The 55496-nt window shown below is 65.7% G+C and carries 52 protein-coding genes (2 of these 52 only partly in view); 27 read left to right on the plus strand and 25 right to left on the minus strand.

Features of this window, described 5'->3' with window-relative positions; genetic code table 11:
- Positions 1-372, minus strand: the 5' portion of a protein-coding gene (locus tag ACFQXB_RS15895) for a flavin reductase family protein (RefSeq protein WP_377405821.1). It extends 234 nt beyond the left edge of the window; 372 of the gene's 606 nt are visible here — the first part of the coding sequence; the start codon lies at positions 370-372; its stop codon lies off the left edge, out of view.
- Positions 373-468: 96 nt separating this feature from the next.
- On the opposite strand from ACFQXB_RS15895, the gene ACFQXB_RS15900 reads away from it, so the two are divergent.
- Positions 469-984: a GNAT family N-acetyltransferase gene (locus ACFQXB_RS15900; protein WP_377405822.1), complete on the plus strand. Its 516-nt coding sequence runs from the start codon at positions 469-471 to the stop codon at positions 982-984.
- 207 nt (positions 985-1191) lie between these two features.
- Here ACFQXB_RS15900 and ptsP read toward each other — a convergent pair whose 3' ends face one another.
- The 4 genes from ptsP to ACFQXB_RS15920 all read right to left on the minus strand — a co-directional run bounded on the left by ptsP (position 1192) and on the right by ACFQXB_RS15920 (position 5880).
- On the minus strand, positions 1192-3435 hold the full coding sequence (ptsP, locus tag ACFQXB_RS15905) for a phosphoenolpyruvate--protein phosphotransferase (protein ID WP_377405824.1): 2244 nt from the start codon (positions 3433-3435) through the stop codon (positions 1192-1194).
- A gap of 12 nt (positions 3436-3447) precedes the next feature.
- Positions 3448-4707, minus strand: a complete 1260-nt coding sequence (locus ACFQXB_RS15910) for an aspartate kinase (RefSeq protein ID WP_377405826.1) — start codon at positions 4705-4707, stop codon at positions 3448-3450.
- 99 nt (positions 4708-4806) lie between these two features.
- Positions 4807-5460, minus strand: a complete 654-nt coding sequence (locus ACFQXB_RS15915) for an SDR family NAD(P)-dependent oxidoreductase (protein WP_377405827.1) — start codon at positions 5458-5460, stop codon at positions 4807-4809.
- 3 nt (positions 5461-5463) lie between these two features.
- Entirely contained in the window at positions 5464-5880 is a 417-nt protein-coding gene (locus ACFQXB_RS15920) for a DUF1178 family protein (protein WP_377405829.1), read from the minus strand.
- 202 nt (positions 5881-6082) lie between these two features.
- On the opposite strand from ACFQXB_RS15920, the gene thpR reads away from it, so the two are divergent.
- The gene (thpR, locus tag ACFQXB_RS15925) at positions 6083-6634 is read left to right on the plus strand and encodes an RNA 2',3'-cyclic phosphodiesterase (RefSeq protein ID WP_377405831.1); all 552 of its coding nucleotides are present in this window, start codon (positions 6083-6085) and stop codon (positions 6632-6634) included.
- A 30-nt stretch (positions 6635-6664) separates the two neighbouring features.
- Here the strand turns inward: thpR and ACFQXB_RS15930 are convergent, their stop codons facing one another.
- Positions 6665-7558, minus strand: coding sequence for a LysR family transcriptional regulator (locus ACFQXB_RS15930; RefSeq protein WP_377405833.1), 894 nt, complete (start codon positions 7556-7558; stop codon positions 6665-6667).
- 99 nt (positions 7559-7657) lie between these two features.
- Between ACFQXB_RS15930 and ACFQXB_RS15935 the strand changes: the two genes are divergently transcribed.
- The 4 genes from ACFQXB_RS15935 to uvrC all read left to right on the plus strand — a co-directional run bounded on the left by ACFQXB_RS15935 (position 7658) and on the right by uvrC (position 12609).
- Positions 7658-8461 (plus strand): S49 family peptidase, encoded by an 804-nt coding sequence (locus ACFQXB_RS15935; protein WP_377405834.1) that lies wholly within the window; start codon positions 7658-7660, stop codon positions 8459-8461.
- A 217-nt stretch (positions 8462-8678) separates the two neighbouring features.
- Positions 8679-9623, plus strand: a complete 945-nt coding sequence (locus ACFQXB_RS15940) for a calcium/sodium antiporter (protein ID WP_377405836.1) — start codon at positions 8679-8681, stop codon at positions 9621-9623.
- An 11-nt stretch (positions 9624-9634) separates the two neighbouring features.
- On the plus strand, positions 9635-10417 hold the full coding sequence (locus ACFQXB_RS15945) for an SDR family oxidoreductase (protein ID WP_377405838.1): 783 nt from the start codon (positions 9635-9637) through the stop codon (positions 10415-10417).
- Positions 10418-10746: 329 nt separating this feature from the next.
- Positions 10747-12609, plus strand: coding sequence for an excinuclease ABC subunit UvrC (gene uvrC, locus ACFQXB_RS15950; RefSeq protein WP_377405840.1), 1863 nt, complete (start codon positions 10747-10749; stop codon positions 12607-12609).
- 11 nt (positions 12610-12620) lie between these two features.
- On the opposite strand, the gene ACFQXB_RS15955 is transcribed toward uvrC, so the two are convergent.
- The 4 genes from ACFQXB_RS15955 to ACFQXB_RS15970 all read right to left on the minus strand — a co-directional run bounded on the left by ACFQXB_RS15955 (position 12621) and on the right by ACFQXB_RS15970 (position 16589).
- A complete protein-coding gene (locus ACFQXB_RS15955) occupies positions 12621-13226 on the minus strand; it encodes a hypothetical protein (RefSeq protein WP_377405842.1) in 606 nt (201 codons plus the stop codon).
- 22 nt (positions 13227-13248) lie between these two features.
- Positions 13249-13383 carry an aa3-type cytochrome c oxidase subunit IV gene (locus ACFQXB_RS15960; protein ID WP_377405844.1) on the minus strand — a complete coding sequence of 45 codons (135 nt, stop codon included), beginning with the start codon at positions 13381-13383 and terminating at the stop codon, positions 13249-13251.
- Between the two features lie 453 nt (positions 13384-13836).
- Positions 13837-14877, minus strand: coding sequence for an MBL fold metallo-hydrolase (locus tag ACFQXB_RS15965; protein WP_377405846.1), 1041 nt, complete (start codon positions 14875-14877; stop codon positions 13837-13839).
- Positions 14874-16589 carry an acyl-CoA dehydrogenase gene (locus ACFQXB_RS15970; RefSeq protein ID WP_377405848.1) on the minus strand — a complete coding sequence of 572 codons (1716 nt, stop codon included), beginning with the start codon at positions 16587-16589 and terminating at the stop codon, positions 14874-14876. The genes ACFQXB_RS15965 and ACFQXB_RS15970 overlap by 4 nt, the downstream gene beginning before the upstream one ends.
- Positions 16590-16702: 113 nt before the next feature.
- Here ACFQXB_RS15970 and ACFQXB_RS15975 point away from each other — a divergent pair, with 113 nt between their 5' ends.
- The 4 genes from ACFQXB_RS15975 to ACFQXB_RS15990 all read left to right on the plus strand — a co-directional run bounded on the left by ACFQXB_RS15975 (position 16703) and on the right by ACFQXB_RS15990 (position 19085).
- Positions 16703-17665 (plus strand): L-threonylcarbamoyladenylate synthase, encoded by a 963-nt coding sequence (locus ACFQXB_RS15975; RefSeq protein WP_377405850.1) that lies wholly within the window; start codon positions 16703-16705, stop codon positions 17663-17665.
- Between the two features lie 61 nt (positions 17666-17726).
- Positions 17727-18395, plus strand: a complete 669-nt coding sequence (gene pgsA, locus ACFQXB_RS15980; RefSeq protein WP_377405852.1) for a CDP-diacylglycerol--glycerol-3-phosphate 3-phosphatidyltransferase — start codon at positions 17727-17729, stop codon at positions 18393-18395.
- A 2-nt stretch (positions 18396-18397) separates the two neighbouring features.
- Positions 18398-18643, plus strand: a complete 246-nt coding sequence (gene moaD / locus ACFQXB_RS15985) for a molybdopterin converting factor subunit 1 (RefSeq protein WP_377405981.1) — start codon at positions 18398-18400, stop codon at positions 18641-18643.
- Between the two features lies 1 nt (position 18644).
- Positions 18645-19085 (plus strand): molybdenum cofactor biosynthesis protein MoaE, encoded by a 441-nt coding sequence (locus tag ACFQXB_RS15990; RefSeq protein ID WP_377405854.1) that lies wholly within the window; start codon positions 18645-18647, stop codon positions 19083-19085.
- Between the two features lie 172 nt (positions 19086-19257).
- On the opposite strand, the gene ACFQXB_RS15995 is transcribed toward ACFQXB_RS15990, so the two are convergent.
- The 3 genes from ACFQXB_RS15995 to ubiA form a co-directional block, all read right to left on the minus strand.
- Entirely contained in the window at positions 19258-19593 is a 336-nt protein-coding gene (locus ACFQXB_RS15995; protein WP_377405856.1) for a hypothetical protein, read from the minus strand.
- A gap of 75 nt (positions 19594-19668) precedes the next feature.
- A complete protein-coding gene (locus tag ACFQXB_RS16000) occupies positions 19669-21585 on the minus strand; it encodes an OmpA family protein (RefSeq protein WP_377405857.1) in 1917 nt (638 codons plus the stop codon).
- A gap of 58 nt (positions 21586-21643) precedes the next feature.
- A complete protein-coding gene (gene ubiA / locus ACFQXB_RS16005; RefSeq protein WP_377405859.1) occupies positions 21644-22606 on the minus strand; it encodes a 4-hydroxybenzoate octaprenyltransferase in 963 nt (320 codons plus the stop codon).
- An 11-nt stretch (positions 22607-22617) separates the two neighbouring features.
- Here ubiA and ACFQXB_RS16010 point away from each other — a divergent pair, with 11 nt between their 5' ends.
- Genes ACFQXB_RS16010 through ACFQXB_RS16025 form a run of 4 tightly spaced genes read left to right on the plus strand, consistent with a single transcriptional unit; the run spans position 22618 to position 26116 of the window.
- Complete coding sequence (locus ACFQXB_RS16010; RefSeq protein WP_377405861.1) at positions 22618-23343, plus strand: 16S rRNA (uracil(1498)-N(3))-methyltransferase; 726 nt, start codon at positions 22618-22620, stop codon at positions 23341-23343.
- Positions 23340-24179 (plus strand): GNAT family N-acetyltransferase, encoded by an 840-nt coding sequence (locus ACFQXB_RS16015; protein WP_377405863.1) that lies wholly within the window; start codon positions 23340-23342, stop codon positions 24177-24179. Before ACFQXB_RS16010 ends, ACFQXB_RS16015 begins: the two co-directional genes overlap by 4 nt.
- The gene (locus tag ACFQXB_RS16020; RefSeq protein ID WP_377405865.1) at positions 24176-24721 is read left to right on the plus strand and encodes a hypothetical protein; all 546 of its coding nucleotides are present in this window, start codon (positions 24176-24178) and stop codon (positions 24719-24721) included. The genes ACFQXB_RS16015 and ACFQXB_RS16020 overlap by 4 nt, the downstream gene beginning before the upstream one ends.
- A gap of 24 nt (positions 24722-24745) precedes the next feature.
- On the plus strand, positions 24746-26116 hold the full coding sequence (locus ACFQXB_RS16025; RefSeq protein WP_377405867.1) for a glutamate--cysteine ligase: 1371 nt from the start codon (positions 24746-24748) through the stop codon (positions 26114-26116).
- Between the two features lie 8 nt (positions 26117-26124).
- Here the strand turns inward: ACFQXB_RS16025 and plsY are convergent, their stop codons facing one another.
- The 4 genes from plsY to ACFQXB_RS16045 are packed head-to-tail and all read right to left on the minus strand — an operon-like array spanning position 26125 to position 29430.
- Positions 26125-26736, minus strand: a complete 612-nt coding sequence (gene plsY, locus ACFQXB_RS16030; RefSeq protein ID WP_377405869.1) for a glycerol-3-phosphate 1-O-acyltransferase PlsY — start codon at positions 26734-26736, stop codon at positions 26125-26127.
- On the minus strand, positions 26733-28010 hold the full coding sequence (gene pyrC / locus ACFQXB_RS16035) for a dihydroorotase (protein ID WP_377405871.1): 1278 nt from the start codon (positions 28008-28010) through the stop codon (positions 26733-26735). Before pyrC ends, plsY begins: the two co-directional genes overlap by 4 nt.
- Complete coding sequence (locus ACFQXB_RS16040; protein WP_377405873.1) at positions 28007-28471, minus strand: hypothetical protein; 465 nt, start codon at positions 28469-28471, stop codon at positions 28007-28009. Before ACFQXB_RS16040 ends, pyrC begins: the two co-directional genes overlap by 4 nt.
- Positions 28468-29430, minus strand: a complete 963-nt coding sequence (locus tag ACFQXB_RS16045; RefSeq protein WP_377405875.1) for an aspartate carbamoyltransferase catalytic subunit — start codon at positions 29428-29430, stop codon at positions 28468-28470. The genes ACFQXB_RS16040 and ACFQXB_RS16045 overlap by 4 nt, the downstream gene beginning before the upstream one ends.
- A gap of 105 nt (positions 29431-29535) precedes the next feature.
- Between ACFQXB_RS16045 and ACFQXB_RS16050 the strand changes: the two genes are divergently transcribed.
- The 4 genes from ACFQXB_RS16050 to ACFQXB_RS16065 all read left to right on the plus strand — a co-directional run bounded on the left by ACFQXB_RS16050 (position 29536) and on the right by ACFQXB_RS16065 (position 35817).
- Entirely contained in the window at positions 29536-30327 is a 792-nt protein-coding gene (locus ACFQXB_RS16050; RefSeq protein WP_377405877.1) for a uracil-DNA glycosylase, read from the plus strand.
- Positions 30324-30866: a molybdenum cofactor biosynthesis protein B gene (moaB, locus tag ACFQXB_RS16055; RefSeq protein WP_377405879.1), complete on the plus strand. Its 543-nt coding sequence runs from the start codon at positions 30324-30326 to the stop codon at positions 30864-30866. The genes ACFQXB_RS16050 and moaB overlap by 4 nt, the downstream gene beginning before the upstream one ends.
- A gap of 93 nt (positions 30867-30959) precedes the next feature.
- Positions 30960-32465 (plus strand): efflux RND transporter periplasmic adaptor subunit, encoded by a 1506-nt coding sequence (locus tag ACFQXB_RS16060; RefSeq protein WP_377405881.1) that lies wholly within the window; start codon positions 30960-30962, stop codon positions 32463-32465.
- Positions 32466-32469: 4 nt separating this feature from the next.
- Entirely contained in the window at positions 32470-35817 is a 3348-nt protein-coding gene (locus tag ACFQXB_RS16065) for an efflux RND transporter permease subunit (protein ID WP_377405883.1), read from the plus strand.
- On the opposite strand, the gene ACFQXB_RS16070 is transcribed toward ACFQXB_RS16065, so the two are convergent.
- Positions 35790-36383 (minus strand): protein-disulfide reductase DsbD domain-containing protein, encoded by a 594-nt coding sequence (locus ACFQXB_RS16070; protein WP_377405885.1) that lies wholly within the window; start codon positions 36381-36383, stop codon positions 35790-35792. The two genes, ACFQXB_RS16065 and ACFQXB_RS16070, sit on opposite strands and share 28 nt — an antisense overlap.
- Before the next feature lie 238 nt (positions 36384-36621).
- Here ACFQXB_RS16070 and ACFQXB_RS16075 point away from each other — a divergent pair, with 238 nt between their 5' ends.
- Complete coding sequence (locus ACFQXB_RS16075) at positions 36622-37176, plus strand: YqgE/AlgH family protein (RefSeq protein WP_377405983.1); 555 nt, start codon at positions 36622-36624, stop codon at positions 37174-37176.
- 291 nt (positions 37177-37467) lie between these two features.
- On the opposite strand, the gene ACFQXB_RS16080 is transcribed toward ACFQXB_RS16075, so the two are convergent.
- The gene (locus ACFQXB_RS16080; RefSeq protein ID WP_377405985.1) at positions 37468-38694 is read right to left on the minus strand and encodes a UbiH/UbiF/VisC/COQ6 family ubiquinone biosynthesis hydroxylase; all 1227 of its coding nucleotides are present in this window, start codon (positions 38692-38694) and stop codon (positions 37468-37470) included.
- 93 nt (positions 38695-38787) lie between these two features.
- On the opposite strand from ACFQXB_RS16080, the gene ACFQXB_RS16085 reads away from it, so the two are divergent.
- From ACFQXB_RS16085 to ACFQXB_RS16100, 4 genes are all read left to right on the plus strand, one after another.
- On the plus strand, positions 38788-40125 hold the full coding sequence (locus ACFQXB_RS16085) for an amidase (RefSeq protein ID WP_377405887.1): 1338 nt from the start codon (positions 38788-38790) through the stop codon (positions 40123-40125).
- Between the two features lie 105 nt (positions 40126-40230).
- A complete protein-coding gene (locus tag ACFQXB_RS16090) occupies positions 40231-41409 on the plus strand; it encodes an aminotransferase class I/II-fold pyridoxal phosphate-dependent enzyme (protein WP_377405889.1) in 1179 nt (392 codons plus the stop codon).
- A gap of 11 nt (positions 41410-41420) precedes the next feature.
- Positions 41421-44468: a DNA translocase FtsK 4TM domain-containing protein gene (locus ACFQXB_RS16095; protein ID WP_377405892.1), complete on the plus strand. Its 3048-nt coding sequence runs from the start codon at positions 41421-41423 to the stop codon at positions 44466-44468.
- Between the two features lie 93 nt (positions 44469-44561).
- Positions 44562-45152: a LolA family protein gene (locus tag ACFQXB_RS16100; protein WP_377405894.1), complete on the plus strand. Its 591-nt coding sequence runs from the start codon at positions 44562-44564 to the stop codon at positions 45150-45152.
- Positions 45153-45179: 27 nt separating this feature from the next.
- On the opposite strand, the gene ACFQXB_RS16105 is transcribed toward ACFQXB_RS16100, so the two are convergent.
- Positions 45180-45767: a transglycosylase SLT domain-containing protein gene (locus ACFQXB_RS16105; protein ID WP_377405896.1), complete on the minus strand. Its 588-nt coding sequence runs from the start codon at positions 45765-45767 to the stop codon at positions 45180-45182.
- A 177-nt stretch (positions 45768-45944) separates the two neighbouring features.
- Between ACFQXB_RS16105 and hspQ the strand changes: the two genes are divergently transcribed.
- Positions 45945-46271: a heat shock protein HspQ gene (hspQ, locus tag ACFQXB_RS16110; protein ID WP_377405987.1), complete on the plus strand. Its 327-nt coding sequence runs from the start codon at positions 45945-45947 to the stop codon at positions 46269-46271.
- A 112-nt stretch (positions 46272-46383) separates the two neighbouring features.
- Here hspQ and ACFQXB_RS16115 read toward each other — a convergent pair whose 3' ends face one another.
- Complete coding sequence (locus ACFQXB_RS16115) at positions 46384-47964, minus strand: gamma-glutamyltransferase family protein (protein WP_377405898.1); 1581 nt, start codon at positions 47962-47964, stop codon at positions 46384-46386.
- A 128-nt stretch (positions 47965-48092) separates the two neighbouring features.
- Here ACFQXB_RS16115 and ACFQXB_RS16120 point away from each other — a divergent pair, with 128 nt between their 5' ends.
- Genes ACFQXB_RS16120 through ACFQXB_RS16130 form a run of 3 tightly spaced genes read left to right on the plus strand, consistent with a single transcriptional unit; the run spans position 48093 to position 50447 of the window.
- Positions 48093-49271, plus strand: a complete 1179-nt coding sequence (locus tag ACFQXB_RS16120; protein ID WP_377405899.1) for an acetyl-CoA C-acyltransferase — start codon at positions 48093-48095, stop codon at positions 49269-49271.
- Between the two features lie 11 nt (positions 49272-49282).
- Positions 49283-49738: a GAF domain-containing protein gene (locus ACFQXB_RS16125; protein ID WP_377405901.1), complete on the plus strand. Its 456-nt coding sequence runs from the start codon at positions 49283-49285 to the stop codon at positions 49736-49738.
- A gap of 58 nt (positions 49739-49796) precedes the next feature.
- Positions 49797-50447: an RluA family pseudouridine synthase gene (locus ACFQXB_RS16130; RefSeq protein WP_377405989.1), complete on the plus strand. Its 651-nt coding sequence runs from the start codon at positions 49797-49799 to the stop codon at positions 50445-50447.
- Here ACFQXB_RS16130 and ACFQXB_RS16135 read toward each other — a convergent pair whose 3' ends face one another.
- The 4 genes from ACFQXB_RS16135 to pnp all read right to left on the minus strand — a co-directional run.
- On the minus strand, positions 50448-51890 hold the full coding sequence (locus tag ACFQXB_RS16135) for an aldehyde dehydrogenase family protein (protein WP_377405902.1): 1443 nt from the start codon (positions 51888-51890) through the stop codon (positions 50448-50450).
- Between the two features lie 69 nt (positions 51891-51959).
- The gene (locus ACFQXB_RS16140) at positions 51960-52256 is read right to left on the minus strand and encodes a DUF6525 family protein (RefSeq protein ID WP_377405904.1); all 297 of its coding nucleotides are present in this window, start codon (positions 52254-52256) and stop codon (positions 51960-51962) included.
- Positions 52253-53455, minus strand: a complete 1203-nt coding sequence (locus ACFQXB_RS16145; RefSeq protein WP_377405906.1) for a GTP-binding protein — start codon at positions 53453-53455, stop codon at positions 52253-52255. The genes ACFQXB_RS16140 and ACFQXB_RS16145 overlap by 4 nt, the downstream gene beginning before the upstream one ends.
- Before the next feature lie 111 nt (positions 53456-53566).
- Positions 53567-55496, minus strand: the 3' portion of a protein-coding gene (gene pnp, locus ACFQXB_RS16150; protein WP_377405908.1) for a polyribonucleotide nucleotidyltransferase. The gene runs 212 nt beyond the window's last position; 1930 of the gene's 2142 nt are visible here — the last part of the coding sequence; the start codon falls outside the window, past its right edge; the stop codon is at positions 53567-53569.

A 55496-nucleotide genomic window follows, 5' to 3' on the forward strand; every position in this document is an offset into this window, starting at 1 on the left:
ACAGGCGATGGTTTCACAAGGTGCGCGCGGAATATCGGCCAAGGCAAATTCATCCACCTCGCGGCCCCAGGGACCCGAGGTCATGTTCATCGCGTCACGGGCGGCGTATTCCACGATACTTGCGCAGAAGACGCCGGTTTCGATGATGTTTGCGATCGAATCCTTGCCCGTCTCGCGGTCGGGTTTTGCCCCCGTCGAGGCGAACATGACCTGGGGCGGGGTATAGGCGACGGCATTGAAGAACGAATAGGGCGCGAGGTTTTCCGAGCCGTCAGACCCGCGCGTCGAGATCCAGCCGATCGGGCGCGGCGCGACGATTGCATTGAACGGATTATGGGGCAGCCCGTGGCCGTTCTTGGGTTGGTAGAACATGAAATCTCCGGCAAGCTGTGGAAACCGCAGGGGTTTGCCCCAGACCTAAACGCGTGTTAGGGGCGTTTCCAGAAAAAACGGGCAGAGACGGGCGGCATGTACCACCTCAGCGAAGAAACGGCCGAAGACGCCTGGGATGTCGAGGCGCTTTATGATCTCTGTTTCGCCCCGGGACGCGAGGCGCTGTCTTCCTACCGGTTGCGCGATGGCGTGCCGCGGATATCGCAACTCTGCCTGGCCTTGCGGGACGAGGATCAGGTGCTTGCCGCCGCGATCCGGTACTGGCCCGTGCGCGTTGGCGGGGCGCCCTGCCTGTTGCTGGGGCCGGTCGCGGTGCATCCGACCCGCCAGGGCGAGGGGCTTGGCGCGCTTCTGATCCACGAAAGCCTTGCCGAAGCGCGGCGGCTGGGATGGGAGCGGGTGCTGCTTGTGGGCGACGCGCCCTACTACCGCCGCTTCGGCTTTGTGCGGCGCGAGGGCGTGCTCATGCCGCCGCCCACCAACCCCGAGCGGGTTCTGGGTTTCGAGCTTGTCTCGGGCGCCTGGGCGGGCGTTCAGGGACCGGTCACGCGCGGTGATGGAGTGGCCGGGCCTGACGGGCGCCCGGCCTGAGCGAACGGGACGGCGCAGGCCAGCCAAGCCTCTGCCTCGGCCCTGAACCGGTATCATTGACATCGGCTGGTCTGCCGGGGCGAGGCGGCTGCGTGTGGCACGGGTTCTTGCCCATTGCGAAGCTCTGGACGCCTTCCGGGCGACGGGCTGGGCGCGAACGGCCTCTTTCCCGGCCGGCTGGGCTGGAGCGCGCTGCCGGTGGAGGCTTCAGCCTTGGGTCGTCAGCCAGTCCATGACGGCGCTGCGGACGCTTTGCGCGCCTGCCTCGCGCGCGGCGTCGATGACGGATCGGGCCTCGCCCAGATCAACGCGGCGCAGCAGATGCTTCACCGGGCCGATCGAAGCCGGCCGCATGGAAAGGGTGCGCAGGCCCATTGCGGCGATGCAAAGCGCCTCGATGGGGCGGCCGGCGTCCTCGCCACAGAAGGAGAGCGGCGTCCCGGTTTCCCCGCAGCGGCGCACGATCTGTTCGATCAGACCGAGGAAGCTGACATTGAGCGTGTCATAACGGCGGCGCACCCGTTCGTTTTCCCGATCCGCAGCAAAGAAGAACTGCTTGAGGTCATTACCGCCGATGGAAACGAAATCGGCCAGTTCGAAGAACTTGCGCGGTGCAAAGGCAAGGCTGGGCGTTTCAAGCATCGCGCCCACTTCGATCTTGCTGGGAAGGGTGTGACCCAGCCGGCCCTCGGTATCCAGCGCCCGCATGAGATGGTCGCGGGCCTGGGTGTATTCCTCGAGCTGCGCCACGAAGGGGAACATCACCGTCAGGGGGCGGCCGTTCGCGGCGCGGATCAGCGCTTGCAATTGCATCCGCATGACGCCGGGCTTGTCGAGCCCCAGCCGGATCGCCCGCCAGCCCATCGCCGGGTTCGGTTCGTCCTGCGGCTTCATGTAGGGCAGGACCTTGTCCGACCCGATATCAAGGGTGCGGAACGCGACCCGGCGGCCCTTCGCGGCGTCAAGCACGCGCGCGTAAAGCGCCGCAAGCTCGCCCCGTTTTGGCACCTGGTTGCGGATCAGAAACTGCAACTCGGTCCGGAAGAGGCCCACGCCCTCGGCCCCCGAGCCTTCCAGCGAGGGCAGATCGGCCATCAGCCCCGCGTTCATGTGGAGGCTGATTGTCGTGCCGCAGCGCGCCTGCGCCGGCAGGTTGCGCAGCGAGGCATAGCGTTCCTGCGCCTTGGCCTGCATGGCGATCTTGTCGCGAAAGGCGTTGGCGACGCTTTCCTCGGGGCGCAGATGAACAAAACCCTGGTCGCCATCGACAAGGATGTGGTCGCCGTTCAGGGCTTCGGTGGTGATGCGTTCGGCATGGATGACGAGTGGAATGGCCAAGGCCCGTGCCACGATCGCCGCATGCGAGCCGACCGAGCCTTCCTCGAGCACGATTGCCTTCAGGCTTCGGCCATAATCCAGAAGTTCGGCGGGGCCGATGTTGCGCGCCACAAGAACCGGGCTGGCAGGAAGCTCGGCCCCCGTTTCGCGGCCCTGCCCCGTCAGAATGCGCAGCAGACGGTTCGACAGATCGTCCAGATCGTGCAGGCGATCGCGCAGATAGGCATCTGCCGATTGCTGCAACCGTGCGCGGGCGGCCGACTGCTCCTTTTCGACAGCGGCTTCGGCTGACAGGCCGCGGCCGATGTCTTCCTCCATCCGCCGCATCCAGCCGCGCGAATGGGCGAACATGCGGTAGGTCTGCAGGATTTCGATCTGGTCCTTGTCGGTCGCTGCAGCGCGGCTCAGCATGTCGTCCACCGAAACGCGCAGCCGCTCGACCGCGCTGCGCAGCCGTTCGACTTCGGCCTTGGGATCGTCGGCCACCATGTTGGTGACGACGACGCGGGGTTCGTGCAGCCAGACGTTGCCCTCGGCCGCGCCTTCCTGGCCGGTTGCGCCCCGGAACATCACCGGATGCTGATGCGGGGCGGCAAGGGCCTCGCCTTCGCCGATGAAGGCGCCCAGCTCCGTCATCTCGGCCAGAACCATCGCCACGACTTCGAGGCCATAGACCTCGTCATCGGAAAACTGGCGCGCCTCCTTGGACTGGACCACCAGCACGCCCAGGCTTTCGCCAAGCCGCTGGATCGGTACGCCCAGGAACGACGAGAACACTTCTTCCCCGGTTTCGGGCATGAAGCGGAAGCCGCGTTCCTGCGGGGCGTTGCCGGTGTTGACGGGTGTGCCTGTTCGCGCGACCCGCCCCACAAGGCCTTCGCCCAGCCGCAGCCGCGTCTTGTGGACGGCCTCTGGGTTCAACCCCTCGGTCGCGCAAAGCTCCAGCGTGTCGGCGTCCCGAAACAGATAGATCGAACAGACCTCGGTCCGCATCGAATCGGCGATCAGATGCGTGATCCGGTCAAGCCTTTCCTGGCCGGCGCCGGCTTCGGCAAGCGTGTCGCGCAGGCGCCGCAGCAGCTTGCGGCTTTCGGTTTCGGTGCGTTCGGGCATAGCCCCCCGGCTTCAGCTTGCCTTGTCCAGTTCGAAGGCATCATGAAGTGCCTGAACTGCAAGTTCCATATATTTCCTGTCGATCAGCACGGAAATCTTGATTTCCGAGGTCGTGATGACCTTGATGTTGACCCCTTCTGAGGCGAGCGCCTTGAACATCTTTGCCGCGACCCCGGCATGGCTGCGCATCCCGATCCCCACGACCGAGACTTTGGCGACCTCGGTGTCGATGACCAGTTCATCATACTTGATGTCGCCGCGGGCCCGGGCATCAGCCATCGCCTTTTCGGCGCGCTTCACCTGATCGACGGGGCAGGAAAAGGTCATGTCGGTCACGCCGCCCTTGTAATCGCGGAAGTTCTCCTCCGAGATGTTCTGGACGATCATGTCCACGTTCACGCCCGCGTCGGCAAGCGGGCCGAAGATCGCCGCGGCGATGCCGGGGCGGTCCTCGACCGTGACAAGGGTCATTTTCGCTTCATCGCGGGAAAAGGCGATGCCCGCTACGGCCTTCGATTCCATGATATCCTCCTCGTCGCAGACAAGCGTGCCGGATGTTTCGTCGCATTCCTCGAAGCTGGAGAGCACCCGCAGCTTTACCTTGTAGCGCATGGCCAGTTCGACCGAACGGGTCTGGAGCACCTTGGCCCCCAGGCTCGCCAGTTCCAGCATCTCCTCGAAGGCGATGCGGTCCAGCTTGCGGGCCTTCGACGTGATGCGCGGATCGGTGGTATAGACGCCATCGACATCGGTGTAGATGTCGCAGCGTTCCGCGCCAAAGGCGGCGGCAAAGGCCACGGCCGTCGTATCCGAACCGCCCCGCCCCAGCGTGGTGATGCGCCCTTCGGAGGAAACGCCTTGGAAACCGGCGACAACGGCGACCTTCATGCCTTCGGCGAACTTCTGATCGATATTCGTGCGCGGGATGTCGATGAAGCGGGCCGCGCCATGGGCGCTTGTGGTCAGGATCGGCACCTGCCATCCCTGCCAGCTGCGGGCCGGCACGTCCATTTCCTGCAAGGTCAGCGCCATGAGCCCGGCCGTGACATTCTCGCCCGACGAAACGACGGCGTCATATTCACGCGCGTCGTAAAGCGGCGATGTTTCGTTGACCCAGCCCACCAGCTCGTTCGTCTTGCCGGACATGGCAGAGACGATGACGATCACGTCATAGCCGCGTTCCACCTCGCGCCGGACCTTGAGCGCGGCGTTCCTGATACGGTCAAGATTGGCAACCGAAGTGCCGCCGAATTTCATCACCAGTACCGGCATGGGCATCCTCCGAGCTGCCAGCAAAATCGTGCGCTTCCTACGGTATGCACGACTGCCTTGCAAGCGCGCCGAAGGGGGTGGCCCAGCGCGGCAAGGCGATCAGAAGGGGATGTCCGGTCCGTCGTGTGAACGGAAACAGCCGCTGGTGGCCAGGTCCAGGTCCGCAAAGCGTGCGGCCAGGCCTTGGGCCGAACGTTCCGGGTCAATCTCTGCGCCCGCGCCGCCCATGTCGGTTCGCACCCAACCGGGATGATAGACCCCCACGGCGATGCCCTCGGGCCGCAGGTCATGGGCAAGGTTGCGGCCAAGATTGAGAACTGCGGCCTTGGTCGCGCGATAGAGGTAGGATCCCCCCGGCGCGCGGCTGTGCGATCCCATCGCCGAGCCGATGATCGCGATCCGCCCCGGACCCCGCCGCAGGTTCGGCAGCAGCGCCTGAACGGTCTGGAAGACGCCCGTCACATTTGTGGCAAAGGCGTCCTGCCAGGCGGCGGCGTCATGGGGCTGATCCAGGCTGCGGCCTGCTTGCGGAAAGATCCCGGCGTTGCAGACCAGAAGGTCGATGGGCTGGCCTGCCAGTTCGGCAGCCATCGCGGCATGGTCCGCTTCCGCGCGCACATCAAGGCGGATCCAGCGGCCCGGCGCAGGGGGTGTGCCACGGCAGGTTCCGATCACTTCAGCCCCTGCATTCCGATAGGCCTCCAGCAAGGCGCGGCCGATTCCCCGCCCCGCGCCGGTGATCAGGATCGTCATCGCTCAGTTCGCCTTCTGCTTGGGCAGGAATGGCAGGGGTGCGACAGGCACGCCTTCCTCGATAAGGGCGCGCGCCTCCTCGGGGCGGGCCTCGCCATAGATGGCGCGGGCTTCCCGCTCGCCCGCATGCATCGCGCGGGCCTCAGTCGCAAAGTTCATGCCGACATAGGTGGCATTGGCCTCGATCTCGCGGCGGAGTGCTGCCAGCGCCTCTTGCTGCGGATCCGCGGGGGCGGCAAGGGCCGGCGCCTTTTCGGAAGGCCGCACCGCCGGCGCCATCAGCTGCTTCTCGATCCGGCTGCTGCCGCAGGACGGACATGAAACATGCCCGCCCGCGCGCAGCGTGTCATACGCCGCGCCGGACTGGAACCAGCTTTCAAAGCTGTGGTCCTTATCGCATCTGAGGGCAAAGCGGATCATGGCCTGTTCCGATCGTTCGCGCCATGATCTAACCATAAACGGAACTTGTTCAAGATCGCATGGGCCATGCCGCAGTTCTTGCAACACTGTGCCCGCGCGGCCAGCCGGATTGCGATGCCACGATCGGCTGCGTCAGGATGGAAGGAGACGCCATGATCTGCCCCCACATGCCCCTGACGTCACACCGCCAGAAGGTGCGCCGATGATCCGCGCCTTCATCGCCCTGCCGGTGCCGCAGGTGCTGGCGAACCGCCTAGCCCTTCTGGCGCAGATGCTTCCGCTGCCAAGGCGTGTGCCCGAAGCGGATCTGCACGTCACGCTCGCTTTTCTGGGCGATCAGACCGAAGCCGTCCTGGAAGAGGTTCATTTCGCGCTCGAGACCTTGCGCGCCCCTTCCCTCGAGCTTGTCCTGCAGGGGGTGGGGGCATTCGGGAAGGCCCGTCCGCACTCGGTTCACGCGGTGGTGCGACCTGATCCGCCGCTGATTGCCTTGCAGCAGAAAGTTCTGACAGCAGCGCGGCGGGCGGGCTGCACCGTTGAGGCGCGCCGCTTCATTCCCCATGTGACGCTGGGGCGGTTCTCCCCGGCAAGCGCCGACCTTCCGAGGTTGGAAAAGGCGCTGGTTCAGTTTTCGACATTTTCCGCCGGCCCCGAGGCTGTTCCGGCCTTCGGCTTGTACGAATCCCGCCTTCTGCCGTCGGGGCCGCATTACACGCAACTCGCGGAGTATCCGTTGACGGAGCCTTGGCGATGATCCTGCGGACGGGCTGTGCGCGTCGTCCGGTTATTCGTGCAGTCCGGGTTCGGCGATCCGTGCAGCATGATCCAGCAGTGCGGCGATCACCGGCGTATGCGGTTCGCGCGCCGGGGTGACCAGGCCCACCAGATGCCGGGCTGACGGATCCTCGATAGGGATTGCCAGCAGGCGGTCCGGGGCCATCACCTCGGTCAGCCGGTCGGGGATCACGCTGGCCCAGTGCCCTGTCAGGACATGGGCGAGCAAGGTAATGACCGAATTCGACTCGATCATCGCCTGCGGCGCAAGTGCCGCCGCGGCCATGTGGTGATTGAGGATCCTCCGGTTCTGCATGTCGCCGGTCAGAAGGCAGAGCGGCTGCGCGGCGACCTCGGCCCAGGTTACGGTCTCGCGCGTATCAAGGCCACCGTCGGGCCGGATCAGAAGCCGGTAGCCTTCGTGATAAAGCGGAACCGTCGTCACGCGGCCCAGCGGTTCGTTGGCAAGGTAGGTGATGCCGGCGTCCAGTTCGAGCCGCTCGAGCGCCGACAGAATCTCGTAGGAACTGCGCGACTGGATGGTCAGGCGCACGTTCGGATGGTGCAGTGCAAAGCGCCCCGTCAGATCCACCACCATCGACAGCGCGGTCGGAATGACGCCGATCCGCAGATTGCCCGACAGCCCGTGACGTGCGGCGCGCATTTCCTCTTTCATCGTGCGGGCATCGGCGACGATGCGCAGCGCCCATTCCAGCACGCGCTGCCCCTCGGGCGTCAGGCCCTGAAAACGCGATCCGCGCCAGACAAGCTGCACGCCAAGCTGATCCTCCAGCTGGCGGATCGCACCCGACAGCGAGGGTTGCGTCACGCCGCAGCTTTCGGCAGCGCGTCCGAAGTGGCGCTCGTTCGCCAGCGCAATAAACATCTCCAGTTTGTCGATCATGGCGGCTCCTGCTACGGATCGGGCGAAAGCGGGTGCTTGTGACGCTGCTTCTTGTTGCCGGTTCTTGTTACCGGGCTTCGGGCGCTCTAAATGCGATGCATGAAGCGTTTCATTCCATTTCTCAAGACGCCGCCGCGCGTGGCACTGGTGCGGCTTTCCGGGACCATCGCCTCGGGCGGCAGGCCGGGCAGCGCGCTCAATGATGCCGCAGTGGCGCCCCTGATCGAACGGGCGTTCCGGCGCGGCAAGCCGGATGCCGTCGCGCTGGTGATCAATTCGCCGGGCGGCGCGCCGGTGCAGACTGCGCTGATCGCCGGACGCATCCGCCGCCTTGCCGAGGAACGCAAGGTCAAGGTGCATGCCTTCGTCGAGGATGTCGCCGCATCGGGGGGCTATTGGCTGGCAACGGCGGCAGATGACATCTGGATCGACGAAAGCTCGATCGTCGGATCGATTGGCGTCGTCTCGGCCGGGTTCGGCTTTCACGGCCTGATCGAGCGCTTCGGCGTCGAGCGGCGGGTTCATACTGCAGGGCGATCCAAGAGCTTCATGGACCCGTTCCGCCCCGAGAAGACCGAGGATGTCGCGCGTCTGAAGTCGATGATGGAGCCGATCCATCAGGCTTTCATCGATCAGGTCCGTGCCCGTCGCGGCGAACGGCTGTCAAAGGACACCGACCTTTTCACAGGCGATATCTGGGTTGGCCGGCAGGCGGTTTCGGTCGGGCTGGCGGACGGTATCGGCCACCCCCTGCCGAAGCTGAAAGAGCTTTACGGCCCCAAGGTCGAGGTGATGCCCTACGGGATGCGCCGGCCAATCCTGTCGCGCCTCGGGATGCGCGCCGCCGGCGGGGTCATGGATCTTGCCGAAGACCGGGCCCTCTGGGCGCGTTACGGGCTTTAGGATGATACTCAAGGCCGTCACGCTGTTTCTTGTGGTCATGGCGCTTCTGGCCATGTTCGGAAAGCTGCGGTTGACGCGCGGATTCGGCCGGACGAAACGGGTTGAAAAATGCCCCAGCTGCCAACGGTACATGCTGGGTGGTGGAACCTCATGCGATTGCACGCGCCGGGGCGATCGGGGTCAACTTTGAAAATTCGGGCGCGACGGGGGCTTGAACGTGCTTTTTGATCTTTTGCTGGTGGCGGCGGGGCTTGTTCTGCTTGTCTTTGCCGGAGACGCGCTGGTGCGCGGCGCGGTGAACCTTTCGATCCGGCTTGGGATCCCGGCGCTGGTGGTGGGGCTTACTGTGGTGGCCTTCGGCACTTCGGCGCCCGAGCTTCTGGTTTCGGTCAAGGCGGTGCTGAGCGATGCGCCGGGCATCGCCCTTGGCAATGTCGTGGGCTCCAACACCGCCAATATCCTGCTTGTGCTCGGGGTTCCGGCGCTGTTTGCCACGATCACCACGCGCGGCACGGATACCCGGCGCAGTTATGTGATGATGATCGGCGCATCGCTTCTGTTCATCGGGCTCAGCTGGGCGGGTCCGATCCGGACACCGCATGCGCTTGTGTTGCTGGCGGCGCTGGCCTTCATGCTGTTCGACGCCTATCGCGGCGCCCGTGCGAGCGCGCCGGGATCGGACCCGCTGGACGAACTGGAAGGCGTCGAGATGGGGATGCGGTGGCGCAGGATCCTTCTGTATCTTGCCGCCGGGCTTGTGGGGTTGCCGCTGGGCGCGGACCTGCTGGTGCGTGGATCGGTGAGCATCGCGCGCGATCTCGGGATCAGCGAGACGATCATCGGCCTGACGCTTGTGGCGGTCGGAACCTCGCTGCCCGAACTTGCGACGACAGTTGCCGCCGCACTGCGCCGCGAGGCGGATGTGGCTCTGGGCAATGTGATCGGTTCGAACATGTTCAACCTGCTGGCCATCATCGGCATCGCCGGGCTGGTTGGGCCGTTGCCCGTGGATCCGTCTTTCCTGACGCTGGATCTCTGGATCATGCTGGGGGCGTCGTTGCTTCTCGCGCCATTCGTGTTCAGGGGCTGGCCGATCAACCGGGCCTGGGGGGCGGGCTTGACCGCGCTTTATGTGGGCTATCTGGCCCTGTTGCTGATCTGAAGGAGAGGAACGTGGCTCAGGCACTTGTCACGGGTGCGGCGCGGCGTCTGGGCCGTGCCATGGCGCTGTATCTTGCACGGCGCGGCCATGACGTGGCTGTGCATTACGCCGGTTCGCAGGAGGATGCGGACACCCTTGTGGAGCAAATCCGGGGACTGGGCCGTGCCGCCGTGGCGCTTCAGGCCGATCTTTTGGACGAAACGCAAAGCCAGGCACTTGTGCCCCGCGCCGTCGCGGCGCTCGGCGGGCCGCTGACGGTTCTGGTGAACAACGCCTCGATCTTCGAATACGACAATCTTGAAACGGCCACCCGCCTGAGCTGGGACCGCCATATCGAATCAAACCTGCGCGCGCCCTTCGTCCTGACCCAGGCCTTTGCGCGTCAGGTGCCGGACCCGGTGATGGATGAGCGGGGCGAACCCGTCGCGCAGGGATTGATCGTCAACATGCTGGACCAGCGCATGCGCAAGCTGACACCCGAATTCAGCAGCTATACCATTGCCAAGATGGGGCTGTGGGTGCTGACACGCACGGCCGCACAGGGCCTGGCGCCGCGGGTTCGTGTCAATGGCATCGGACCGGGACCCACCTTGCAGGGCGCGCGTCAGGGCGCAGGACATTTTGCCGCGCAACGCGCCGCAACGATCCTGCAGCGCGGTTCCAACCCCGAGGACATCACCGCGGCGCTTGGCTATCTGCTGGATGCGCCGGGCGTCACGGGCCAGCTTCTTTGCGTTGACGGGGGCCAGCATCTGTCCTGGCAGACGCCGGATGTGCTGGGCGTCGAGCCATAGCGACCGCCCGAAGTATATGCCGCCCCTGCCGTTCGAGTTGTTGATCCCACTTGACTTGTCCACCGGGACCTTCGCTGCCTGTGGGCCGTCATGATTCTGTCAAGAATTACAGGTCTCTGGTGCCTCTGGAAAAACTTTGAAAGTAAAAACAACGGGTTGCATTGTCGCCTAAAAAACAGGCAATGCGATGAACCGGCCCTGATTCAAGGAAAAATCGGGGAAAGCGGCAAGTTCCCCCCACAGTTATCCACAGAAACCGTGGACATGTTTTTGCTTGCCTGCCGGGTGAGAAGGTTGCAGCCAGCGCCCGGAATCACGAAGGTGTCGCCATGACCAAGGAAACCCCGGCTCCGCTTGTCGGCCACGCGCTGATCCAGTCCTATCTGAGGACGCTGGATGCCAGCCCGGGTGTCTATCGGATGCTCGATGCCGAGGCGCGTGTGCTTTATGTCGGCAAGGCGCGCAATCTCAAGGCGCGGGTGTCCAACTATGCCCGCCCCTCGGGGCATTCGGGCCGGATCGCGCGGATGATCTCGGAAACCGCGCAGATGATGTTCCTGACCACGCGGACGGAAACCGAGGCGCTGCTGCTGGAACAGAACCTCATCAAGCAGCTCAAACCGCGGTACAACGTGCTGCTGCGCGATGACAAGAGCTTCCCGAACATCCTTGTCTCCAGGGCGCATCGCTTTCCTCAGATCAAGAAGCACCGGGGAAAACGCACCGAGAAGGGCAGCTACTTCGGGCCCTTCGCCAGCGCAGGTGCGGTCAACCGCACGCTCAACCAGTTGCAGCGCGTGTTTTTGCTGCGCAACTGCACGGATTCCACCTTCGAGAGCCGGACGCGGCCCTGCCTTCTCTATCAGATCAAGCGCTGCTCGGCCCCCTGCGTGGGCTATATCAGCCACGAGGACTACGCGGCACTGGTCGCTGATGCCGAACGTTTCCTGCAGGGGCGCAGCACGAGCATCCAGGCCAACCTCGCGCGCGAGATGGCCGAGGCCTCGGAGGCGATGGAGTTTGAACGGGCGGCCGCGCTGCGAGATCGCATCAAGGCACTGACGGCCGTTCAGCAGGTGCAGGGGATCAACCCGCGCGGCGTGACCGAGGCGGATGTGGTCGCCCTGCATCTGGAGGGCGGACAGGCCTGTGTGCAGGTGTTCTTCATCCGCGCCAACCAGAGCTGGGGCAACCGCGACTATTACCCGCGCACGGGCGCCGGGGCCGATGAAGGCGAGATCCTCGAAGCCTTCCTGACCCAATTCTACGACGACAAGCCGCCGCCACGGCTGATCCTGCTGTCGCATCCCGTCCAGAACGAGGATCTGGTGGCCCAGGTTCTGACCGACCGCGCCGGGCGCAAGGTGGAACTTGCACTGCCGCAGCGCGGCGAGAAGGCTGAACTGGTGGAAAACGCCGCGCGCAATGCCCGCGAAAGCCTTGCCCGCAAACTTGCCGAAACCGCGAGTCAGAGCCGGCTTCTGGACGGCCTTGCCGAGGCCCTTGACCTGCCCTCTCCGCCGCGCCGGATCGAGGTTTACGACAACAGCCATATCCAGGGCACGAATGCCGTCGGCGGCATGATCGTCGCGGGGCCGGAAGGGTTCCTCAAAAGCCAGTACCGCAAGTTCAACATCCGCGGCGACAGCCTGACCCCGGGCGACGACTTCGGCATGATGAAAGAGGTGCTCACGCGTCGGTTCGAACGGCTGCTGCGCGAGGATCCGGACCGCGAAAGCGAAACCTGGCCTGACCTGCTGCTGATCGACGGCGGCGCGGGCCAGATATCGGCGGTGGCCGGCATCATGGCCGATCTGGGGGTCGATGACATCCCTGTGGTCGGTGTGGCCAAGGGCATTGATCGGGATGCCGGCAAGGAAGAGTTCCACCGCCCCGGTCAGCGTCCCTTCGCATTGCGGCACAACGATCCGGTGCTTTACTTCGTGCAGCGTCTGCGTGACGAGGCGCACCGTTTCGCGATCGGCACCCACCGCGCCAAGCGCGCCAAGTCTGTCGGCGCCACCCCCCTGGACGAGATTCCCGGCGTCGGCAGCACCCGCAAGCGCGCGCTGCTGCTGCATTTCGGCAGCGCCAAGGCAGTGTCGCGTGCCGGTCTGCAGGATCTCAAGGCGGTCGAGGGGATTTCGGAGACGATGGCTCAGACCATCTATGATTTCTTCCACCCGCAATAAGCTGGCCGGGCTCAGCGCCCGGTCAGATGCGCGCCCAGGGCGATTTCATGCGGCTGCCATTCGTCATCGTGACGGATCGTTGTCACCACGCCCGGCATTCCCGACAACTGCTCAGACAGTGCGACCGGGAACCACGTTGTCTTGATCCGCTCGAACCCCGGCAGGGCGGACAGGACGCGGCTGGTTGCGCGGGTGCAGAAGGATTCCGGCAAAGCGCCCTCGGCTTCGGCAAGGCGCATGGCCTTGCGTGCGACCTCGGGCGGCACGCTGATCTTCTGGATCACCACGTGATGGGTGGGGCGGGCGTGATGATCCTCGAACAGCTCGACCAGCGCCGGTGTCATGCCGTAATGCATGTCGTTGCGCTGCGGGGTGGCATCATTGTACCAGCTGCCGGCCGGATCGAACAGGGCGCGGTGATCGGCATTGATCAGCAGCGCCGTGTGCCCGCCGCGACCGGTGGCGTTGTTCACGACCGTGTAAATGGTCAGCGCCGGCGCCCCGCCGTCGCGATAAAGCGCCTGGTCGATGGCAGCCTGAGGCGCCTGCTTGGCGTCATTGACGCCGGCACAGGCAGCAATCAGCGGCAGAAGCAGGGCCAGCAGAAGACGGCGCACCAAGCCGTGCGGCGATGACACGTCAGGCGTTGGCAAGCGCGAGGAAGATCAGCACGCCGATCACGATGATCACGCCCCACTTCGTGAAGCGGATAAAGCCGTGGAAGGTCTTTTCCTGTTCCTGAATGTCCATTTCGCCGTGCTTGTGTTCGGCCATGAAGGCTCTCCTTGTCTGTGTCGCGCTGTTGGTAGCCGATTCACCCGGCTCTGTCACGCATCTCTGGCATCCATTGCGGGTGCGACTGACGCAGGCTGTCCAGCTCCGGGCACGCAAAGCCAAAAGGCCCCGCCGGTGAGGAGCGGGGCCGATCGTCATCAAAAGCATTCGTTTCCAGGACTGCCTGAAAAGGCTTTCGTTTCAATTTCGCCTTGTTCCGACTTTGCCCTGCCGAACCCCATCGGGGCGAGCAGAGCCGGAGTCCGAACGCGGCTTGGGAAGAGAATAGCCGATGCCCGCCCCGCCGGTGGCAGCTAAGCCGTATGGCACATGATGGCCGAAGGACACAGAGGCATACTTTCTGATGCCATACCGGATTACCGGTGCATCTTGTCGTGCAGGGCCGAGGCGTTCAAGCGCGCTGCGATGTGCTCTTGGATGCGGACGGGCGGCTCATGCCTTCACCTGCCAGCGCCATGCGCCATCCGCCCCGTCAGAGCGGGTGGCAAGCCCCTGCGCTGTCAGGTGGTTCAGGTGTGCTACGGCTTCGGCCAGTGCCAGCCCGTATTCGCCGTCGCCGATCTGCCGCTTGAACAGCGGTGCAAAGCACTCGGTGGCGCTGCGCGGTTCCTGCAGGAAGTTCAGCAGGCGCCCCAGCGCGCCGTGATGGTTCTGGATCAATTGTTCAAGGCGATGTGGCAGGCCCGTGTAGGGCAGCTTGTGACCGGGCAGGACAAGGTGATCTTCCTGCGCGAGGGTGGCGAGTGCCGTGCAACTGTCCAGCCAGTCCTGTACCGGATCCGCCTCGGGCTCGGACGCATATACCCCCAGGTTCGGCGAGATGGAGCCAAGCAACTGGTCGCCGCCCAGCACAAGGTTGCAGTCGCGCGACCACAGGGTGACGTGATCGGGCGCATGGCCCCCGCCCAAGTGCAGATCCCAGTCGCGCCCGCCCGCCCGCAGACGCCCGCCGCCTTGCAGCCGGCGAAAGCCCAGGGGCAACGGCGCAATGCTGTCGGCATAGTTCAGCGGCCGGTCCTCGGCGCGACGGGCGAGGAGGGCGCCATCCATGCCGGCCTGCCGCCAGAAGGCCAGGGTTTCCGGCGTCGGGCGGTCCTGCACGTCAAGGCTCAGCATGCGCGCGTAAAGCCAGGCGGTGCGGCTGGCCAGCAGCGTCGCGCCGCGGTTCTGGAACCAGCCCGCGAGACCGATGTGATCGGGGTGGTGATGGGTAACGATGACGCGGGTGACGGGACGGCCCGCCAGCGGGCCGTCCAGCAGCCTGTCCCAGATCGCGCGGCTGCGACGGGTATCAAGGCCGGTGTCGACAATGGTCCAGCCGTCGTCGCCATCGTCGAGCGCATAGACATTCACATGATCAAGACGCATCGGCAAGGGCAGGCGCATCCACAGCACCCCCTCGGCGACCTCGATCGCCTCACCCTCGCCGGGCGGGAGATTCCAGGGCGTGCGGATGCCGCCTGTATCCTTCATGCGCTCAGATCTTCCGGTGCAAGTGCGTAAAGCCCGGCCGCGCCTTCGCGCAGCTGTGCCAGAAGCGAGGCATGTTCCGGCAGGATGCGCTTGATGAAGAACCGCGCAAGTTCGGTGCGTTTGCCGGCCGTATCTTCCGCCATCGCTGCCCGAAGGTGATAATGTGCCCCAAGCACCCGCGCGAAGGCGCGCAGGAAGGGGACGGCCCCGGCAAAGCGGTCGGTCATGTCCTGCGAGATCAGAAGCTCCGTCGCCTCGCGCAGGGTTTCGGCCGCGGCCCAGGTGGCGCCGGCCATCTGCGGGAAGCGCGCACGGGCGGCCTCGGCCTGTTTCTCGATCTCTTCCAGCAGGCGGAAGGCCGCTTCTCCCCCGTCCATCATCTTGCGTCCGACAAGATCCATCGCCTGTATGCCGTTCGTGCCCTCATAGATCGCGGTGACGCGCACGTCGCGCAGGAACTGGGCCGCGCCGGTTTCCTCGATGAAGCCCATGCCGCCGTGAACCTGAATGCCGGCCTGGGCAACCTCGATGCCGATATCGGTACCATGCGCCTTGGCAATAGGGGTCAGAAGGGCAGCGCGGGCCTGCCAGTCGTCCTCGCCGGTGGCATGGGCCATGTCGATCGCGGCGGCACAGGCAAGGCCGATGGCGCGCGCCGCGAACACTTCAGCCCGCATCGCGATCAGCGTTCGCCGCACATCGGGGTGGTCGATGATCGTGCCGCGACCGCCCTCGATCGGGGTGCGGCCCTGGCGTCGGTCAAGCGCATAGGCCACGGCATGTTGCAGCGCCGCCTCGGCCACGCCCACGCCCTGCATCCCGACGCCCAGCCGCGCGTTGTTCATCATGGTGAACATGGCGGCCATCCCCTTGTGCGGCGCGCCGACCAGCCAGCCCGTGGCGCCGTCGTATTCCATGACGGCGGTGGGGCTGCCGTGCATGCCCAGCTTGTGTTCAAGGCTGACCACCCGCAGGCTGTTGGCCCCGCCCGGATTGCCATCGGCATCGGGCAGATACTTCGGGACCATGAACAGGCTGATCCCGCGGGTGCCGGGGGCGGCATCGGGCAGACGCGCAAGCACAAGGTGGCAGACATTCTCGGAAAAGTCATTGTCGCCCCAGGTGATATAGATCTTCTGGCCGGTGATGGCATAGCTGCCGTCGTCGTTCGGCTCGGCGCGGGTGCGCAGCGCGCCCACATCGCTGCCCGCCTGCGGTTCGGTCAGGTTCATCGTGCCGCACCAGACGCCCGAGATCAGCTTGGGCAGGTAAAGCGCCTGCATCTTGGCATCCGCGTGGTTTTCCAGCGCCTCGATCTGGCCCTGTGACATCAGGGGATTGAGTTGCAGTGACAGGCAGGCGCCGGCCATCATCTCGTTCACGGCCGTCGCGATGGTCATCGGCAGGCCCATGCCGCCGGCCTCCGGGCGGGCCGCCATGCCGATCCAGCCGCCTTCGGCGATGGCGCGATACCCTTCGGCGAAACCCGGGCTTGTGCGCACCACCCCGTTTTCCAGCCTGGCCGGGTGCAGGTCGCCCGCGCGTTGCAGGGGCGCCAGCACCTCGTCGCAAAGCCGCCCCGCCTCGGCAAGGATCGCGTCGGTCAGGTCGGGGGTTGCTTCGGCATAGCGGGCCGTGTCGCGCACGGCCTCAAGGCCCACGACATGATCGAAAAGAAAGCGGTAATCCGCAACCGGCGCGCGATAGGCCATCCTGTCCTCCCATGTGCGCGCCTTGGCAAGGTCGCGTGGCGCGCGTATGTCAGAGGCATAATGCGCAACTTTGCCCGCAGGCAAAGACCCAATCAAGGAAACGCTGCGTCAGAATGGAACCGCTGGATACCCAGATCCTGCCCCCCGACGATGAGGGGCTGCACCGCGCGGTGCAGATCCTGCGCGGCGGCGGCCTTGTCGCCTTTCCGACCGAGACGGTCTACGGCCTCGGCGCGGATGCGCGTGACGATCAGGCGGTCGCCGGGATCTATGCCGCCAAGGGGCGCCCGGACTTCAACCCGCTGATCGTTCATGTCGCCGACGTGGCGACGGCAAGACGGTTCGCGCGCTTTTCCCCCGAGGCCGAGCGTCTGGCAGCGGCCTTCTGGCCCGGTCCGTTGACGCTGGTTCTGCCGCTGCGCGACGATGCCGGGCTTTCCCCGCGCGTAACGGCGGGGCTGACGAGTGTCGCGCTGCGGGTGCCGGCGCATCCGGTGGCGCAGGCGTTGCTTCGTGCATATGACGGCCCGCTTGCGGCGCCCTCGGCCAACCCGTCCGGCCGTGTCAGCCCGACCTGCGCCGCGCATGTGGCCGAGGGGCTTGGCGGTCGGATCCATGCCATTGTGGAGGGCGGCGACTGCCCCGTCGGCGTGGAGAGTACCATCGTGGAGCTGCTCGACCGGCCCGTGCTGTTGCGCCCTGGCGGCGTCCCGCATGAGGTGCTTGAAGCCTGTCTTGGCCATCCCCTTGCCGCGCTGGGCGACGAGGTTGCCCAGCCAAGCGCGCCGGGCCAGCTTGCCTCTCATTACGCCCCCGGCGCATGCGTGCGCCTTGGTGTCACCCGGCCCGAGGCGGATGAGGTGTGGATCGGCTTCGGTCCGGCCTCGGCGACAGCGCCTTTCAACCTGTCACCGACGGGCGACCTTACCGAGGCCGCCGCCCGGCTGTTCGCGCTGTTGCGCGCGGCGGATGCTGCGGCAGCGCAGGGCCGCATCGCTGTGGCGCCGGTTCCGCAGCACGGCCTGGGGCGGGCGATCAACGACCGTCTGCGCCGCGCCGCCGCGCCGCGGCCCTGAAGGCCACGCGACATGCGAAACCGCTTTCCCCCCGCTGCCGATCTGCACTAAGGATGGCTTCATGACCTGGACCGTGCCGAACATCCTGACCGTCCTGCGCCTTCTGGCCGCGCCGGGTCTTGCCGTGATGTTCCTGTATTTTGCGCGGCCGCTTGCCGACTGGTTTGCGCTGGTGCTGTTTCTGGGCGCTGCGATCACCGATTTCATCGACGGCTATCTGGCCCGGGCGTGGCAGCAGGAATCCCGGCTGGGCGCGATGCTGGATCCGATTGCCGACAAGGCGATGGTGGTCATCGCCCTTCTGGTGATCGTCTCGCAATCGGGGCTGAGCCCCTGGCTGATCCTGCCTGCCACGATCATCCTGTTTCGGGAAATCTTCGTGTCGGGCCTGCGCGAATTTCTGGGCAGCCAGGCCGGGCTGCTCAAGGTCACGCGGCTGGCCAAGTGGAAGACAACGGCGCAGATGGTGGCCATCGCAGTGCTGTTTTCAACCGGCATCTTCGAACATCATTTCGTGGCGCGCGTGCAGGGCCTTGAGGGGCCGGTGATCGATGCGATCCTTGCCGGCGAAATTGCAGATCTGGGCGGCGTGCGATTGCGCTACAATGCGATGATGGCCAGCCAGGTGCTTGGCATCGGCCTGCTGATGGTGGCGGCGCTTCTGACCCTGGTGACCGGCTGGGACTATTTCCGCAAGGCGCTGCCGCTTCTGAAGGAGGATCGCGCATGAGTGTGGATGTTCTCTATTTCGCCTGGGTGCGGGAACGGATCGGCCTGCCCCGCGAGCGGGTCGAGACGACGGCTGCCACCGTGGCCGACCTTGTCGCCGAGCTGATGCAGCGCGAGGAACGCTACGCCGCGGCCTTTGCCGACCTGTCGGCGCTGCGCGTCGCCGTGGATCAGGAACTGAGCGATTTTTCCGCCTCGCTTGAAGGGGTGCGGGAAGTTGCCATCTTCCCGCCTATGACCGGTGGCTGAGATGGGGGTACGCGTCCAGTCCGAGCCCTTCGACCTGGGTGCCGAAGCAACGGCCTTCGCCGCCGGCCGCAGCGATGCTGGGGCGATCGTCACCTTCACCGGCATCGTCCGTGATGTCGAGGGCGGGCTTCTCCGCATGGAGATCGAGCACTATCCAGGCATGACCGAGGCCGCCATCGCCGCCATCCGCGCCGAAGCCATGACGCGCTGGTCGCTGGCGGACTGCCTGGTGATCCATCGCCACGGATCCCTCGCCCCTGGCGCGCCGATCATGATGGTGGCCACAGCCGCAGCGCACCGTGCCGATGCCTTTGCTGCGGCCGAATTCCTGATGGATTACCTCAAGTCCCGCGCTCCGTTCTGGAAGAAGGAAATCACCCGGGGCGGCGCGTCATGGGTGGCGGCGCGCGAGGCCGACGAGGAAGCGCTGGATCGCTGGTAGGCGGTGGGACAGATGATCCTGCGGTGCCGGCCAGCGTGATCCCCTGTCTGGCCCGGGTCGGCGGCATAACCACCGATCCGGTGAAACTGACATGCGTGATATCTGCTGACCGTCGTCGGCACTTGTGCAGGGCCGCGACGGGGGCAGAAACCCGAACGCGGCCGGGCCGGGATCAGGCCGTGCGTGTCTCCTGACGGCTGTCCAGTTCGCTGCGCAGCCGTTCCACCTCGCTCCGGGCATTGCGCAGGCCTTCCATGGCCGCGCGGAGCTCGGCTTCGGTCTGGGCAAGCTGATTGGTCAGTTCCGCCTCGCGCTGCTGAAGATAGGTGATCGCCTCGTCACGGCTTTCTTCGGCATCGTGCAGCGATCGCGCCATCCGATCCAGTTCATCCAGATCCTTCACGCTGACGCGCGTGAAACGGTGCAGAAGCCAATAGGCGAACCAGCCCGCGGCAAAGGCCACGAACAGGATGATGGCGGTGACGGCGATGAATTCGGTTCGGTTCATGACTCTGCCCTGCTTGCGCCGCAACCTTAAATCGGCCTGTGGCCGACGGAAACCACCTTGAAGGCCTTTCGGCCGTTAATCGTCGCTTTCGGGGCGATGACGGGGACGGGGGGTACCCTCGCCGGCTTGCTCGGCAACCACCTCGATCTCGCTTTCATCCAGATCTGGCGCGGACTCTTCGGCGCCGATCAGCTTGAACTCGATGCGGCGGTTGGCCTCGCGTCCCGCTTCGGTGCCGTTGTCGGCTACCGGCTCGGCTGGCCCATAGCCGCGTGCCGTCAGTTGCGACACCGGCACCCGCCGCGCCCGCAGCGCCTCGACCACCGCCTGTGCGCGCTGCTGGCTCAGCCGCAGGTTCATTTCCTCGCGGCCCTGGCTGTCGGTGTGGCCACCGATCTCCATCGGCACATCCATGCAGTCGCGGATCACATCGGCGATATTGTCCAGCACGCGCCGCGCTGCGGGGTCCATGTTGGCGCTGCCGGGGGAAAAGCTGATCTTCTGTTCCCGCAGATGCGCATTGATCTGCGCCACGCATTCCTGCGGAGAGGGCAGTCCGGCCACCGGATCAAGGCTTTCGTCATAGGTGACGCTGATGCGGTAATCCTTGCCCTGGCCAAGCTTGTCCGAAAGAATGCGCGAAATCGTGCCGCGGGCCTCGCGGTTGCCGGTGGTGCCGCGGATCTCGACGAGGTCAGGGCGCACGGTTGCCTGGCCCGTGTGCAGCTCTCCCAGGGCTTCAAGCGCGCTCAGCACGCGGATCGGCCAGCCATCGGGAAGGTCCGGATCAAAGCGGGTCGCGGTATGGACGGCCTCGCCGCCGAAGCGGGCCCGGGCATAGCTGTCGACGGCGGCGCGCATCCGTTCATCGCCAAGCCGGCCACGCAGTTGCACGCGCCCATCCTCGCCCAAGGTGGCAGTGAATTCGACCGGCCCCTCCAGGGTGCGCGGGGCTTCGGGTTTTTCCGGCAGGACCGCCTGAAGCGAGAACACATCAGGCAGCGCGGTCTGCAGTTCACCCACCACATGGTCAAACCGCGCCTGCGCCACATCCTCTCCGGCAATCAGCGACACGTCCGTGTCTGAAAAGCTGATCGTCGCATGGCCCAGTTCGGCGGCCGCGGCGATGCCAAGGCTCACAGCTTCCGCCCAGGCCGGCGACGGAACGCCAAGACCTACGGTGCAGGTCACCGCGCCTTCGACGCCCGCGGCGGCGCCGGCATTGATGATGCGCGCCCGCGCCCGGTCGCTGTCGGCGGAACAGGCGTCAAACCGGGCTCCCTCGTCATCCACGACAAAGCGCAGCGTGAAGGGCGCTATCACCGGCCGCGGCGCCGATATGGCAAGCGCCAGATGAAGCCCCGCAGGCGCCATCCGCGTCAGTTCCGTCTCGATCCGCCGCTTCTCGGTGGCACTGTCGCTGAGCGCTGTCACCGCCACCCGATCGGCCGTCACCGAGATCTTGGAGCGCGGCAGCATGCGCAACGCCTCGATCCCGAAGGAAAGGGCGCCTTCCCATCCGTCGGGAACCGGATAATCGGCGCTTTCCAGCATGTCGATCACGCGCGCTTCGGGGGCAAGGCCGGTGATGGTGTCGGCGATGCCGGCATCCCCGTCCGCGGCGGGAACAAGCCCGATCAGCTGCACGCCATCGTCGTTGCGCAAGATCTCAAGCTGAAACTGCGGCGCCTCGATCACGGCGGCGGCGGCGACGGTCATGTGATCGATCAGCCGCGCGGAATCCACCACTTCGCCGCCGATTGTCAGTGCGCGAAAGCGCATCGCCTCGGTCGCGGCCTCGCCGCTGAGGGTGACCTGGAGGCCGTCGGTCGCGACATCCACCCACTCATAGCCGGCAGTGTGCAGCGCCTCGGTGACGGCCGTGGCCGAACGGTTCTCGATCGTTGTCACCGCCCAAAGCGCGCCGGCAAAGCAAAGCCCTGCCGCGCTGGCAAAGGCCGTGACCGCAATCAGGCGCTGTTTGTGACGCATCCGGTGTCATCCTCGTCTTGTTCGGCCCTTTCCTAGGCGGCGCCCCCGGGGGGATCAATCAAAGGAAAAGTGAACTGGCAAGAAACAGCGCAGGAATCAGCCCGGCATCGCGGTTGGCCCGGAACAGGCGCAGGCAGACGTCGGGATCATCTATGCGCAGCTGGCGCAACTGCCAGACAAGATGCGCCCCGAACCCGGCGACGCCGGCAAGCGCAACGATCCGCGCAGCACCGCCCGGCATTGCCAGAACGACCGCAAGCCCCATCAGCGCCACCGTGACGACAAGGAACCCCCAGAGCCAGGCCGGCGTGGCCGAACCAAAAAGCCGCGCCGTGGATTTCACGCCGATCAGCGCGTCGTCTTCCTTGTCCTGATGGGCATAGATCGTATCGTAGAACAGCGTCCAGGCGATCCCGGCGGCGTAAAGCAGGACAGCCGGCCAGCCAAGGCTGCCGGTATGGGCCGTCCAGGCCAGCAGCGCCCCCCAGTTGAATGCAAGGCCAAGGAAGATTTGTGGCCACCAGGTGAAACGCTTGGCAAAGGGATAGATCGCCACCAGTGCAAGCGACGCGATCCCAAGAAGAATGGCCGCCATGTTGAAAGTCAGAAGGATCAGGAAGGCGATCCCCGCCTGCGCCGCCATCCACGCAGCCGCCTGTCTGACGCGGACCTGCCCCGAGGGGATCGGCCGGGACCGGGTGCGTGTGACCTGTGCGTCGATGTCACGGTCGGTTATGTCGTTCCAGGTGCAGCCCGCACCACGCATCAGCCAGGCGCCGATGCCACAGCCCAGCACGATCCAGAGATCGAACCAGCCCGCGCCAGCCGGGTCAGCGGCGGCGGCAAGTCCCACCCCCCACCAGCAGGGCAGCAGCAAAAGCCAGGTGCCGATCGGCCTGTCGGCGCGCGACAGGCGCAGGTAGGGCCGCGCCGGCGCCGGGGCCAGGCGATCTACCCAGTTGCCCCGCACGGCATCGGCGACCTGTCCGGCGGGCTCTGGCGTCTGGCGTGTCGCGGTCATATGCTGATCCCATGTTGCAGGCAAAAACCAGACTGTTTGTAGATCAGCCCCTGGGTCGGGGGCAATCCGTCACACTGACGCGCGATCAGGCGCATTACCTGTTCGCGGTCATGCGCCTTGACCGTGGCGCCGGCGTCGCGCTGTTCAACGGGCGCGATGGCGAATGGCTGGCCGAGGTGGCCGAGGCCGGCAAACGGGGCGGCACGCTTCTGTGCACCGACCAGACGCGCCCGCTTCAGCTTCCCCCGGACCTGTGGCTGCTTTTCGCACCGATCAAGAAGGCCCGGACCGATTTCATCGTCGAAAAGGCGGCAGAGCTTGGCGCGGCGCGGATCATTCCGGTGCAGACCGCGCATACGAATTCCGAGCGTATCCGTCAGGACCGGCTTCAGGCCCATGCGGTCGAGGCTGCCGAACAATGCGGTGGCACCTTCGTCCCCGAGGTCACGCCCCTGGTACCGCTTGATCGCCTTCTGGCCGGCTGGCCGCAAGACCGGCAGATCCTCTGGTGCGACGAGGCGTTGGCCGGGCCCCACCAGACCCTTGAGGCGGCGCGTCCCGGTCCCTGGGCCATCCTTATCGGTCCCGAGGGCGGCTTTTCCGAAGCCGAGCGGCGGCGCCTGCGCGAGATGGCGCAGGTGACCTCGATCAGCCTGGGGCCGCGCATCCTGCGCGCGGATACTGCCGCCGTGGCGGCGCTGACGCTCTGGCAGGTACATCTGGGGGATTGGCGGTGATCCGGCGCGCGGGGGATGATGACCTTGCGCGGCTTGAAGCCTTCCTGTCGCGCAATGCTGACAGCACGATGTTCCTGCGCGCCAATCTGGGCCGAGCGCCGTTCTGGATCTGGGGCAGGGACGGAATCGAGGGCACCGTCGGCCTTTCGCCTGGTGAAGGGCCGCGCCACGCGCTGATCGAGATGGTCAGCCCCCCGGACTGGCCCGCCCTGCGACAGGCTCTGTCGGGTTACCGGATCGCGGGGATGAACGGGACGCCCGGACAGGTGGCGGCCTTGCGCGCCGGACTTGGCCTTGCCGACAGGCCGGCCCAGGTGGACGAGGTCGAGCAGCTTCTTGCGCTTGACCTGACGGATCTGCGGGTTCCGCCTGGTCCCGGGCAGCTTCGCCCCGCAACGCCGGCGGATCTGGCGCTTCTGGCCGACTGGCGCGCTCTCTACCGGCGTGAAGCTCTGGGCGATCCCCCGACGGACAATCGGCAGCGCGCCGTTTCGGATGTCACGGCGATGCTGGAGCGCGGCCATGTTCATTTCCTTGCAGACGGGGATGTGCCGCTGGCCATGACCAATTTCAACGCGGTCCATGCCGGTATGGTGCAGATCGGGGGCGTCTTCACGCCCGCACCGCTTCGGGGGCAGGGCCATGCCCGTCGGGTGGTTGCGCTCCATCTTGCCAAGGCGCGGGCAGAAGGCACGCGTCGGGCCGTCCTCTTTGCCCGCGATCCGAACGCGCTGCGCGCCTATCAGGCGGTTGGGTTCCGCAACGTTGGCGGCTATCACCTGCTCATCTTCGCCGAGCCTGCCGATCCGGCTGCGCCCGGGAACGCCGCACCATGAGCTTTGTGCGCCCCGAGGTCGCAGCCGTCGTGCACCGCTGGCGCGAAGTCATCGTGGCGGGGGCGGTGCTTTGCGCCGGGACCTGGCTGATGGGCCGGGGCGGCTGGCTTCTGGCGGCACTCGGGGGCGTTGCGCTGGTGGCGGGCGGGGCGCTGCTGGTTGTCGCATTGCGCCGCCTGCGGTTTCAACGCGCGGTCACCGATCCGGGTGTGGTCGAGGTGCTTGAGGGTCAGATCTCCTACATGGGCCCCGAAACCGGCGGCTGGGTTGCGCTGTCAGACCTTGCCGAGATCGCCCATGCCCGGGATGGATCCGGCTCTGCCTGGTGGCTGCGCGAAACCGGCGGGCGCAGCCTTGCCATCCCCGTGGCCGCACAGGGGGCGGGCCAGTTGTTCGACGTGTTTGCCGCCTTGCCCGGAATGGACATGCAGCGCCTGTTGCGGGTGCTGGACAGCACAGGGCATGGCAGGCAATCCCTTTGGCTGAGAGATGCAGGTCCGGCCTTGACTTGGCGGGCGCAAGGCGACAGGTCTTGCCGCTGAACGAGCAGCGATCGGAGCCACGCGATGTCCATTCCACAATCCGGCGGCGGGCCGATCGAAAGCTATGACCAGCTGGCCGCGTATCTTGCTTCGGGCTGCAAGCCCAAGGCAGACTGGCGCATCGGGACGGAACACGAGAAATTCGGCTATTGCCGCGATACGCTGAAGCCGCTGCCCTATGACGGGCCGCGGTCCATCAAGGTCATGCTTGAGGGGCTGCGCGATCGTTTCGGCTGGGAACCGGTCTACGAACAGGACAAGCTGATCGGCCTCTCGAAGGATGGGGCGAATGTCAGCCTGGAACCGGGCGGGCAGCTTGAATTGTCGGGCGCGCCGCTGGAGACCATTCACCAGACCTGCGACGAGGTGAACCTGCATCTGCGCGAGGTTCAGGAGGTCGCCGACACGATCGGGGTGGGCTTCATCGGCCTTGGCGCCGCACCGATCTGGCGCCACGAGGACATGCCAATGATGCCCAAGGGGCGCTATCGGCTGATGACGGATTACATGGGGCGTGTCGGGACCCATGGCACGCAGATGATGTATCGGACCTGCACGGTTCAGGTGAACCTCGACTATGGCTCCGAAGCCGACATGGTGCAGAAGATGCGGGTGGCCCTGGCACTGCAGCCGGTGGCGACGGCGCTGTTTGCCAATTCGCCCTTCTTCGAGGGCAAGCCGAACGGGCATAAAAGCTGGCGCTCGCGCATCTGGCGCGGCCTTGATGATGCCCGTACCGGGATGCTGCCCTTCGTGTTCGAAGAGGGCTTCGGCTTTGAACGCTGGGTGGAATATGTGCTCGATGTGCCGATGTATTTCGTCTATCGCGACGGCAAGTATATCGACGCGCTGGGCCAGTCGTTCCGGGACTTTCTGAAGGGGGAACTGCCGGCCTTGCCGGGGGAAAAGCCCACGCTGTCGGATTGGGCGGACCATCTGACCACGGTGTTCCCCGAGGCGCGCATGAAGAAGTTCATCGAGATGCGCGGCGCCGATGGCGGGCCGTGGCGGCGGCTCTGCGCACTGCCGGCGCTTTGGGTCGGGCTGATGTACGATCAGGATGCGCTGGATGCCGCCTGGGATCTTGCCTGCAACTGGGATGCCGAAACCCGCGAGGCACTGCGTGTCGGCGCAAGCGTCGAGGGGCTGCAGGCCCGCGTGAACGGGCTGCACATGCATGACCTCGCCCGCGAAGTCGTTGCCATTGCCGAAGCGGGCCTCAAGGCGCGGGCACGTCCCGGTGCGGGCGGGCTGGTTGCTGATGAAACTCATTTCCTCAGCGCGTTGCAGGAAACGGTGGAAACCGGCAAGACCCCGGCGGACGAGATGCTGGAGCGTTATCACGGCGAATGGGCAGGCGATCTGACCCGGATCTACGCCGAATACTGCTACTGAGAGGGGCTTCAGCCCTTCCTGCCGATCCGGGGCTCGGTTCCGGACAACAGCCGTGATATATTGGTGTGGTGGCGGATGAAGATCATCACCGCCAGCACCATCCCAAGCGCAAGCATCCGTTCCTCGCCCAGAATCCACATCCAGAGCGGTGCCAGGGCCGCCGCCGTCAGCGCAGCCAGCGAGGATATGCGGAACAGGGCCGCCGTGGCAGCCCAGGTTGCACAGGCGGCAAGCCCGACCGGGAAGGCCAGGGCCAGCGTCGTGCCCAGGAAGGTCGCGACCCCCTTGCCGCCTCTGAAGCCGATGAACACCGGAAACAGATGCCCGAGAAACGAGGCGCCGGCGGCAAGCTGCGCGGCATCCTCGCCCAGGGTGAACCGCGCGATCAGCACCGCGATGGCGCCTTTGCCGGCGTCCAGAACCAGGGTCAGGAAGGCCGCGGCCCTGTTACCGGTGCGCAGCACATTGGTTGCGCCGATATTGCCCGAACCGATCTGGCGAAGATCGCCGAGGCCAAATACCCGGGCGATGACCAGACCAAAGGGAACCGAGCCCAGAAGATAGGCCGCAAGCGCGACAAGGGCGAGCGTCGGTGCCGGGGTTTCGATCAGGGGGATCATGCGGTTTCTCCGAAAACCTGGGTGCCGCCGACGAAGGTGGCGATGATGCGGCCCTGCATCCGGGCCTCGTCAAAGGGGGTGTTCTTGGACTTCGAACGCAGCTTGAACCGGTCCAGAACGAAGGGTGCATCAGGATCGAAAAGCACCAGATCCGCCGGCGCCCCCTCGGCCAGCCGCCCGCCGTCCAGCCCCAGCCGGCGGGCGGGGTTCAGCGACATCGCCCGGAACAGCTGCGGCAGGGTCATGGCGCCGGCATGGTAAAGCCGCATTGCCGCTGGCAGGAAGGTTTCCAGCGCAACCGCACCTGCGGCGGCCTCCTCGAAGGGCAGGCGCTTTGATTCCTCATCCTGGGGCGTGTGCATCGAACAGATGATGTCGATCAGGCCAGCGGCCACGGCCTCGACCACCGCGAGGCGGTCGTCCTCGCTGCGCAGGGGTGGGGTCAGTTTGAAGAAGGTACGATAATCGCCCACATCGTATTCGTTCAGCGTCAGATGGTGGATGCTGACGCCTGCGGTCACATCAAGCCCGTTCTTCTTGGCCCGTTCCAGCGCGGGCAGGGTGCGGGCGCAGGTGATCTGATCGGCGTGGTAGGCGACGCCGGTCATTTCCACCAGGGCCATGTCACGGTCGAAGCCCATCCGTTCCGCCATCGGAGAGACGCCCGGAAGGCCGCGAAGCGAGGCGAACTTGCCCGAGGTGACGGCGGCGCCAAGCGACAGCCCCGGATCCTGCGGATGGCCGATGATCAGCGCGCCGAGGCTGCGCGCATAGGTCATGCAGCGCCCCAGAACCTTGGTATCGCGGACCACATGATCGCAATCGCTGAAGGCCACGGCGCCTGCATCCCGCAGAAAGCCGATCTCGACCATTTCACGACCTTCGCGGCCGCGGGTAAGGGCAGCCATGTGCCGGATTCGCACCGGGCTGGCCTCGGCGGCGCGACGGGTGACGAATTCCAGGGTCTCGGGGCTGTCGATGGCCGGATGCGTATCAGGGCGGGCGATGATCGTGGTCACGCCCCCCGCAGCCGCGGCCAGCCCGGCCGAGCGGAAGCTTTCCCTGTGGCGTTCGCCCGGCTCGCCGACCTTGACGCCCAGATCGACGATTCCGGGCGCAAGGGCCATGCCGCGACAGTCGATGATCCGCGCATCGGCAGGGGGGCCGGCTGCGCCGATCGCCGCGATCACGCCCTCGTGGACGATCAGGTTGCCGTTGCGTTCCTCGCCGGCTTCGGGATCCACCAGGCGGGCGTTTTCCAGAAAGAGGGTCATCTTTTCGCCTTCTTGCGTTTGCTGCGCTGGGCCTCGATCCTGGCGATCACGGCATTGCGGTCGGCCATGTGTTTCATCAGATGCTTGTCGCCGCCGGTTGTCACCAGCTGGACATCCGAAAGCACCGGGCGCACGGCGGCAAGATCGCGCAGCGGCACGATCCGCCCCTGAGGGCCCAGAAGGCGCCGATCCGTCAGCAGCCATTCCGCGGAAAGCTGCTCGGACGCCAGATAGACCGCCCGCACCCCTATGCCGAGCATGACGCCGATCGCCCCGACCGGCGCCTGATCCGGCTTGCCCAGCAGGAACAGCACGACCATTGCGCCAACGATGCCGATCGCCCCCATCGCGGCGTGGTCACGCCAGTAGGTCGCCCGGCTGCTGCGCCAGCGGACAAGGACGGTTTCATCGTCTAGAAGCCGCGGATCGGTCAGATGCGGGTCGCGGGCAGGCGCGCTCATGGCGTGTCCCCTGCGGCCTTTGCGCCGCGCGCGGCCTTGAGGTTGCGCGCCAGCAGGTCCATCGCCGCCATCCGCACCGCGACCCCCATTTCCACCTGTTCCTGGATCACCGAACGGTTGATGTCGTCGGCCAGGGTCCCGTCGATCTCGACCCCGCGGTTCATCGGGCCGGGATGCATCACGATCGCATCCTCTTTCGCGAACAGGAGCTTTTCCGCATCCAGCCCATAGCGGTGGTAATACTCGCGTTCCGAGGGGATGAAGGCGCCGTCCATCCGTTCTTTCTGAAGGCGCAACATCATCACCACGTCGGCGCCTTCAAGGCCCGCGCGCATGTCGTCATAAACCTCGCAGCCGAACTCGGCCACGCCCGCCGGCATCAGCGTCGGTGGCCCGATCAGGCGCACCCGGTTTTCCATCTTGCCCAGCAGGATCAGGTTCGAACGCGCCACCCGGCTGTGCGCGATATCGCCACAGATCGCCACGGTCAGCCGGTGCAGCCTGCCCTTGGCCCGCCGGATGGTCAGCGCATCCAGAAGTGCCTGTGTCGGGTGTTCATGCTTGCCGTCTCCGGCGTTCAGCACCGCGCAGTTCACCTTGTCGGCCAGCAGGTTCACGGCGCCCGAACTGCCGTGCCGCACCACCAGAAGGTCGGGGTGCATGGCGTTCAGCGTCATCGCCGTGTCCATCAGCGTTTCGCCCTTCTTAACGCTGGATTGGGCGACCGACATGTTCATCACATCCGCGCCCAGCCGCTTGCCGGCCAGTTCAAAGCTGGCCTGGGTGCGGGTCGAGTTCTCGAAGAACATGTTGATCTGGGTCATGCCCGCCAGCGCGTTCGAATGCTTGATCGTGCGGCGGTTGAGGTCGACATATGTATCGGCGAGATCCAGAAGGGTCACGATCTCGGTCGGGTGAAGATGCTCGATCCCCAGCAGATGTTTCGCGCGGAACGTCATGTTTCCCCCGTTTGCTGGCTGGCCCGTCGGGGCTGCTTATAGAAAGCGGTCGGCCCACCGACAAGACAGGTTTACCTTTTCAGGCCCCGGCCCTAGCTTGCCGGCATGGAATCCGCGCTCGATTTTTTCACCGCGAAGGCGCTGCTGGAATGGCAGATCGATCTTGGTGCGACCGAGGCGATTCTGGATGCGCCGGTAAACCGCTATGACGTGGGTGCCCGCAGCCCGGCCCCCCATGTGCCCGGCCCCACGGCAATTGCAGGCGGCCCGGCAGAACCGATGCCGGCTGCGCCCGATCCGGTTGCCCTTGCCCGCCGCCTTGCGGCGGCTGCCCCCGATCTTGGTGCCTTGGCCGAAGCCCAGCAGGACTTTGATCTGTGCGAACTGAAAAAGGGCGCGCGCAGCTTTGTCTTTGCCGACGGCACGCCGGGCGCGCGGGTGATGATTCTGGGCGAGGCGCCCGGCCGTGACGAAGATCTGCAAGGCCGGCCCTTCGTCGGCCGCGCGGGTCAGTTGCTGGACCGGATGCTGGCCGCCATCGGCCTAGCACGCGCCGCGCCGGATCCTGACCGGGCGGTCTATATCAGCAATATCCTGCCGTGGCGCCCGCCGCAGAACCGCAAGCCCGAGGCCTCGGAAATTGCGATGATGCTGCCCTTTGTCGAGCGCCATGTCGAACTGGCAGCGCCTGAGATACTGGTGCTGATGGGCAATACCCCCTGCGGCGCGCTTCTGGGCCGCGAGGCGATCAGCCGCATTCGGGGCACCTGGACCGAGGCACTTGGCCGCCCGGTCTTGCCGATGTTTCACCCGGCCTATCTGTTGCGCACCCCCCAGGCAAAGCGTGACGCCTGGGCAGACCTTCTCGCCCTCCAAGCACGACTGAGAGAGACATGAGCCGCATCGACGATCAGCGCAGTTTCATTCCGGTCCGGATCGCCGTTCTGACGGTGTCGGACACGCGCAGCCTTGACGAGGACCGCTCGGGACAGACGCTGGTGGACCGGCTTGTCGAAGCCGGGCACATCCTTGCTGCGCGTGATATCGTCCGTGACGAACGCACCGAAATCGCCGCACGGCTACGCATCTGGTGCGCCGACCCGGGGATCGACGTGATCCTGTCCACCGGGGGAACCGGCCTGACCGGACGCGATGTGACGGTCGAGGCGCACCGGGATGTCTATGAGAAAGAGATCGACGCCTTCGGCACGGTGTTCACCATGATCTCGATGCAGAAGATCGGCACCTCGGCGGTGCAGTCGCGCGCCTGCGGTGGCGTGGCGATGGGCACTTACCTTTTTGCGCTTCCGGGCAGCCCCGGCGCCTGCCGCGACGCGTGGGACGAAATCCTGCGCTGGCAGCTGGATTATCGGCATCGTCCCTGCAACTTCGTCGAGATCTTTCCGCGGCTGAACGAACACCAGCGACGGAAATGACAATCTCGTTCGTTTGACGGGCATAGCTTGGTTGCGCCGCCGACCGGGTCTAAATGATGTGCAGCCCGTCCAGCGAAAGGACCTGACCCGCCCATGCAGTTTCTGCGCCGCAGCCTGATCGGCCTGTTTCTGACGTCGCTGACGCTCGCACTTCTGGTGATGGCGGGTTACGCGCTTTATGGCGCGGTCCAAAGTCGTCTTGCGCCTGCCGAGCGGCCCCGAATGGCGCAAGAGCGGGTGTTTACCGTGAATGTGCAGCGCGTCGAGGCGGGTGTGGTCGCGCCGGTCCTTACCGCCTTCGGAGAGGTGCGCAGCCGACGCACGCTTGAGATCCGCTCGCCGATGAGCGGGCGCGTGGTTGAACTGGCCGAGAATTTCGAGGACGGCGCGCGGGTCGAGGCCGGGCAGCTTCTGGTCCAGATCGACACCGCCGATGCAAGCGCTGCCGTCGCGGTGGCCGAGGCGGAAAGCACCCGCGCTGCGGCCGAATTGCGCGATGCCGAGGCTGCACTTCTGCTGGCGCGCGATGATCTTGCGGCCGCCGCGGCACAGGCCCGTCTGCGCGTCACGGCGCTGGAGCGTCAGCAGAACCTTCAGGGCCGCGGCGTCGGGACCGAGGCTGCGGTCGAAACGGCCGAGCTTGCCGTCTCGAGCGCCGAACAGGCCGTTCTGTCGCGCCGTCAGGCCCTTGCCCAGGCCGAGGCACGGTTGGAACAGGCCGGCAATGCGCTCGAACTGCAGCGGATCTCCCTTGCCGAGGCCCGGCGCCGCCTGCGCGATACGACCATCCTTGCCGACTTCGCAGGCGTGCTTGCCGACACGACGGTAATCGAGGGCGGACTGGTTTCCGCCAACGAGCGGCTTGCCGCGCTGGTGGATCCGGATGCGCTCGAGGTCGCGTTCCGGCTCTCGACTTCGCAATATGCCCGGCTGCTTGACCCCGAGGGGCGCCTGATCCCGGCCGAGGTGACAGTCCTGCTGGATGTGATGGGGACCGAGATCGCCACGCCCGGGCAGCTTGTCCGGGTGGGGGCGACGGTGGCGGAAGGCCAGACCGGTCGGCTGATCTATGCGCGGCTGGATGCACCGCGCGGCTTTCGCCCCGGCGATTTCGTGACCGTCCGTGTGGCCGAACCGCCGCTGGAGGATGTCGCGGTCCTGCCGGCCGCTGCGGTCGATTCCGCGCAGACGGTGCTCGCGCTCGGTCCCGAAGACCGGCTGGAGGTGCTGCCGGTGCACCTTCTGCGCCGGCAGGGCAATTCGGTCATCGTCGAGGCGGCTGCCGTGGCGGGGCGCGAGATCGTGACCGAACGTGCGCCGATGCTGGGCGGCGGGATCCGTGTGCGTCCGCTGCGCGCGGGCGGCGATGGTGGCGCGGAAGCCGCGGCGCACCTGCCGGCCCGCGCACGCGGCGAAGCGATCGAGACAGTGGACGAGCTTGTCGCCCTGTCGCCGGAAAGGCGCGCCGAACTGATCGCATTGGTCGAGGGCAATGCCCGCATGCCGCAAGAGGCCCGGGCCCGGATCATCGCACAGCTGGAACAGGATCACGTTCCGGCGGGGGTGATCGCCCGGCTTGAAGCGCGTGCAGGGGGCTGAGCGGATGCGAATGCATGCGGGGGCGATATTTTCCTATTTCACCCGCCATGGCACCGCGGCGAACCTGGTGCTGGTTGTCATGCTGGCCGCCGGCATCTGGGCGATCCCGAACATGCGTTCACAGTTCTTTCCCGATGTGGTGGTGCAAAGCATCAGCGTCTCGGTCGGGTGGAGTGGCGCGGGCGCCGAGGATGTGGATCGGGCCATCGTTCAGCTTCTGGAACCGACGCTGCTGGTTGTCGAGGGCGTAAGCAGCGCCACCAGCCGTGCAAGCGAGGGTCGTGCCGTCATCGCGCTGGAGTTCGAACCGAACTGGGACATGTCGCGGGCGCTGGAAGAGGTGCAGGCGGCTGTCGATGGTGTGTCGAACCTGCCGGACGAGGCGGATACCCCGGTGGTCCGGCGCAGCGAATGGCGCGACAGGGTAACGGATGTCGTGATCAGCGGGCCGGTTTCGGTCGATCAGCTCGGGCGTTTTGCAGATGAATTCGTGACGCGCCTTTTTGCGGCCGGCGTCACGCGCACCACCATCCAGGGGCTTGCCGCACCCGATATCGTGGTCGAGGTGCCCTCGCGGGCACTGATCCAGCACGACATCGGCATGTCCGATATCGCCACCGCAATCGCCAGCACCGTGCGCGCCAATCCCGCTGGCGAGGTTTCGGGCGCCAGTGCCCGCGTGCGCACGGGCACTGCCCGGCGCAGCGCAGAAGAGATCGCCGCCATCACATTGCGCACCGGGGTCGACGGGTCGGTCCTGACCGTGGGCGATCTGGCCGAGGTGCGGATGGAGGGGGTGGACCGCAGCCGCGCCTATTTCGTCGGGGACAACCCGGCCATGACGATCCGCGTTGACCGTTCGGCCCAGGGGGATGCGATCGGCATCCAGCGCGATGTGGAACGTGTGGCGGCAGATCTGCGCCTGACCCTGCCCGATCAGGTGACGCTGGACCTGATCCGCAGCCGCACCGAAGAAATCACCGGACGGCTGAACCTGCTTCTGGACAATGCGCTGATGGGGTTGGGGCTGGTTGTGGTGCTGCTGTTCCTGTTCCTGAATGCGCGGGTGGCGCTCTGGGTGGCGGCGGGCATACCGGTGGCGATGATCTCGGCCATCGCGGCGATGTATGCGATGGGGCTGACCATCAACATGATTTCGCTCTTCGCGCTGATCATCACGCTGGGCATCGTGGTTGATGACGCCATCGTCGTGGGCGAACATGCCGACTACCGCGCCCGCGAACTGGGCGAGGGCCCCGCCGAGGCAGCCGAGAATGCGGCAAGCCGCATGGCGGCCCCCGTCTTTTCGGCCACGATCACCACGGTCATCGCCTTTTTCGGGCTTGTGGCGGTCGGCGGCCGTTTTGGCTCCTTGATTGCCGATATCCCGCTGACGGTGATTGCGGTGCTGATCGCGTCGCTGGTGGAATGCTTCCTGATCCTGCCGAACCACCTGCGCCATTCCCTGGCCCATGTCGGCGAAACCCGCTGGTATGACTGGCCCTCGACCCAGGTGAACCGCGGGTTTCTCTGGGTGCGGGAACGGCTGTTCCGGCCATTCATGGGTTGGGTGATCTGGGCGCGCTATCCGGTGCTCGCGGGCGCGATCCTGCTGCTTGCCCTGCAGGGCGCGGCCTTCCTGCGCGGTGATCTGCAGTGGCGGTTCTTCAACTCTCCCGAGGAGGGATCGATCGCAGGAAATTTCGCGATGCTTCCCGCCGCGACCCGCAGCGACACGTTGGAGATGATGCGCGAACTGCAGCGCGCCACCGAAGAGGTCGCCGCGCGCTATGAAGCAGAGCATGGTCGCCCGCCGCTGGAATATGCGATCGCGGAAATCGGCGGGAATGCGGGGCGCGGGCTGACGAGCGCCGAAAGCAAGGAGGATTATCAGCTTGGTGGCATCTCGATCGGGCTGATCGACATTGACCAGCGTGAATTTTCCGCCTTTCAGTTTGTCGCCGATCTGCAAGAGGCCGTACGCCCGCATCCGATGCTTGAGGAGGTGAGCTTCCGCGGTGGCCGTTCAGGCCCGGGCGGCGATTCGCTGGCGGTGCAGTTCTTTGGTGCGGATGTCGCGGTGCTGAAATCGGCGGCCGAGGCGCTCAAGTCCGCGCTGGCGCCCTTCCCCGAGGTTTCCGCGCTTGAGGACAGCCTGGCCTATGACAAGGAAGAGCTTGTTCTTGAGTTGACCGCCCAAGGTCAGGCGCTGGGCTTCACGATCGACGGATTGGGCCGCACGCTGCGCAACCGCCTGAGCGGGATCGAGGCAGCCACCTTCCCCGACGGACCCCGGTCTTCGGCGATCCGGGTCGAACTGCCGGAGGCCGAGATGACTGCCGATTTTCTCGAAACCACGCTGATGCGCACGGCCAGCGGCCAGTATGTGCCCCTTGCCGATGTCGTGACCGTCGAGCGGCGTTCCGGCTTCGCGACGATCCGGCGCGAGAACGGGCTGCAGGTGGTCAGCGTCAGCGGCGACATCAGCGAGGATGACCCCGCCCGCGCCGCCGAAATCAGCGCGACCCTGCGCGACACGATCCTGCCGGCGATCGAAAGCAGCCACGGCGTCGCCTGGCGCATGGCGGGCCTGGCCGAGCAGGAGCAGGAATTCCTGTCAGACGCCGGCTGGGCGCTGATCTACTGCCTGCTGGGCATCTACCTGGTGCTCGCCTGGATCTTTGGCAGCTGGACACGGCCGATGGTGGTGATGGCGGTGATCCCCTTCGGGCTGGTCGGCGCGCTTTACGGGCATGGGGTCTGGGGGATGGCGCTGTCGATGTTCTCGGTCGTGGGGCTGATCGGCATGGTCGGCATCATCATCAACGATTCGATCGTTCTGGTCACGACGGTGGATCAGTATGCCCGCCAGCGCGGCATGATCCCGGCAATCATCGACGGGGCCTGCGATCGCCTGCGTCCGGTCCTGCTGACCACGCTAACGACGGTTCTGGGGCTTGCGCCGCTGCTTTACGAATCTTCGTCACAAGCGGAATTCCTCAAGCCCACAGTGGTGACCCTGGTTTTCGGCCTGGGGTTCGGGATGGTTCTGGTGCTGCTGGTGGTGCCGGCCCTGATGGCGGTACAGGGCGATCTGGCGCGGCAGATGCAGGCGCTGCGGCGCGGTTTCCGCGCCGCGGGTCCGGCTGGCCATGTCATGCCGGTTGCGGCAATGCTGCTTTTGCTGTGGTTCGCACTGACGGTAGGGCGCGCCATGCTGGCGGGCGCCGCGCCGGGCTCGGCGCTGGCGATGTTCCTGGGCGGGGCTCTCGTGCTGCTTTTTCTGGTCTATGCGGGCGCGGCACTTTACCTGCGCCGCCATCGTCAGCCGGGGCAGCCGTCCAGCTCGTAGGCGCGGGCGCCCTCTATCAGGGTGATGCGCAGCGCAGAGCGGTCCAGCAGAAAGCCGTCCCGAGCCTCCGGCACGATGTCGGCACTGACACGCAGCACGCCATCGGTGCGGCTGATCTGCGCCTCCGAAACCCAGACGCCCGGCTGGTCAAGCTCGACGACGGCAGCTTCGTCACGGCCCATGACAGGCAGCGTCAGATGGGCCGTCAGACGCAGGCCGTCGCGGATCGGGTCGGTACTGCATTTGCTGCCGCTGAGCCCCGCTTCCCGCGCCGGGCGCGGTTGGTCCGCCAAGGCACGGCTGATCTCGGGGTCGGTGGGGATGACCTCGATTGGCAGCACCAGCGTGCCGTCATAGCCGATGCTGCGCATGCCGTTCTGATCAAAGACGATCGGGCGCGGCCAGTGTAGCCGGACATCCTGCAGGTTCACCGACCCTGCCCAGCCGAATTCTGGCGGTATTCCGGCTTCGCCCGGGGCACGCCAATAGGTCTTCCAGCCGGGGGCGAGTTCGATGTGCAGCGCGGTCATATGGGTGCCGCTGTCGGTTTTCCAGCCGGTGCGCATCTTCGCACTTATCAGATCGGCCGGAGGGGTGGCAGCGGCAGGCAGGGGCGCAGCAAAGAGCGCAAGCAGCCCAAACGTCGCGAAGAAGGAAGATTGCATCATCATCCGGCAACAATAGGCACGGCGGCGGGAAATCAAAACTCACATTCCGGCGAATAGAGCCGCCGTTCGCCGGATCCCCTTGCCGAACCGGTCCTGCAGCCCCATCCTTGAAGAAAGGAAGGACAGGGTGCCGATGATGGATCTGAGCGGAAAACTTCTTGTGGCGATGCCCGGAATGGGGGATCCGCGATTCGAGAAAAGCGTCGTCTTCATGTGCGCGCATTCCGACGACGGCGCGATGGGCCTGATCGTCAACAAACCCGCGGCCGAGGTGCGCTTTGCCGATCTGCTTGACCAGCTTGGCATTTCCCGCACCTCCGAGGGCAGCGACATCCGGGTCCATTTCGGCGGCCCGGCCGAACATGGACGCGGCTTTGTGCTTCATTCGGCCGACTACAGCGCCAACGGCTCGACGCTTCAGGTTGATGATCGCATCGGCATGACCGGCACGCTGGATATTCTGGAAGACATCGCCAAGGGCATCGGCCCGTCACGATCGATCCTCGCGCTGGGCTATGCCGGCTGGGGGCCAGGGCAGCTCGAGGATGAGATCCTGCAGAATGGCTGGCTCACCTGCGATGCGCCGCTTGATCTGGTGTTTTCGGCAGATAACGCAAGCAAGTGGGAAGGAGCCTTGCGGACGCTCGGGATCGATCCCTTGACGCTTTCGGCTGCAGCCGGACGGGCCTGAAGCCCGCCGCGGATGCCGGAGGGGGCGGGAGCGAACCAGCGGAACCTCGCATGGCGCCCGCCGGGTCGTGTGCCATGCCCGCCCGCCATCCTGTCTCGCCTTCCCGGAAGAACGTGCTCTCGTATGGTGTCATGCCTCTTGGGACACGTGCAGCCGTGCGGTTTCCTGTCCCGGACCCGCAGCGCTCGGTCTTCCGGCCTGCTTCAGCTTCGGATTCGTCTTTTCAACCGGTTGGCGGCATTCCCCACCGCAGGGGCTCCGCCGCCATCGGCAGCGAACCCCGCCCAGGGATCAGAGCGACTGGCCCGTCATCATGCGCGGGAGGTCACCGGTCAGTCCGGCGGCTTCGCGGATGAAGCGGCGGCGGAGGCCCGGCAGGGCGCTCACCATCCCCATACCCAGATCGCGGCCCAGCCGCAGCAGCGGGTTATCATTTGAAAACAGCCGGTTGAATCCATCCGTGGCGACGGCCAGCACCGCGGTGTCAAACCGGCGCCATTGCTGATACTGCGCGAGAACCTGCGCTCCGCCGAAATCCTCGCCGCGACGGCGGGCATCAGTGATCACTTCGGCAAGGCTTGCCACATCCCGAAGGCCGAGGTTGAGCCCCTGGCCCGCGATCGGATGCATCCCGTGCGCCGCATCGCCAACCAGCGCAAGGCGCTGCCCCACGAAGGCGTTGGCCAGCGTCAGGTTGAGAGGATAGCGAAACCGCTTCCCCTCAAGGGCGATATCGCCCAGGAAATCGCCGAAGCGGGGGCGCAGAACGGCAAGGTAATCCGCGTCACTTGCGGCATGGATTGCCCGCGCGGTTTCATCGCGTTCCGACCAGACAATCGAGCTGCGGTTCCCGGGCAGCGGCAGAATTGCCAGCGGCCCGGGGGGCATGAAGAACTGATGCGCGACACCATGGTGGGGCAGGCTATGGGCGATGGCGCAGACCAGCGCCGTCTGTCCGTATCCCCATCCGGTGCGTGCAATTCCGGCGCGACGGGCCGTGCCGCTTTGGCGTCCATCCGCGCCGACCAGAAGCGCGGCCCCAATCCGGCGCCCGTCGTCAAGCGTGACCTCGACGCCGCCCGCCGTGCTGGCCTGTGCCACCACCTCATGTCCTGCGATCTGCGTGATTGCATCGCTTTCATCCAGCGCGTCCAGTAGCGCGGCGCGCAGGTAGCGATCTTCAAGGATATGTCCCATCGGGCCTTCCTCGATCTCGGCATGATCGAAATCGAGGATCCACGGTGCCGCGCCTTCGCCGGCCCGCCCGTCGCTGGCCTTGATCCGCAAGATGGGTTCTGCCCTGGCGCCGACCGCCGCCCAGATGCCCAGCGCCCCGAGCATCCGTACCGAGCCGATCGAGAGCGCATAGGCCCGACCGTCAAAGGAGGCATCCGCCCGCGACGGGCGCGGCAGGGCGTCGATCACCGTGACACGCAGCCCGCCTTGCGCCAGCGCCAGGGCAAGCGCGGGCCCGTTCAGCCCGCCGCCCACCACGATCACATCGGTTCTGTGTTCGATCTTGGTCATGGGCTGCAATATGGCAGCGCCGCGGGGATTGTCCATGCGCTGCCATGTCGCTAGCGTCGGGTGACGCAGCGGACGGGGGAAGGTATGGGCGGCGACTGGCTTGGCATGACGGCTTCTGATCTGGGGCGCGGGATCGGCGCGGGGCGGGTTGACCCTGTTGCCCTGACCGAGGCGTTTCTTGATGCGGCCCGGCAGCATCCGCATGCCGACCGGATCTATGCGCGGCTGACGCCCGAGCGGGCGCTGGCCGAGGCGCGGGCAGCGCGGGACCGGGCGCGCCTTGGCCTGCGCCGCGGGCTTCTGGACGGCGTGCCGCTGTCGTGGAAGGATCTCTTTGACACTGCCGGCGTCGCGACCGAGGCCGGAAGTGCGCTGCTGGCAGGCCGGACCCCTGATCGCGATGCCGAGGTTCTGGTCAACGCGTCGCTTGCGGGCAGCGTCTGTCTGGGCAAGACGCATCTGTCCGAACTGGCGTTTTCGGGGTTGGGCCTCAATCCCGTGACGGCGACCTCGCCCTGTATCCACGATGCCGAGGCCGTGGCGGGGGGCAGCTCGTCCGGGGCGGCGGCCTCGGTTGCCTTCGGGCTCGCGCCTTGTGCGATCGGATCCGACACGGGCGGCTCGGTGCGGATCCCGGCGGCGTGGAACGATCTGGTCGGGCTCAAGACAACCCTGGGGCGGCTGCCCATGGCCGGGACGGTGGCCCTGTGCGAACGGTTCGACACGATCGGCCCGCTTGCCCGCAGCACCGAGGATGCCGCCGAAGTGCTTGCCCTGCTGGAGGGAAAACGCGCTGCTGACCTGTCGGGCGCAACCCTTTCGGGCGCGCGCCTTCTGGTCCTTGAAACCCTGGCGCTTGATGATCTGCGGCCAGGCCCCGCGCGTGGCTTCGATCGCGCGCTGGATCGCTTTGCCGCTGCCGGGGCGCATCTGACGCGCGGCGCGGTGCCGGAGGTTGCCGAAGCGATGGCGCTTGCGCCGGTGCTGTTCGCGGCCGAGGCCTATGGCCTCTGGCGCGACGTGATCGAGGCGCAGCCGGAGCGGATGTATCCCCCGATCCTCGAGCGGTTCCGGGGCGGGGCCGCATTTTCGGGTGCAGATTACGTTGCAGGCTGGAAGACAATGGCCAGACTGCGCCAGCGATGGTCCGAGATTGCGGCTGACTACGACGCGGTTGTTCTGCCGACGGCGCCGACCACGCCCCCGAAGATCGAGCGGCTTCTGCGTGACCCGGACTATTACGTCGCCGAGAACCTTCTTGCGCTGCGCAACACGCGCATTGCCAATCTCTTTGGCCTTTCGGCGCTGACCCTGCCCACGGGCGAGCCTTCGGCGGGCGTGATGCTGATGGGCGCGCCGCTGGGGGAAGAGCGGCTTTTGCGTCTGGGTGCGGCGGCGGAGCGGGCGCTGGGCCGGGGCTGAGCGGCGGGCAACGGCCACCGTGTCGTCGTTTTTCTGGACCCCGGCGCCAAACATCGGTATCGTAAAGGCAAAACGGGGCGAAATGACCCCGCAAGCGAGGCAGTCATGGCATTTCCTGAGCGGTTTTCGAACCTGCCAGAATACGCGTTCCCGCGTCTGCGCGGGCTTCTGGACCATCATGTGCCGGGCGGCGATCCGCTGCCCATGACCATTGGCGAACCACGCCATTCCTTTCCGCCTTTCGTGGCCGAGGTGCTGGCCGATCATCTGGAGGGGTTCGGCAAGTATCCCCCCAACGAGGGCACGCCCGAGCTTCTTGCCGCGATCGATGGCTGGCTGGGGCGGCGGTACGGCGTCTCGCCCGGGGCTGCGGGGATCTCGGTGCTGAATGGCACGCGCGAAGGGTTGTTCAACGCGGCGCTGGCCTTGTCGCCAGAGGAAAAGCGCGGTCGGCGGCCGGCGGTGCTGATGCCCAATCCGTTCTATCAGGTCTATGCGGTTGCGGCCCTTGCGGCGGGGGCGGAGCCGGTCTTTGTGCCAGCCACGGCCGAAACCGGCTTTCTGCCCGACTATGCCGCGTTGCCCGCCGATCTGCTGGACCGCGTGACCGTGGCCTACATCTGTTCGCCCGCGAATCCGCAGGGGGCAGTTGCCGGTCGCGACTATTGGGCGGATCTTCTTGCCCTGGCCGAACGGCACGATTTCCTGATCTTCGCTGACGAATGCTACTCCGAGATCTATCGCGATCAGCCGCCCCCTGGCGGGCTAGAGGCGGTCAGCCACAACAAGGCCGACCCCGAACGCGTGTTCGTGTTCCACTCGCTCTCCAAACGCTCGAACCTGCCGGGGCTGCGTTCGGGTTTCGTGGCGGGTGGTGTGCAGGGGATCGCGCGTATCCGGCAGCTGCGCAACTATGCCGGCGCGCCGCTTCCGCTGCCGTTGCAGCGCGTGGCCGAGCGCGTCTGGGCCGATGAGGATCATGTGGTCGAGAACCGGCGCCTCTACGCCGAGAAGTTTGCCCTGGCGGACGGGATTCTTGGCGGCGTCGCTGGGTATCGTTCGCCGGATGCCGGGTTCTTCCTGTGGTTGCCGGTTGCCGATGGCGAACAGGCGGCGCTGCGCCTTTGGCAAGAGACCGGCGTGCGGGTGCTTCCGGGCGCCTATCTGGCCCGCGACACCGACCACGGCAATCCGGGGCGGGGCTATATCCGGGTCGCGCTTGTCGCATCCCGGGATGAGACGGCGCGCGGGCTGGGCCTGATCCGCGACTGCCTTTACACCTAGGCGAGGAAAGCATGGCATCCTATCAGATGAGACAGCGCGATCCGCTTCTGGACAGCAATACCCAGGCCGCACTGGAACGGCGCGGCAAGGAACTGCTTGGCATCGGGCTGATCGTGCTTGGCGTCGTGATGGCGCTTATCCTCGGATCTTACGTGCCTGAGGATCCGAGCTGGATGTCTGCAACGGATGAGCCTGCCCAGAACATCATGGGTCGGTTCGGCGCATCGGTCGCCTCGACGCTGTTCATCATCGCGGGCTATGGGTCGTGGGGGCTGCCGGTGGTGCTGACCGGCTGGGGGCTGCGCTTCGTGATCCACCGCGCCGAGGACCGGGCCATGGGCCGGGTCATCTTTGCCCCGATCGCGATTGCGCTGGCCTCGGTCTTTGCCTCGACCCATGTGCCGGGCGCGGACTGGACCCATTCCTTCGGCCTGGGCGGCCTGTTCGGGGATACCGTGCTGGGCGCCATGCTTGGCATCGCACCGGTAACGGCGACTTTCGGCCTCAAGTTCATGTCGCTGCTGTTCGGCTGCGGGCTGATCGCGATTTCCCTGTTCGTGCTGGGCTTCGACATGCAGGAACTGCGCGATGTCGGGCGGTTTCTTGCCGTCGGGCTGGTAGTGACCTATGCCAGCCTGCTGACGGCCGCCGGCAAGGGCGCGAACGGCGCCATGCGGGGCGCGCGCGACGCGCGCAGCCGCTATCAGGCCCAGCGGAGCAATCGCCAAACCGCCTTGTTCGGAGACGAGGATGGCGGTGCGCAACGCCGGCTTTTCCCGCGCCCGCCGAAGGACGATGTTGTCGAGGATTGGGATGCGAAAGGCTTCCAGCCTGACCCGATGCGCGCCGATATGGCTGCCCGCGATCCTTTCTGCGCCGATCCGGCCGCGCCGCATCGCTCCGACGTGCGCCACGACACGGCGCGCGACGGGCTGCGGGCCGAGCCGCGCCCCCAACCGCCACGTGAAAAATCCGGTTTCCTGTCGCGGGTTCCGGCATTGGTGCGCCGCGCGATCGATCCCGAACCCGAACTGGTCCAGCATCCGGGCGGCCCGGACGCCGAGGCGCCCAGCGAAGAGCGGATCAAGGCGCGCATCAACGACGTGATCAAGGCGCGTGTGCGACAGGCGCCGGTTCTTTCATTGGCTCGTTCGGAGCCGCCGCTGGTACGGGGGCGCGGGCCAAGACCGCTTGTCGCCGACACCACGCGTCGGCCTGCCGCGGGCTTGGCTGTGCCGCCGCTGGTTGCCGCCCCGGTGGCCGCGGCACCGGTCGTCCCGGATATCGCTCAGCCGACGATCGTACAGCGCGGCGCCGCAACAAGCCCGCATGATCTTTATTCCGATGCGGAAGATGAGGCCGATCTGGATCTGGACGGCTATGCAGCTCATGGCGACGGTTCCGAGGACGAGGCGCCCACCCACCACGCGCCGCGCATCGCGCCGCGGGAAAGCGTGGTGCAGCACCCGCCGCGCCGGCCCATCGCCCCCTCGCGTCAGGCCCTGGCCGAGGCGCAGCCCAAGCTTCGGCTTGAGGACCGGCCGCGGCCGACCTACGAACATCCGCCGCTGTCGCTGCTGACCAACCCCGCCGAGATCCAGCGTCACCACCTGCCCGACGAGGCCTTGGCCGAAAACGCGCGGATGCTTGAATCGGTGCTTGATGACTATGGCATCAAGGGCGAGATCGTCAGCGTCCGGCCCGGCCCCGTGGTCACCATGTACGAGCTTGAGCCCGCGCCCGGCCTGAAGGCCAGCCGGGTGATCGGCCTCGCCGATGATATCGCACGCTCCATGTCTGCCCTGTCCGCGCGTGTCTCGACGGTGCCCGGGCGCACGGTGATCGGGATCGAACTGCCGAATGTGCAGCGCGAAAAGGTGGTGCTGCGGGAAATTCTTGCCGCGCGCGACTTTGGCGATTCCAATCTGCGCCTGCCTCTCGCGCTCGGCAAGGATATCGGCGGCGAGCCGGTCGTGGCGAACCTCGCCAAGATGCCCCACCTGCTGATCGCCGGGACCACGGGGTCGGGGAAATCGGTCGCCATCAACACCATGATCCTGAGCCTTCTCTACAAGCTCTCGCCCGAGGAATGCCGGCTGATCATGATCGACCCCAAGATGCTGGAACTCAGCGTCTATGACGGCATCCCGCATCTGCTGTCGCCCGTCGTGACCGACCCGAAAAAGGCGGTCGTCGCCCTGAAATGGGTCGTGGGCGAGATGGAGGAACGCTATCGCAAGATGTCCAAGATGGGTGTCCGCAACATCGAGGGCTATAACGGCCGGGTCCGCGAGGCGCTGGCCAAGGGCGAGATGTTCAAGCGCACGATCCAGACCGGCTTTGACGAGGATACGGGCGAGCCGGTCTTCGAGACGGAGGAATTCGCCCCCGTCGCGCTGCCCTATATCGTCGTCATCGTCGATGAGATGGCTGATCTGATGATGGTTGCCGGCAAGGAAATCGAAGCCTGCATCCAGCGCCTTGCACAGATGGCACGGGCAAGCGGCATCCACCTGATCATGGCCACGCAGCGCCCTTCGGTCGATGTGATCACCGGCACGATCAAGGCGAACTTCCCGACCCGGATCTCGTTCCAGGTGACCTCGAAGATCGACAGCCGCACCATCCTGGGCGAGATGGGCGCCGAGCAGCTTCTGGGCATGGGCGACATGCTTTACATGGCCGGGGGCGCCAAGATCACCCGGATCCACGGCCCCTTCGTCAGCGACGAAGAGGTGGAAGAGGTCGTGACTCATCTCAAGAGCTTCGGCCCCCCCGAGTACATGTCGGGCGTTGTCGATGGCCCGGATGACGAACGGTCTGACGACATCGACGCGGTTCTGGGCCTTGGCGGCACTTCCGATGGCGAGGATGCGCTGTACGATCAGGCGGTGGCGATCGTTCTCAAGGATCGGAAATGCTCGACCTCCTATATCCAGCGCAAGCTGGGCATCGGTTACAACAAGGCCGCGCGGCTGGTCGAACAGATGGAGGAACAAGGGCTTGTGTCGCCCTCGAACCATGTCGGCAAACGTGAAATACTTGTGCCGGAACAGTGATCCTGCTTCAGCGTTATGTGACGGACCGGGGGGCTGCATGGCGGCCCCCTTTTTCCTAGATTTGGCACAGACACTATCAAAGGGGTTTTGCCGATGCGACTGATCCTTGCCACCGTTCTGGGTGCCCTGATGGCGCTTCCGGCGATGGCCGACCCGATCCCGCTGTCCGAGATTTCGCGCTACTTCAACAGCTTCACCACCGCGCAGGGGCAGTTCACGCAGATCAATGGCGATGGCAGCATCTCCACCGGCACGCTTTACATCAACCGGCCGGGCCGCATCCGCTTCGAATATGCGCCGCCCGATTCAAGCCTGGTGATGGCAGGTGGGGGGCAGGTGGCTATCTTCGACCCCAAGTCGAACCAACCGCCGGAACAGTATCCGCTGTCGCGCACGCCGCTGAACCTGATCCTTGCGCAGACGGTCGATCTGACGCAGGCGCGCATGGTGGTCGGCCATGTCAGCGACGGGACCACGACCACGGTGGTGGCGCAGGATCCGCAGCGGCCGGAACAGGGCTCGATCGAGTTGAACTTCACCGCCAACCCGACGGAACTGCGTCAATGGGTGATCCGCGATGATACCGGTGGTGCGACGACGGTGGTGCTGAGCGATCTGACCAAGGACGTGCAGCTGTCGTCCTTCCTGTTCAACATCCCGCATGAAGTGGAACGGCGCCGCTGAGGTGCCGTTCAGGGCCGGGTCTGAGCTTCAGGCCCGGCGGCAGGCGCGCAGCTGCTGTTCGTAACGGTTGGCCCGCGCAGCGACGTTGTTCGAAACCGTCAGAAGCCAGGGTTTCGAGTTGTAGCTGCCGCGGGCAAAGCCCGCATGGCCTTCATGATAGGCAAGGTACTGGTTGCGCGCGTCGTGCTTCGAGACACCGTTGCGCTGTTCGGTCTTGGTCATGTACCAGCCCATGAAATCGGTCGCGTCGCGGATGTCGTCGCGCCGGGCGCGCCGCTTGCCGGTCTCGCGCTGGTATTCCTCCCATGTGCCGTCAAGCGCCTGGGCATAGCCATAGGCCGAGCTTTGCCGTCCCATCGGAATCACCCCGAGCGACCAGCGCACCGGCGTCCGCGCATTGCCTATGAACTTGCTTTCCTGATGGATCGTCGCCATCTGCACATGGATCGGCACGCCCCAGCGCCGCTCGGTCTGCCGCATCGCTGCAAGATAGCGCGGCCTTTCGTTCACGATGCTGCAGGCGTTCTCAAGATCCCGTGGTGCCGAAAAGTTGCCGCCGCCACCGCATGAGGCCAACAGCAGAACGATCACGCCTGCGCGAAGATATCTGCCCATCTACACTGCCCGTCGCTTTTGTCATTTTGCAACAGAATAGGCCAAAAGGCCCCGAAGGAAAACGTAAAACGCCCCCCATCCAGATCAGAAAACCGAGAGAATGCGCCGAATGCCGCCCGGCGGATGCGATGGACATTTGCCGGTATTGGGGATAGGGACGGATTTCGAGGAATGAAAATGCTGAAAACCCGCGCGAAATATCATCTGGGACAGATCGTCCGCCACCGGAAACACCCGTTCCGGGGGGTTGTCTATGACGTGGACGCGATCTTTTCGAATTCGGACGAGTGGTATGACGCCCTGCCCGAAGAGAGCCGTCCCGCCAAGGATCAGCCTTTCTATCATCTGCTGGCTGAGAACGAGCAATCCTACTACGTCGCCTACGTATCCGAGCAGAACCTGGTCCCGGATGATACCGGCGAGCCGGTCGACCACCCCGATGTGCCCGAGCTTTTCGGCGATTTCGAGGATGGCCGCTATCCGCTGCACTTCCAGCTGAACTGAGGCGGCGCCCCGCTTGCGGGGGGCTATACACGATGCAACGCAAGCCGAAGGGGCAGGCGGCCCCCCGCTTGCGGGGGGGCGTGCATGCCTGCCCGTCTTGCCGGGACTTGCGTCAGTAGCCGAGGGCGCAGCCATCCTTGCGGGGGTCTGATGCCCCCTCCAGAACCCCGCGGGCGTGATCGATGCGGATCGCCTGTGCGCCGCCCAGCGGCCCCTCAGGTATGCGGACCCTGTGGCCCATCTCGGCAAGTTCGGCCCGCACTTCTGGCGCATAGCCGCGCTCGACGTCCATGCCTTCGACGCCCGAAAAACAACGGGGCGCGTCAATTGCGGTTTGCAGGTCAAGGCCGTAATCCACAAGGTTGGTCACGAAGCGCGCATGACCGCAGGGCTGATAGGCGCCGCCCATCACCCCGAACGGCAGGGTCACGCGGCCGCCTTCGCGCAGCATGGCGGGGATGATCGTGTGCATGGGCCGTTTACCGCCGCCGGCCTCGTTCGGATGACCTTCTTCAAGCGTGAAGCCCGCGCCGCGGTTCTGGAACAGGACCCCGAAGCGGTCCGAGGCAAGCCCCGCCCCGAAGGCGTGAAAGATCGAATAGATCAGAGAAACCGCCATCCCGTCGCGGTCGACCACCGTCAGATAGACCGTGTCGCGGTGGACGGCCTCGCTGAGCGGGCGGGCTGCCGGCATGGCGCGGTTGGGATCGATCAGCGCCGCCAGTTTCGCCGCCGTTTCCGGCGCCAGCATATGCTGAAGCCGGCTGGTGTGATCGGGATCGGCGATAAAGCGGTTGCGGGCATCATAGGCCAGCTTGGTGGCCTCGGCCTCCAGATGCGCGCGGCGGGCCCCGAACGGATCCAGCGATTTCACGTCGAAATGCGACAGGATGTTCAGCATCAGGTTCGCCGTCGCGCCTTGCCCGTTCGGCGGATGCTCCAACAGCTCGATGCCGGCATAGGCGCTGGCAACCGGCTCGGTATAGGTGCAGGAAGTGGCTGCGAGATCGTCCAGCGTGTGGCTTCCGCCCAGGGCCTGCAGCGAGGCGACGAGATCCTCCGCGACCTCGCCTTCATAGAAACCTGCGCGCCCCTCGCGCGCGATCCGGCGCAGAACCTCGGCCTGCCCCGGCGCGCGGAATGTTTCACCAACCGCGGGCGCCTTGCCGTTCGTCAGGTAATAGCCCCGGGCTGCGCCCTGCAGGGTATCCGCAGCAATGGCCCAGTCAAAGGCGACCCGCGGCGCAACCGGAACGCCGGTTTCAGCATAGCGGATCGCCGGAGCGAGCACCTGATCCAGGGCCAGAAGACCCCAGTTTTCCGACAGGGTGCAGAAGGCATCCACCGCTCCGGGCAGCGTAACAGCCTCAACCCCGCGCAGGGGCACGGTCGCATGGCCCTTCTCCCGCATGACAGCCGCGGAAAGGCCCGCCGGTGCGCGGCCCGATCCGTTCAGCGCGATCACCCGTTCTTCCCCCGCGGGCTTGAGCAGCACGAAGCAATCACCGCCGATCCCGGTCATCTGCGGCTCGCAGATGCCCAGAAGAACGCCGGCGCCGATTGCCGCATCAACGGCGTTTCCGCCCGTTTCCAATATGTCGATCGCCACTTTCGCTGCCAGCGGATGCGACGTTGCGCAAAGACCGTTGGCAGCAAGGACGGGGGATCTGCCGGGCAGGTGATAATCGCGCATGAAGGGTCCATCCGGTTGTTGCGGGATCAGCTTAGGGTGGCTTTGAGGCGATGAAAAGCCCGTGGCACAGGGTGCTGGACGGAGGGCCAAGGGCTCCGCTAGATTTACGGCAGTTCAGGGAGGATATGATGGAAGAAGTGGTGATCTGCGGTGCAGCGCGCACGCCGATGGGGGGCTTTCAGGGCGTATTCTCCAGTCTCGATGCGGCGACGCTGGGTGGGGTCGCCATTGCGGCGGCTCTGGCCGATGCAGGCCTGGCGCCCGACCGGGTGCAGGAACTGCTGATGGGCTGCGTGTTGCCGGCAGGTCAGGGGCAGGCACCTGCGCGGCAGGCGGGGTTCCATGCGGGGCTCCCCGAAGCGGTGCCGGCCACCACGCTAAACAAGATGTGCGGATCGGGGATGAAGGCGGCGATGATCGCCCATGACCAGATCGCGCTTGGCCAGGGCGGCGTTGTCGTTGCCGGGGGCATGGAAAGCATGACCAACGCCCCCTACCTTTTGCCCAAGATGCGCAGCGGTGCGCGGATCGGGCATGGCCAGGTCATCGACCACATGTTCCTTGACGGGCTTGAGGATGCCTATGACAAGGGCCGGCTCATGGGTAGCTTCGCCGAGGATTGTGCCGAAGCCTACCAGTTCACCCGCGAGGCACAGGACGACTATGCGCTTGCCTCGCTGACTGGTGCACGTGCGGCGCAGCAGAGCGGCGCATTTGCCCGCGAAATCGCGCCTGTCACGGTTCCGGGGCGCCAGGGCGATGTGGTTGTTGCCGAGGATGAGCAGCCCGCCCTCGCCCGCCCCGAAAAGATCCCGACGCTGAAACCTGCCTTCCGGCCCGGCGGCACGGTTACGGCGGCCAATTCCTCGTCGATCTCGGACGGGGCGGCGGCGCTGGTTCTCACGTCGCGCAGCCTGGCCGAGGCCGGGCGGCTTCCGGTCCGTGCGGTGCTGCGTGGCCATGCAAGCCACGCGCAGGCGCCCGGGCTGTTCACCAGCGCGCCGGTTCCCGCCGCGCGCAAGCTGTTGCAACGGCTGAACTGGACGGCCGAGGATGTTGATCTGTGGGAGGTCAACGAAGCCTTTGCCGTGGTTCCCATGGCCTTCATGCGCGAAATGGGCATCCCCCGCGACAGGCTGAACGTGAACGGCGGCGCTTGTGCCCTGGGCCATCCGATCGGCGCCTCGGGCGCGCGGATCATCGTCACGCTTTTGAACGCGTTGGAACGGCGCGGGCTGAAGCGCGGGGTGGCGGCCATCTGCATCGGCGGTGGCGAAGGCACGGCCATTGCGCTAGAGCGGCCGTGAAGGAGATCACGATGCTGGACTATGCCGATCTTGCGGCGCGTATCCGCGCGCTGACCGAAGGGGAAACCGACACTGTCGCGCTGATGGCGACCGTGGCCTGCGAGGTGCACCATTCCGACAGCCGTTTCGACTGGACCGGGTTCTACCGCGTCACCGCGCCCGAACTGCTGAAGATCGGCCCCTATCAGGGCGGGCATGGGTGCCTCGTGATCCCGTTTTCGCGGGGGGTCTGCGGCGCGGCCGCCCGCAGCGGCGAGGTGCAGATCGTTCCCGATGTCGAGGCGTTTCCCGGTCATATCGCCTGTTCTTCCTCGACCCGGTCGGAAATCGTGCTTCCGGTGCGCGATGGCGCGGGGCGGTTGATCGGCGTTTTCGATATCGACAGCGATCAGCCTGCGGCCTTTTCCGAGGATGATGCTGTGGCACTTGCCGCGATTCTGGATGAGGTTTTCGCGCGGGCGGCCTGACGCGATTGCTGACGCATTGGCGCTGGTTGCGGGGCAGGGCATCGACTATCTCATGGACATGAGCGATTTTGTCTATGCCCCGCCCGCCGAACCTGCTCGGATCATCTTTCACGATCATCAGATCCTGATCGTGGACAAGCCTGCCGGGCTGTTGTCCGTTCCGGGGCGCGGTGAGGATCGGTCCGATTGCCTCATCAACCGGCTTCGGGTCGCGTTCCCCGATGTATTGCTGGTGCACCGTCTGGATCTGGATACATCGGGCGTCATGGTCTTTGCCCTGACGCCCGCGGCGCAGCGCCATCTGGGACTGCAGTTCGAGAAGCGCCAGACCAAGAAGGTTTATGTGGCACGGCTGTGGGGCGAACTGCAGCCCCGCACCGGCCGGGTCGATCTGCCACTGACGGTCGATTGGCCGAACCGCCCGCGCCAGCATGTAAACCACGAAACCGGACGTTCGGCCCAGACCGACTGGCGCGTGGTGCGACACGATGCGGGCATGACGCGGGTCCGGCTGATGCCAGTCACCGGACGCAGCCATCAGCTGCGGGTCCATATGAAGGAAATCGGGCACCCGATTCTGGGCGATGCGCTTTATGCGGAAGGCCCCGCGCGGGACTTTCCGCGGCTGATGCTGCACGCGGAAAGCCTGCGGTTCCGTCATCCCGACGGCGGCAAGGGGCTCAGCTTCTCGGCCCCCTGCCCATTCTGATCAGGCCTCGCTTGCCCAGCCCGAAACGGCCTTGACCTCGAGGAAGTCCTCGATGCCCCAGACCCCGCCTTCGCGGCCGTTGCCGGATTGCTTCATGCCGCCGAACGGGCTGCCGGCGCCGCGCGACTGGCCGTTCATCTCGATCATGCCGGCGCGCAGCCGCCGGGCCAGCCGGTTCCGGCGCGCCCCGTCCTGGCTTTGCACATAATTCGTCAGGCCATAGACAGTGTCATTGGCAATTCGCACCGCCTCGTCCTCGCTGTCAAACGGGATGATCGAGAGAACCGGGCCGAAGATCTCTTCGCGTGCGATCGTCATGTCGTTGTTGACATCGGCAAAGACCGTGGGCCGCACGAAATAGCCGCGGTTAAGCCCCTCGGGCCGTCCCAGGCCCCCGGCAACCAGCCGCGCGCCTTCGCTGATGCCCTTCTGGATAAGGTCCTGGATCTTGTCGAACTGGGTCTGCGACACGACGGGGCCGATATGCCGGCCCTCCTGATGTGCGCTGGCAACATGGGTCGATTCAGCCACCTGACGCGCCGTCTCCACGGCGCTGTCATAGATCTCGCGCTGGACAAGCATCCGCGTCGGCGCGTTGCAGCTTTGCCCGGAATTGTTGAAGCAATGCATGGCGCCGCGGCGCACGGCCTTTTCATCGGCGTCGGCAAAGACCAGGTTGGCGCCCTTGCCGCCAAGTTCCAGATGCACGCGCTTCAAGGTATCCGCCGCGGCCTTGGAAATCGCGATGCCGGCGCGGGTAGAGCCGGTAAAGCTGACCATGTCCACGTCACGATGGGTCGAAAGCTGGGTTCCGACCCCGGCCCCGTCGCCATTCACCAGGTTGAACACGCCCTTGGGCACGCCCGCCTCGTGCAGGATTTCCGCAAACAGCAGTGACGACAGCGGCGCGATTTCCGAGGGTTTGAGAACCATGGTGCAGCCGGCCAGCAGCGCCGGAATGGTCTTGAGCGTGACTTGGTTCATCGGCCAGTTCCAGGGCGTGATCAGCGCACAGACGCCGACGGCCTCCTTGATGATCCGGTCGTTCGGGGCGTGATCGCCCAGCGGGGCGATGAACTCGATCTTGTCGAAGGCTGTGATGAAATTGGCGATGTGCCAGCTGCCCGAGGTCGCCTGACTTGACCGCGCCATGTCGATGGGCGCGCCCATTTCAAGACTGATGGCGCGCGCCATGTCTTCGGCACGCGCCTCATAGACCTGCTGGATCCGCTTGACGACGGCCAGCCGTTCGGCGGGTTCGGAAAACATCCAGTCGTCAAGCGCTGCCTTTGCCGCGGCCACCGCGGCATCCGTATCTGCCTGGCCGCCCAGCGAGATCACGGCACAGACTTCCTCGGTCGAGGGATCGATTACCTCATGGTCATGCGCCGCGACCGGGGCGACCCACTCGCCGTTGATGTAGAAGCTTTTCTTCTCGATCATACCAACCTCCGGATGTGCTATGCGGGCAGACTGTCACCCCCGGCGGCGATTGGCAACGGGCGGTTCAGGTCATCTGCGCAGCCCTTCCCTGGCGTCGATACCGGCGGCGGGATAGCCGGGCCCCCAGACCCGGCGCGCATCGCGTGCGATGGCCTGTGCTTGGGCGGCGTCAAGCCGTGCCCGGGCGGCTGTGGCATCGCCACCTGCCTCGCGCATCGCCCTTGCCCAAAGCCGTTGGACAGAAGGCGCGCTCCAGGGCAGGGCTGCGTCATGCAGCCAGTGCCGTAGCTCGGGCGGCAGTGCGTCGAAGGCCGACATGCCGCCCTTCCGTGCCCGTGGCAACCGGGTTGCAAGGTTGCCCGTCATGCCGCGCGCTTCCAGCTGGGGAATGGATCGGGCAGGTTGCGCCAGTCCTCGGGGGTGAAGGCCGCGCCGATCAGGCAGGCGTCAAGCCCGGTGACAATCGCATCCTTGTCCATGCCGGTGCCGATGAACACAAGCTCTTGCCGGCGGTCGCCCCATGTGTCGTCCCAGTGGCGGCGCATTTCGGACAACGCATCGGGATGGGTCGGCCACCGCTCCTGCGGGACGCTGGCCCACCAGCCGCCCAGGGGCACAACCGAGGACATCGCCCCTGCAAGGCTGAACTCGGCCACCCAGTTCGGCCGTGTCGCCAGCCAGAAATGCCCCTTGGCGCGGATCACGCCCGGCAGGGGGCCATTCAGGAAGGCATGGATGCTCTGCGGATCGAAGGGCCGCCGCGCGCGATAGACGAAGGACGAGATGCCGTATTCCTCGGTCTCTGGCGTGTGATGTGCAAAGCCGTAAAGCTCTTTCGCCCAGTAGGGATGTTCATGCGCGCGATCGAAGTCGAACAGGCCCGTGTTGAAGATGGCGCCAGCCTGGACATGCGAATGATCGGTCTCGATCAGCCGGGCGTCCGGGTTGAGCGCGCGGATGATCTTGCGAGCAGCATCGGCCTTTTCCGGGCCCGCATCCGTCACCTTGTTGAGAATGATGACATTGGCGAATTCGATCTGATCCGTCAGAAGGTTGACCAGTGTCCGTTCGTCATTCTCGCCCAGGCTTTCGCCCCGGTCGGTCAGGAAGTCATGGCTGGAGAAATCGCGCAACAGATTCACGGCGTCCACGACCGTTACCATCGTATCCAGCCGGGCCACATCCGAAAGGCTGGCACCGGTTTCGTCGCGAAAATCGAAGGTCGCCGCGACGGGAAGCGGCTCGGCGATGCCGGTCGATTCGATCATCAGGTAGTCAAAGCGACCCTCTCCGGCAAGGCGCCGCACCTCGACCAGAAGATCGTCGCGCAGCGTGCAGCAGATGCAGCCGTTGGTCATTTCGACCAGCTTTTCCTCCGACCGCGACAGTTCAGCGCCCTCGCGCACCAGATCGGCGTCGATGTTCACCTCGGACATGTCATTGACGATCACCGCTACGCGGCGGCCGTCGCGGTTGTTCAGAACGTGGTTCAGAAGCGTTGTCTTTCCCGCGCCCAGAAAGCCCGAAAGCACGGTGACGGGCAGGCGTGTGTCTGGCTGGGTCATGGTTGTCTCCGTAATGTAATACTATTACATTTATCGGGAGAGATTCCAGCCTGCAAATGGAAAAAGCCCCGGCATCGCTGCCGGGGCTTTCATTTCTGCAAGGGCAGAGGCCTATTCTTCGGCCTCGGCCTTCTGTTCGGTGATTTCAGCGCCGGTTTCCTGATCGACCATCTTCATGCCAAGGCGCACCTTGCCACGGTCATCGAAGCCCAGCAGCTTGACCTTGACCTCCTGGCCTTCCTTCAGGACTTCGTTCGGATGCTGAAGGCGCTTGTTGGCGATCTGGGACACGTGGACCAGACCGTCGCGCTTGCCGAAGAAGTTCACGAAGGCGCCGAAATCGACCAGCTTGACCACGCGACCGGTGTAGATCTTGCCTTCTTCCGGCTCGGCCACGATCGACCAGATCATGTCATAGGCCTTCTTGATGGCCTCGCCGTTCGAAGAAGCGATCTTGATCACGCCGTCGTCGTTGATGTCGACCTTGGCGCCGGAGGTTTCCACGATCTCGCGGATCACCTTGCCGCCCGAGCCGATCACTTCGCGGATCTTGTCGGTCGGGATCTGCATCGTCTCGATCCGCGGCGCGTGCGCCGAGAATTCGGTCCGGCCGGCCGTCAGCGCCTGGGCCATTTCACCCAGGATGTGCATCCGGCCGTCCTTGGCCTGTGCCAGCGCCTGTTCCATGATCTCGGGCGTGATGCCCGCAACCTTGATGTCCATCTGCAGGCTGGTGATGCCGTTCTCGGTGCCCGCGACCTTGAAGTCCATGTCGCCGAGGTGATCCTCGTCGCCCAGGATGTCTGTCAGGACGGCCCATTTGCCGTCTTCCTCAAGGATGAGACCCATGGCAACGCCCGCAACCGGCGCCTTCAGCGGGACGCCCGCATCCATCATCGACAGCGATCCGCCACAGACCGAAGCCATGGAGGAGGAGCCGTTGGATTCGGTGATCTCGGACACGACGCGGATGGTGTAGGGGAAATCGGTGGCTGCCGGCAGAACCGCCTGCAGCGCGCGCCATGCCAGTTTCCCGTGGCCGATTTCACGGCGTCCGGGGGGACCGAAGCGGCCGACCTCGCCCACCGAATAGGGGGGGAAGTTGTAATGCAGCAGGAAGTTCGAACGCGAGTTGCCGTGCAGCGCGTCGATGATCTGTTCGTCCTCGCCGGTGCCCAGCGTGGTCACGACCAGCGCCTGGGTTTCACCACGGGTGAACAAGGCAGAGCCATGGGTGCGGGGCAGGATGCCGACTTCCGACACGATCGGGCGCACCGTCTTGGTGTCGCGGCCGTCGATCCGGGCACCACCGTTGATGATGTCACCGCGCAGGATCGAGGATTCGAGCTTCTTGAAGGCAGAGCCGAGGTTCTCGTCGGCAAGTTCTTCCTCGCTCAGCGTCGCGCGAACGGCTTCGCGCGCGGCGGCGACGGCGTTGACACGCTCCTGCTTGTCCTTGATCGCGAAGGCGGCGCGCATCTGGTCCTCGCCCGCGGCTTTCACCTTGGCATAGAGGTCCGAATAGTCGGGCGCCTGGAAGTCGAACGGCTCTTTCGCGGCCGCTTCGGCCAGATCGACGATCAGGTCGATCACCGGCTGCATCGCCTCGTGGCCGAACTTCACCGCACCCAGCATTTCGGCTTCGGACAGCTCGTAGGCTTCCGATTCCACCATCATCACCGCGTCCTTGGTGCCGGCGATGACAAGATCCAGCCGCTGGTCGGGCGATTCGCGCAGTTTCTGCATGTCCTCGACATCGGGGTTGAGAACATAGGACCCGTTGACGAAGCCCACGCGCGCGGCGCCGATCGGGCCCATGAAGGGAACGCCGGAAATCGTCAGCGCGGCCGAGGCGGCGATCATCGCGACGATGTCGGGCTCGTTCACCAGATCGTGGCTGAGCACGGTGCAGATCACCAGCACCTCGTTCTTGAACCCGTCCACGAACAGCGGGCGGATCGGACGGTCGATCAGGCGCGAGGTCAGCGTTTCCTTTTCGGAAGGACGTGCTTCGCGCTTGAAGAAACCGCCGGGCACCTTG

It is taken from the genome of Halodurantibacterium daqingense, assembly GCF_042666235.1.
In the GTDB taxonomy this organism is placed as follows: Bacteria; Pseudomonadota; Alphaproteobacteria; order Rhodobacterales; family Rhodobacteraceae; genus Halodurantibacterium; species Halodurantibacterium daqingensis.

Excerpts from the sequence above, each read along its gene's own strand:
- ACFQXB_RS15995 (WP_377405856.1), bottom strand. The coding sequence starts at position 19,593 with ATGAACCGAACCGAATTCATCGCCGTCACCGCCATCATCCTGTTCGTG.
- ACFQXB_RS16010 (WP_377405861.1), top strand. The coding sequence starts at position 22,618 with ATGTTGCAGGCAAAAACCAGACTGTTTGTAGATCAGCCCCTGGGTCGG.
- ACFQXB_RS15970 (WP_377405848.1), bottom strand. The coding sequence starts at position 16,589 with ATGGCCTATCGCGCGCCGGTTGCGGATTACCGCTTTCTTTTCGATCAT.
- ACFQXB_RS15935 (WP_377405834.1), top strand. The coding sequence starts at position 7,658 with ATGAAGCGTTTCATTCCATTTCTCAAGACGCCGCCGCGCGTGGCACTG.
- ACFQXB_RS15965 (WP_377405846.1), bottom strand. The coding sequence starts at position 14,877 with ATGAAGGATACAGGCGGCATCCGCACGCCCTGGAATCTCCCGCCCGGC.
- ACFQXB_RS15915 (WP_377405827.1), bottom strand. The coding sequence starts at position 5,460 with ATGACGATCCTGATCACCGGCGCGGGGCGGGGAATCGGCCGCGCCTTG.
- ptsP (WP_377405824.1), bottom strand. The coding sequence starts at position 3,435 with ATGCCCGAACGCACCGAAACCGAAAGCCGCAAGCTGCTGCGGCGCCTG.
- ACFQXB_RS16070 (WP_377405885.1), bottom strand. The coding sequence starts at position 36,383 with ATGCGCACCGGCTGGAAAACCGACAGCGGCACCCATATGACCGCGCTG.
- ACFQXB_RS16075 (WP_377405983.1), top strand. The coding sequence starts at position 36,622 with ATGGATCTGAGCGGAAAACTTCTTGTGGCGATGCCCGGAATGGGGGAT.
- ACFQXB_RS16115 (WP_377405898.1), bottom strand. The coding sequence starts at position 47,964 with ATGCGCGATTATCACCTGCCCGGCAGATCCCCCGTCCTTGCTGCCAAC.
- ACFQXB_RS16025 (WP_377405867.1), top strand. The coding sequence starts at position 24,746 with ATGTCCATTCCACAATCCGGCGGCGGGCCGATCGAAAGCTATGACCAG.
- plsY (WP_377405869.1), bottom strand. The coding sequence starts at position 26,736 with ATGATCCCCCTGATCGAAACCCCGGCACCGACGCTCGCCCTTGTCGCG.
- ACFQXB_RS16020 (WP_377405865.1), top strand. The coding sequence starts at position 24,176 with ATGAGCTTTGTGCGCCCCGAGGTCGCAGCCGTCGTGCACCGCTGGCGC.
- pgsA (WP_377405852.1), top strand. The coding sequence starts at position 17,727 with ATGACCTGGACCGTGCCGAACATCCTGACCGTCCTGCGCCTTCTGGCC.
- ACFQXB_RS15900 (WP_377405822.1), top strand. The coding sequence starts at position 469 with ATGTACCACCTCAGCGAAGAAACGGCCGAAGACGCCTGGGATGTCGAG.
- thpR (WP_377405831.1), top strand. The coding sequence starts at position 6,083 with ATGATCCGCGCCTTCATCGCCCTGCCGGTGCCGCAGGTGCTGGCGAAC.
- ACFQXB_RS16120 (WP_377405899.1), top strand. The coding sequence starts at position 48,093 with ATGGAAGAAGTGGTGATCTGCGGTGCAGCGCGCACGCCGATGGGGGGC.
- ACFQXB_RS15920 (WP_377405829.1), bottom strand. The coding sequence starts at position 5,880 with ATGATCCGCTTTGCCCTCAGATGCGATAAGGACCACAGCTTTGAAAGC.
- ACFQXB_RS15975 (WP_377405850.1), top strand. The coding sequence starts at position 16,703 with ATGGAACCGCTGGATACCCAGATCCTGCCCCCCGACGATGAGGGGCTG.
- ACFQXB_RS16100 (WP_377405894.1), top strand. The coding sequence starts at position 44,562 with ATGCGACTGATCCTTGCCACCGTTCTGGGTGCCCTGATGGCGCTTCCG.
- ubiA (WP_377405859.1), bottom strand. The coding sequence starts at position 22,606 with ATGACCGCGACACGCCAGACGCCAGAGCCCGCCGGACAGGTCGCCGAT.
- ACFQXB_RS16040 (WP_377405873.1), bottom strand. The coding sequence starts at position 28,471 with ATGAGCGCGCCTGCCCGCGACCCGCATCTGACCGATCCGCGGCTTCTA.
- ACFQXB_RS15960 (WP_377405844.1), bottom strand. The coding sequence starts at position 13,383 with ATGGCCGAACACAAGCACGGCGAAATGGACATTCAGGAACAGGAAAAG.
- ACFQXB_RS16140 (WP_377405904.1), bottom strand. The coding sequence starts at position 52,256 with ATGACGGGCAACCTTGCAACCCGGTTGCCACGGGCACGGAAGGGCGGC.
- ACFQXB_RS16145 (WP_377405906.1), bottom strand. The coding sequence starts at position 53,455 with ATGACCCAGCCAGACACACGCCTGCCCGTCACCGTGCTTTCGGGCTTT.
- hspQ (WP_377405987.1), top strand. The coding sequence starts at position 45,945 with ATGCTGAAAACCCGCGCGAAATATCATCTGGGACAGATCGTCCGCCAC.
- ACFQXB_RS16090 (WP_377405889.1), top strand. The coding sequence starts at position 40,231 with ATGGCATTTCCTGAGCGGTTTTCGAACCTGCCAGAATACGCGTTCCCG.
- ACFQXB_RS16065 (WP_377405883.1), top strand. The coding sequence starts at position 32,470 with ATGCGAATGCATGCGGGGGCGATATTTTCCTATTTCACCCGCCATGGC.
- ACFQXB_RS16135 (WP_377405902.1), bottom strand. The coding sequence starts at position 51,890 with ATGATCGAGAAGAAAAGCTTCTACATCAACGGCGAGTGGGTCGCCCCG.
- ACFQXB_RS16000 (WP_377405857.1), bottom strand. The coding sequence starts at position 21,585 with ATGCGTCACAAACAGCGCCTGATTGCGGTCACGGCCTTTGCCAGCGCG.
- ACFQXB_RS16105 (WP_377405896.1), bottom strand. The coding sequence starts at position 45,767 with ATGGGCAGATATCTTCGCGCAGGCGTGATCGTTCTGCTGTTGGCCTCA.
- moaB (WP_377405879.1), top strand. The coding sequence starts at position 30,324 with ATGAGCCGCATCGACGATCAGCGCAGTTTCATTCCGGTCCGGATCGCC.
- ACFQXB_RS16060 (WP_377405881.1), top strand. The coding sequence starts at position 30,960 with ATGCAGTTTCTGCGCCGCAGCCTGATCGGCCTGTTTCTGACGTCGCTG.
- uvrC (WP_377405840.1), top strand. The coding sequence starts at position 10,747 with ATGACCAAGGAAACCCCGGCTCCGCTTGTCGGCCACGCGCTGATCCAG.
- ACFQXB_RS15930 (WP_377405833.1), bottom strand. The coding sequence starts at position 7,558 with ATGATCGACAAACTGGAGATGTTTATTGCGCTGGCGAACGAGCGCCAC.
- ACFQXB_RS15910 (WP_377405826.1), bottom strand. The coding sequence starts at position 4,707 with ATGCCGGTACTGGTGATGAAATTCGGCGGCACTTCGGTTGCCAATCTT.
- ACFQXB_RS16045 (WP_377405875.1), bottom strand. The coding sequence starts at position 29,430 with ATGACGTTCCGCGCGAAACATCTGCTGGGGATCGAGCATCTTCACCCG.
- ACFQXB_RS16125 (WP_377405901.1), top strand. The coding sequence starts at position 49,283 with ATGCTGGACTATGCCGATCTTGCGGCGCGTATCCGCGCGCTGACCGAA.
- ACFQXB_RS16050 (WP_377405877.1), top strand. The coding sequence starts at position 29,536 with ATGGAATCCGCGCTCGATTTTTTCACCGCGAAGGCGCTGCTGGAATGG.
- pyrC (WP_377405871.1), bottom strand. The coding sequence starts at position 28,010 with ATGACCCTCTTTCTGGAAAACGCCCGCCTGGTGGATCCCGAAGCCGGC.
- ACFQXB_RS15990 (WP_377405854.1), top strand. The coding sequence starts at position 18,645 with ATGGGGGTACGCGTCCAGTCCGAGCCCTTCGACCTGGGTGCCGAAGCA.
- ACFQXB_RS16085 (WP_377405887.1), top strand. The coding sequence starts at position 38,788 with ATGGGCGGCGACTGGCTTGGCATGACGGCTTCTGATCTGGGGCGCGGG.
- ACFQXB_RS16130 (WP_377405989.1), top strand. The coding sequence starts at position 49,797 with ATGAGCGATTTTGTCTATGCCCCGCCCGCCGAACCTGCTCGGATCATC.
- ACFQXB_RS16095 (WP_377405892.1), top strand. The coding sequence starts at position 41,421 with ATGGCATCCTATCAGATGAGACAGCGCGATCCGCTTCTGGACAGCAAT.